The 51520-nt window shown below is 41.9% G+C and carries 42 protein-coding genes and 1 tRNA gene; 26 read left to right on the top strand and 17 right to left on the bottom strand.

The genetic code is table 11. The features are described from left to right. Positions 1–317: 317 nt before the first annotated feature. Both AWW72_RS18970 and AWW72_RS18965 read left to right on the top strand, forming a co-directional pair. Positions 318–1646 (top strand): MFS transporter, encoded by a 1329-nt coding sequence (locus tag AWW72_RS18970; RefSeq protein WP_062848355.1) that lies wholly within the window; start codon positions 318–320, stop codon positions 1644–1646. Between the two features lie 4 nt (positions 1647–1650). After that, entirely contained in the window at positions 1651–3120 is a 1470-nt protein-coding gene (locus AWW72_RS18965; RefSeq protein WP_062848354.1) for an aldehyde dehydrogenase family protein, read from the top strand. A gap of 94 nt (positions 3121–3214) precedes the next feature. Here the strand turns inward: AWW72_RS18965 and AWW72_RS18960 are convergent, their stop codons facing one another. The 5 genes from AWW72_RS18960 to AWW72_RS18940 form a co-directional block, all read right to left on the bottom strand. Further along, positions 3215–4345, bottom strand: a complete 1131-nt coding sequence (locus tag AWW72_RS18960) for an alpha-hydroxy-acid oxidizing protein (RefSeq protein WP_062848353.1) — start codon at positions 4343–4345, stop codon at positions 3215–3217. 46 nt (positions 4346–4391) lie between these two features. Then, positions 4392–6083: a D-lactate dehydrogenase gene (gene dld / locus AWW72_RS18955; protein ID WP_062848352.1), complete on the bottom strand. Its 1692-nt coding sequence runs from the start codon at positions 6081–6083 to the stop codon at positions 4392–4394. Positions 6084–6126: 43 nt separating this feature from the next. Next, a complete protein-coding gene (gene mdlC, locus AWW72_RS18950; protein WP_062848358.1) occupies positions 6127–7707 on the bottom strand; it encodes a benzoylformate decarboxylase in 1581 nt (526 codons plus the stop codon). 160 nt (positions 7708–7867) lie between these two features. After that, the gene (locus AWW72_RS18945; RefSeq protein ID WP_062848357.1) at positions 7868–8758 is read right to left on the bottom strand and encodes a LysR family transcriptional regulator; all 891 of its coding nucleotides are present in this window, start codon (positions 8756–8758) and stop codon (positions 7868–7870) included. A 192-nt stretch (positions 8759–8950) separates the two neighbouring features. Then, a tRNA-Ile gene (locus tag AWW72_RS18940) sits at positions 8951–9027 on the bottom strand. A gap of 277 nt (positions 9028–9304) precedes the next feature. On the opposite strand from AWW72_RS18940, the gene AWW72_RS18935 reads away from it, so the two are divergent. Next, the gene (locus AWW72_RS18935; protein ID WP_032863876.1) at positions 9305–9850 is read left to right on the top strand and encodes a 1-acyl-sn-glycerol-3-phosphate acyltransferase; all 546 of its coding nucleotides are present in this window, start codon (positions 9305–9307) and stop codon (positions 9848–9850) included. A gap of 142 nt (positions 9851–9992) precedes the next feature. Continuing rightward, positions 9993–10742 (top strand): YebC/PmpR family DNA-binding transcriptional regulator, encoded by a 750-nt coding sequence (locus AWW72_RS18930; protein ID WP_062848351.1) that lies wholly within the window; start codon positions 9993–9995, stop codon positions 10740–10742. 44 nt (positions 10743–10786) lie between these two features. Here AWW72_RS18930 and AWW72_RS18925 read toward each other — a convergent pair whose 3' ends face one another. Both AWW72_RS18925 and AWW72_RS18915 read right to left on the bottom strand, forming a co-directional pair. Further along, complete coding sequence (locus tag AWW72_RS18925; protein WP_004771770.1) at positions 10787–11257, bottom strand: Lrp/AsnC family transcriptional regulator; 471 nt, start codon at positions 11255–11257, stop codon at positions 10787–10789. Positions 11258–11716: 459 nt separating this feature from the next. After that, on the bottom strand, positions 11717–12487 hold the full coding sequence (locus tag AWW72_RS18915) for a glutathione S-transferase family protein (RefSeq protein ID WP_005257103.1): 771 nt from the start codon (positions 12485–12487) through the stop codon (positions 11717–11719). Between the two features lie 359 nt (positions 12488–12846). Between AWW72_RS18915 and AWW72_RS18905 the strand changes: the two genes are divergently transcribed. From AWW72_RS18905 to ychF, 7 genes are all read left to right on the top strand, one after another. Beyond that, positions 12847–14058 (top strand): SfnB family sulfur acquisition oxidoreductase, encoded by a 1212-nt coding sequence (locus AWW72_RS18905; protein ID WP_062848348.1) that lies wholly within the window; start codon positions 12847–12849, stop codon positions 14056–14058. Positions 14059–14071: 13 nt separating this feature from the next. After that, the gene (locus AWW72_RS18900) at positions 14072–15295 is read left to right on the top strand and encodes an SfnB family sulfur acquisition oxidoreductase (protein WP_062848347.1); all 1224 of its coding nucleotides are present in this window, start codon (positions 14072–14074) and stop codon (positions 15293–15295) included. Then, the gene (locus AWW72_RS18895) at positions 15295–16707 is read left to right on the top strand and encodes an LLM class flavin-dependent oxidoreductase (RefSeq protein ID WP_062848346.1); all 1413 of its coding nucleotides are present in this window, start codon (positions 15295–15297) and stop codon (positions 16705–16707) included. Before AWW72_RS18900 ends, AWW72_RS18895 begins: the two co-directional genes overlap by 1 nt. A gap of 35 nt (positions 16708–16742) precedes the next feature. Continuing rightward, the gene (locus AWW72_RS18890; RefSeq protein ID WP_004771762.1) at positions 16743–17573 is read left to right on the top strand and encodes a MetQ/NlpA family ABC transporter substrate-binding protein; all 831 of its coding nucleotides are present in this window, start codon (positions 16743–16745) and stop codon (positions 17571–17573) included. An 11-nt stretch (positions 17574–17584) separates the two neighbouring features. Then, on the top strand, positions 17585–18655 hold the full coding sequence (locus tag AWW72_RS18885; RefSeq protein WP_062848345.1) for a methionine ABC transporter ATP-binding protein: 1071 nt from the start codon (positions 17585–17587) through the stop codon (positions 18653–18655). Beyond that, positions 18636–19295 carry a methionine ABC transporter permease gene (locus AWW72_RS18880; RefSeq protein WP_062848344.1) on the top strand — a complete coding sequence of 220 codons (660 nt, stop codon included), beginning with the start codon at positions 18636–18638 and terminating at the stop codon, positions 19293–19295. Before AWW72_RS18885 ends, AWW72_RS18880 begins: the two co-directional genes overlap by 20 nt. A gap of 94 nt (positions 19296–19389) precedes the next feature. After that, the gene (gene ychF, locus AWW72_RS18875) at positions 19390–20481 is read left to right on the top strand and encodes a redox-regulated ATPase YchF (protein ID WP_062848343.1); all 1092 of its coding nucleotides are present in this window, start codon (positions 19390–19392) and stop codon (positions 20479–20481) included. A gap of 90 nt (positions 20482–20571) precedes the next feature. Here ychF and AWW72_RS18870 read toward each other — a convergent pair whose 3' ends face one another. Together AWW72_RS18870 and AWW72_RS18865 are read right to left on the bottom strand one after the other, a co-directional pair. Beyond that, positions 20572–21141 carry a hypothetical protein gene (locus AWW72_RS18870; protein ID WP_062848356.1) on the bottom strand — a complete coding sequence of 190 codons (570 nt, stop codon included), beginning with the start codon at positions 21139–21141 and terminating at the stop codon, positions 20572–20574. 135 nt (positions 21142–21276) lie between these two features. Continuing rightward, a complete protein-coding gene (locus tag AWW72_RS18865) occupies positions 21277–21810 on the bottom strand; it encodes an Mpo1 family 2-hydroxy fatty acid dioxygenase (RefSeq protein ID WP_004771756.1) in 534 nt (177 codons plus the stop codon). A 106-nt stretch (positions 21811–21916) separates the two neighbouring features. Here AWW72_RS18865 and AWW72_RS18860 point away from each other — a divergent pair, with 106 nt between their 5' ends. After that, complete coding sequence (locus AWW72_RS18860) at positions 21917–22621, top strand: Crp/Fnr family transcriptional regulator (RefSeq protein WP_062848342.1); 705 nt, start codon at positions 21917–21919, stop codon at positions 22619–22621. A gap of 202 nt (positions 22622–22823) precedes the next feature. Further along, on the top strand, positions 22824–23141 hold the full coding sequence (locus tag AWW72_RS18855; protein WP_062848341.1) for a hypothetical protein: 318 nt from the start codon (positions 22824–22826) through the stop codon (positions 23139–23141). Positions 23142–23205: 64 nt separating this feature from the next. On the opposite strand, the gene AWW72_RS18850 is transcribed toward AWW72_RS18855, so the two are convergent. Beyond that, on the bottom strand, positions 23206–23670 hold the full coding sequence (locus AWW72_RS18850; RefSeq protein ID WP_062848340.1) for a hypothetical protein: 465 nt from the start codon (positions 23668–23670) through the stop codon (positions 23206–23208). A 188-nt stretch (positions 23671–23858) separates the two neighbouring features. On the opposite strand from AWW72_RS18850, the gene AWW72_RS18845 reads away from it, so the two are divergent. The 4 genes from AWW72_RS18845 to dapC all read left to right on the top strand — a co-directional run bounded on the left by AWW72_RS18845 (position 23859) and on the right by dapC (position 29467). After that, positions 23859–24248 (top strand): tautomerase family protein, encoded by a 390-nt coding sequence (locus AWW72_RS18845; protein ID WP_062848339.1) that lies wholly within the window; start codon positions 23859–23861, stop codon positions 24246–24248. A gap of 120 nt (positions 24249–24368) precedes the next feature. Continuing rightward, on the top strand, positions 24369–25586 hold the full coding sequence (gene purT, locus AWW72_RS18840; protein WP_171254756.1) for a formate-dependent phosphoribosylglycinamide formyltransferase: 1218 nt from the start codon (positions 24369–24371) through the stop codon (positions 25584–25586). A 22-nt stretch (positions 25587–25608) separates the two neighbouring features. Further along, complete coding sequence (glnD, locus tag AWW72_RS18835) at positions 25609–28272, top strand: [protein-PII] uridylyltransferase (RefSeq protein WP_062848337.1); 2664 nt, start codon at positions 25609–25611, stop codon at positions 28270–28272. 25 nt (positions 28273–28297) lie between these two features. Beyond that, positions 28298–29467: a succinyldiaminopimelate transaminase gene (dapC, locus tag AWW72_RS18830; RefSeq protein ID WP_062848336.1), complete on the top strand. Its 1170-nt coding sequence runs from the start codon at positions 28298–28300 to the stop codon at positions 29465–29467. A gap of 44 nt (positions 29468–29511) precedes the next feature. Here the strand turns inward: dapC and AWW72_RS18825 are convergent, their stop codons facing one another. Then, a complete protein-coding gene (locus AWW72_RS18825; RefSeq protein ID WP_062848335.1) occupies positions 29512–31716 on the bottom strand; it encodes a TonB-dependent receptor in 2205 nt (734 codons plus the stop codon). A gap of 192 nt (positions 31717–31908) precedes the next feature. After that, positions 31909–32529, bottom strand: coding sequence for a LysE family translocator (locus AWW72_RS18820; protein ID WP_005257070.1), 621 nt, complete (start codon positions 32527–32529; stop codon positions 31909–31911). A gap of 152 nt (positions 32530–32681) precedes the next feature. Here AWW72_RS18820 and AWW72_RS18815 point away from each other — a divergent pair, with 152 nt between their 5' ends. From AWW72_RS18815 to AWW72_RS18805, 3 genes are all read left to right on the top strand, one after another. After that, on the top strand, positions 32682–33134 hold the full coding sequence (locus AWW72_RS18815; protein WP_047432711.1) for an Lrp/AsnC family transcriptional regulator: 453 nt from the start codon (positions 32682–32684) through the stop codon (positions 33132–33134). A 183-nt stretch (positions 33135–33317) separates the two neighbouring features. Then, positions 33318–34508: an efflux RND transporter periplasmic adaptor subunit gene (locus AWW72_RS18810; RefSeq protein ID WP_062848334.1), complete on the top strand. Its 1191-nt coding sequence runs from the start codon at positions 33318–33320 to the stop codon at positions 34506–34508. Between the two features lies 1 nt (position 34509). Next, a complete protein-coding gene (locus AWW72_RS18805; RefSeq protein WP_062848333.1) occupies positions 34510–37662 on the top strand; it encodes an efflux RND transporter permease subunit in 3153 nt (1050 codons plus the stop codon). A 42-nt stretch (positions 37663–37704) separates the two neighbouring features. Here AWW72_RS18805 and AWW72_RS18800 read toward each other — a convergent pair whose 3' ends face one another. The 4 genes from AWW72_RS18800 to msrB all read right to left on the bottom strand — a co-directional run bounded on the left by AWW72_RS18800 (position 37705) and on the right by msrB (position 40172). Next, a complete protein-coding gene (locus tag AWW72_RS18800) occupies positions 37705–38328 on the bottom strand; it encodes a LysE family translocator (RefSeq protein ID WP_062848332.1) in 624 nt (207 codons plus the stop codon). Between the two features lie 72 nt (positions 38329–38400). Beyond that, complete coding sequence (locus AWW72_RS18795) at positions 38401–39204, bottom strand: AraC family transcriptional regulator (protein WP_062848331.1); 804 nt, start codon at positions 39202–39204, stop codon at positions 38401–38403. A gap of 63 nt (positions 39205–39267) precedes the next feature. Further along, positions 39268–39756, bottom strand: a complete 489-nt coding sequence (locus AWW72_RS18790) for a glutathione peroxidase (RefSeq protein WP_004771737.1) — start codon at positions 39754–39756, stop codon at positions 39268–39270. Continuing rightward, entirely contained in the window at positions 39753–40172 is a 420-nt protein-coding gene (gene msrB / locus AWW72_RS18785; protein WP_004771736.1) for a peptide-methionine (R)-S-oxide reductase MsrB, read from the bottom strand. Before msrB ends, AWW72_RS18790 begins: the two co-directional genes overlap by 4 nt. A gap of 240 nt (positions 40173–40412) precedes the next feature. Here msrB and AWW72_RS18780 point away from each other — a divergent pair, with 240 nt between their 5' ends. The 6 genes from AWW72_RS18780 (at position 40413) to AWW72_RS18755 (ending at position 50639) form a co-directional block, all read left to right on the top strand. Then, positions 40413–41843: a pyridoxal phosphate-dependent aminotransferase gene (locus AWW72_RS18780; protein WP_062848330.1), complete on the top strand. Its 1431-nt coding sequence runs from the start codon at positions 40413–40415 to the stop codon at positions 41841–41843. A gap of 415 nt (positions 41844–42258) precedes the next feature. Next, positions 42259–45822 carry a DNA polymerase III subunit alpha gene (gene dnaE, locus AWW72_RS18775; protein ID WP_062848329.1) on the top strand — a complete coding sequence of 1188 codons (3564 nt, stop codon included), beginning with the start codon at positions 42259–42261 and terminating at the stop codon, positions 45820–45822. Positions 45823–45835: 13 nt separating this feature from the next. Further along, positions 45836–46675, top strand: coding sequence for an RNA methyltransferase (locus tag AWW72_RS18770; protein ID WP_062848328.1), 840 nt, complete (start codon positions 45836–45838; stop codon positions 46673–46675). Continuing rightward, positions 46668–47480, top strand: a complete 813-nt coding sequence (gene cysE / locus AWW72_RS18765) for a serine O-acetyltransferase (RefSeq protein ID WP_005257044.1) — start codon at positions 46668–46670, stop codon at positions 47478–47480. The genes AWW72_RS18770 and cysE overlap by 8 nt, the downstream gene beginning before the upstream one ends. Before the next feature lie 112 nt (positions 47481–47592). Then, positions 47593–48492, top strand: a complete 900-nt coding sequence (locus tag AWW72_RS18760) for an ABUW_2363 family tetratricopeptide repeat lipoprotein (RefSeq protein ID WP_062848327.1) — start codon at positions 47593–47595, stop codon at positions 48490–48492. A gap of 122 nt (positions 48493–48614) precedes the next feature. Further along, entirely contained in the window at positions 48615–50639 is a 2025-nt protein-coding gene (locus AWW72_RS18755; RefSeq protein ID WP_062848326.1) for an esterase/lipase family protein, read from the top strand. 51 nt (positions 50640–50690) lie between these two features. Here the strand turns inward: AWW72_RS18755 and AWW72_RS18750 are convergent. Further along, positions 50691–51520, bottom strand: an 830-nt coding sequence (locus tag AWW72_RS18750) for an FAD-dependent oxidoreductase (RefSeq protein ID WP_171254753.1), incomplete at its 5' end; no start/stop codon positions are given.

The raw sequence follows: 51520 nt of genomic DNA, 5'->3' as shown, positions 1-51520 counted from the left end.
AATGAAGAAATGAAGAAATTTTATTGCAATGCAGTCGAATAGTACTCGTAAAAACCCACAAAATATCAATAACCATTTGAAACTAATCAACTAAAATATAGGACAACTCTAGCATCTTCAAGCAGAAATGGGCAGGTTCTATAGATAGGATATATATTGAATAATATTATTTATCAATTTGATCAATACTACTAATAAATCTAAGCTTAACATTGAGCGCTATAAAACAAGAATTCAAGGATGAGTTCGATATCTCATTAAATTTTAAAGGAAAAATAACTGAAAAGGAAATTTTCATTATCCAAAGGAAGGACTCAATGCAAAATATCAATGCTGCAAGGTTGATTGATCAAGCTTCATTAAATAAGCACCATAAAATTCTGGTTTTTTGGTGTTCCATCATTATGCTTTTTGATGGCTATGATCTGGTGATTTACGGTTCGGTATTACCTCATTTGATGACTGAATGGCAGCTTAGCCCCCAGACGGCAGGATTGCTGGGCGCAGCATCATTAATGGGTATGATGGTCGGTGCGATTACTCTCGGCATGGCAGCTGATAAATTTGGCCGTAAAAACGTCATTATTGCCTGTACGATTCTGTCGAGCCTTGCTGTCACCATGAATGGCTTCACCCATGATGTCATCAGTTTTTTTATATGCCGATTTCTAACGGGTTTGGGTTTAGGGGGGGCAGTTCCGAATCTGGTCACGATCGTGAAGGAAATGTCGCCAAGTACTCATCGCAACCGCTTAATCAATTTTGTTCTCGCCTTTTATGGCGTTGGCGCAATTATTTCAGGTCTGGCAGGCTTGTTCTTGATCTCTACTTTTGGATGGAAAATTGCCTTTTGGATTGCGGGGAGCAGTATTGTCATCGTCCCTTTTATGATGAAAACCTTTCCTGAATCCATCAGCTACCTGATTCATAAAAATCGTCAGACTGAAGTCGTCCAGACATTAAAAAAGCTGAATCCTCATCACATCCATCAACCTCAAATGTACTATGTGGTTGAGATGACAAGCAATACCCAGAAGAACCCTGTTCTAGGCCTATTTACCGAAGGCAAAGCATTCAGGACGTTCCTGATCTGGTCTAGCTTTGCGATGGTGATGTTAATGGTTTATGGCCTGAATACATGGTTGCCAAAACTTATGAATGTTGGTGGCTATTCTTTAGGTTCTAGTATTACTTTTTTGGTCACACTCAATATCGGTGCAATTTTAGGGACATTAGTATTTGGCGTCATTGCCGATAAACTTGGTGCCAAGAAAACGCTTGTTTTTGGCTACATATTGGCTGCGCTATCGATTAGTTGCCTCGGCTTTCATCCACCCAAGCTCATTCTGACCCTGTTATTGATTATCGCTGGCGGTGCAACTGTGGGCTCAATGGCGGTGATACATGCACTCGCAGCAGATTTTTATCCTGCCAATATTCGTTCCACAGGCGTCAGTTTTGCCGCTGCCATCGGTCGTTTTGGCGCAATTGCTGGCCCATTATTTGGTGGCTTCTTGCTCGCCCTTAATCTTCCTTTTGAGCAAAACTTCTTGGTTTTTGCTATTCCCGGCATCATCGGTGCAATTACGATCGCCCTCTTTACACATCAGAAATTAAACCCAGTACAACAAATCGTTAAAGGATAATACGATGAATACTCAAGCCAATATTGTTGAACAGATTTGGAAAGAACATATTTTTCAGGGAAACTGGATTAAAACAAATAACTTATCGAGAGATATTATCAATCCAGCAACAGGCGAAATGATCTCAACTGTGCAACTTGCCTCACTAGATAACGTGAACAGTTCCGTCGAAATCGCTGTAGAAGCACAAAAATCGTGGAAAAATACCAGCTTTGAAAGCCGTGCCAAGATACTCAGAAAAGCAGCGCAATTTTTTGAAGAGAATATTCAAACCTTCATTGACTGGAATGTTCAGGAATGTGGTTCAACATTGTTAAAAGCTGGCTGGGAAGCAAATGCCTGCATAGAACAGTTATATATGGCTTCCTCCATGCCGATGGCAGCAGCAGGAGAAATTTTCCCATCCTCCATTCCTGGCAGAACAAACGTCTGGCAGCGTGTTCCTTTAGGTGTGGTAGGCGTCATCTCGCCGTGGAATTTCCCTTTATTGCTATCCATTCGTTCAATCGCACCTGCTTTGGCAATGGGTAATAGCGTGATTCTTAAGCCTTCAGAATTTAGTAATGTTACTGGTGGAGCCTTGCTGGCGTGGCTTTTCCAGATGTCAGGATTACCTGAGGGGAATTTTCAGGTAATCAGCGGCGAAAGTGAGATCGGTGAAGCATTGGTCAATCATCCGCTTGTTAATCTAATTTCTTTCACTGGCTCAACCGCTGTAGGCAAAAAAATTGCTGAATCTTGTGCCAAACAATTGAAAAAATGTGTGCTGGAATTAGGCGGTAATAACGCCATGATTATCTGCGAAGATGCAGATATTGATACTGCTGTAAACAATGCCGTTTGGGGTAGTTTTCTGCATCAAGGGCAAATTTGTATGCAAACAGGTCGCCATTTAGTACATCGCAGTATTGCAGATGAATATATTCAAAAACTAAAAGAAAAGGCGTCCTCTCTCAAGGTTGGCGATCCGTCTTCACCAGAGACTCAATTGGGCCCATTAATTAATGCCAATCAGCATCAGAAAGTCTGCCGTATGGTTGAAACTGCGGTTGAACAAGGCGCGACTCTGGAATGCGGCGGTCAAGGAGATCAATTATTCTTCCATCCAGCCGTTGTGACCAATATCAGTAAAGACAATCCTCTTTTTACACATGAAATTTTTGGCCCTGTCGCACCGATCCTGATTTTTGATGATATTGCAGAAGCGATTGAAATCGTAAACTCATCTAAATATGGTCTAGCTGTTGCCATTCATACAGCGCGCACCGCTTGGGCCTATGACTTAGCCAAAGATATTAAAAGCGGCATGATTCATATCAATAACCAAACCGTCAACAATGAATATCATGTCCCGTTTGGAGGAATGGGAGAATCAGGATATGGTGGGCGCTTCGGTGGTCCAGCAAATTTTGATGAATTCAGTCAGCGCCAATGGGTCAGTATTTTAGATAAAGGGATTCAATATCCCCTTTAAACATTCCTCTAAATGCAATAAAAAAACCTAACGCTTCAGTTAGGTTTTTTTATTGCTCGTTGAGTACTTTATTAAAAGGCTTGAACCTCTAAATTTATGAGCTTCGGGTAATATAGCGTGTATCCAGTTGCTTCACCGATGGGCATCCGATTTGTGCCAAAGTACGATCGACATCCTGTTTTAACAATGTAATCACTTCATTAACACCAACCTCTCCTTTTGCAGCCAGCCCATATAAAGTCGCACGGCCCAAACACACCATATTCGCTCCCAGACATAAAGCTTTGACAATATCGGAACCACGTCTAAAGCCACTATCGATAAAGATGGGTTGATGAATAGAACTGGAAATATCGTATAAGGCTTCCATCGGAGAAATACTACAATCGAGTTGGCGTCCGCCATGATTGGAAAGAATGACCCCGTCTGCACCACATTGAATGGCGCTTTGAGCATCTTCCAGACGAACAATACCTTTGACCAGTAAAGTATGTGGCCAGATATCACGAAGCTTTTTTAAACTTTCCAGATTAAAACGGGTATCCATCTGACGGCTCATCAACGCAGCTTGTATTTCCAGACTCTGCGCCTCCGAAGTTACAAAATTAGCCAATTGTGGCATTCCCTGTTGAAGAAACCGCAATGACCAAGCTGGATGCAACATACCATCCAGCACCAAACTTGGTGAAAATCGTAGCGGAAGCGCAAACTCATTGCGAATATCTCGTTCTCGATAGCCATTTACTCCAACATCCAGAGTAATGACCAAAGTGGTATATCCCGCTTTTAGTGCTCGATGAACCATTTGAACCGCTAATTCTTCGTGTACAACATAGAGCTGAAACCACTTTTCACCATCACATGTTTGAGCAACATCTTCAATCGACATATTTGAAGCTGTCGAAAGCATGAAGGGAATATTCGCGCGGGCTGCACTTTTTGCCAGTAAAGTATCTGCTTTAGGCCAAAAAGAGCTATTTAAACCTGTGGGGGCAATTGCAAAAGGCGCATCCCATTTCTTATTAAAGAGCTCACAAGAAATGTCACGATGACTGATATCAATGAAACGCTGTGGCTTAAAACGCCATTGATCGAAAACGGATCGGTTGTGCTGCAGACCTTTTTCATCCTCAGCACCACCCTCTAAATAATCGAAAATAATCCGTGGTAGTTGAGCTTTCGCTTGACGTCGATAGTCTTCAACATTGATGCATTGACGCGACACAACAATTTCCCTTCTATTGGTTTTTCAGACAGATCCTTGTGATTTTCTAATGCCAATGTTTCGCTTTACTGGTTTTACCAATACCAGGATTGAAACTATTGGTCGGATCCAGCTGCCTTAAATGCGCCTGATACGTTGGCGAAGCCTGATAGAGATGACCAACATTATGTTCTGCTGGATATTTTGCACCACGTGCCTCGAGATAAGAGAGAACCTCATTTTTAAATTGTTTGGCATCCACACCATCTTTAAGCAGATAGTCTTGATGTGATACCAGACAAAAGAAATGCCCACAGCAGCTTTCCATCATCACCTGTTTTTGCAGATGCTCGGGTAAACGAATTAACCACTGTTGATCATTTCGTCTAAATGCGACATCAAACGACACCAAACGCTGATTAGGATCAATTGATCGACTTTCACAGTAGTAAACAACACAACCACCGACAGCAAAACGGATCAGAAATACATTCTTCTCTTCTTTTTTATTACATAGAAAAAAATGCGCTTTCTTTCCAGAAAAGAAATCATTTAATAATTTTTGCAATTCATCGTTCTGTTGTGCATCAATCTTAATCATCAATAAATGCTGATACTTTTGATGAAATTCTCGTATGCGCGGCTCAATCCATGACGGCGAAAGACGATTAAACAACTGAATACAGCGATCAGCAGTATTGTTAGGCAAGAAAGGAACTTGTTTGAAAAATTGATCAATCTTTGATTTAAATGCAAATAAATTCGGGATTTTCTCCGCACCCCAGATATCAATCGCCTTATACATATGTTTTGCATAGCGTTGAGTCATCTCAAATGCATTTTTATGAATATATTCGGCTTGCATAGGCAGTTGCGATAAATGTTCTAATAAATATTTCCGTAATTGAATGAACTGCACTTCATCATTACTCCCTATCAGATAGGTACTTGCCTCAGCAGCTGCGGCAAAAGTCGGTAAACGCACAGCAAAAACCGCTAATTTACCCGAACATCCAGCACTGTCATGTAGATATTCAGGATTGCCATTGTATCTTGTTGGCATTGCAGAAGTCGTATCTCTTAATGTTGCGGCATAATCATCTGCCCAGATACGTCCTTCCCAATGTTGTGAGTGCGCGGTTAAATAGTTTTTCTGTTCTAAATTTTGAAAAATTTCTTCGGGTGTAGCACCTAAATCAATTCCTAAATGATTGACGAGAATTAAGCTTCCATTCTCATCAATTCGGGCAAATAGAGATTTTTCGGTATATGCAGGCCCTCTTTGAATCAGAGAACCTCCCGAGTTATTGCAAACACCGCCAATGACTGAGGCACCAATACAAGAAGAACCGATGACGGAATGAGGTTCACGACCATAAGGTTTTAACGCATTTTCCAGCTCTGTTAACGTGGTACCAGGAAAGGCAATTAACTGTGTTGCCTGCTCCAACAATTGCAAACCCTTCAATTTGCTTGTACTTATGACTACCACATCACGGTCATAATTATTTGAATCAGGCGTAGCCCCGCCTGTTACGCTGGTATTCGATGCCTGCAAGATCATGATGACATCATGCTGCACGCAAATCTCTAATACCTTCCATAGTTTCAATAAGGTTTCAGGAATGACCACAGCAATTGCATCACCTTTTCCAATCCGAAATCCTTTTAAATAAGGGGCTTTGGCAGATTCTTTCAGCAAAATCTGACGGGATTTAAGCAAATCTCGAAATGCATCGATAACTGGGTTTTCTTGCATGTAACAGCATCCTATCTTGTAATTTTAAATCTGCCTCGACCCGTTAATTTTCTACTGTAACAATCTCTAGTAAAGTCGGTTGATCAGAGGCAAGCGCCTGTTTAAATCGGTTAATAAATTCCTCATCATTGCTGATGCGATGCGCCTCAACACCATAACCTTGTGCAATCTGAGTAAAATCGATATCAGGAACATCCATTCCTGGGACATTCTCTGCTTTTAAAACATCAGCGAACCAACGTAATGCGCCATAGGTTCCATTTTTCAAAACAATAAAAATAACAGGAATTTTATATTGAGCGGCAGTCCATAATGCCGTAATACTGTAATTGGCGGAACCATCGCCAATAATCGCGACAACTCTACGTTGTGTGTGTGCCAATTGAATCCCCACAGCAGCAGGCATACCAAATCCGAGTCCACCTGCAGCAGCAAAGAAATAGCTACCTTGTCCTTTAATATTCAAGCGCTCCCAGAGAATGCTCATGGTTGAGGTAGATTCATTGGTAAAAATCGTATCCTCAGACACAAAATCATTGAGCAAATCAAATAATCGCTCTGGTTTAATATAATTTCCTTGGCTAGGTTCTGCCAATTTAGCCCGTGGTCGAGGCGTAACCTCACCTTGCTTTTTCTCTACCACCAGACTTAAACGCGCCAAACTATCCTTTAAATCACAAATATAGCTTATTCCCATTGCTGCTCTGGCAGCTTCATGAATATCGCAGCTAAAGGCAATTAATTCGGTATTTTCTCCGAGATACTGCCCAGGTTCATATTGGTGATAGCGAAATACAGGTGCACCGAAAACCAGTACCAAATCATAATCTTTAAAAATTGCTGAAATCCCCGCAATACTCGCTGGCAGGATTCCCTGAAAATAAGGATGCATGGTTGGAAAAGGACAGCGCGGTGAAGACGGTGCAATCCATACGGGGACATTTAAGGATTCTACAAATTGAAGCGCATTTTCATTTGCATATTGACGGTCAACATCTGTTCCGAGAACCACAGCAACTTTTTCAGCAGAATTAATTTTTTGAGCAATCGCTTGTAAATCATGCTCGGATAAACATTGTGAAGATACGACATGCTTCCTTAATAAATGCTCACTTTGTTCATCGACCTCGATATCCCAATCACTATAAGGTATGGAAACATACACAGGCCCAGCAGCTTCAGCTTTTGCAAGATCAATAGCACGACTGATCGCATGCGGAACTTCATTGGCACTTGCTGGCTCATGGCTCCATTTCACTAAAGGTTTGGGTAATTGGGTTGCTTCTAAATTGGTTAATAAGGCTTCCACACCCATCATGGCACGGGTTTGCTGTCCCGATGTAATCACGAGAGGCGTATGCGAGTTCCATGCATTACTTAAGGCCCCCATTGCATTGCCTGTTCCTGCCGCTGAATGTAAATTTACAAATGCAGGCTGCCCTGTTGCCTGAGCATAACCATCGGCAATACCAACCACCGTACCTTCATGTAAACCTAAAATATATTGGAAATCAGCTGGAAAATTTTTTAAGAAAGGAAGCTCATTCGAACCAGGGTTTCCAAACACCTTGTTAATTTTATTTTTTCTTAAAATATCATAAGTATACTGCTGAACTGTTTTCACAATATTTCCTTGATTGTGTGATTCACTACAAATCTTAGAATCAGCCAAAATATAGATCAAATTAATAATAAATATTATCTCTTATAGCCCTTATCTATGTAGAGTAGCTTTTTTATTCAACATAACTTTTAAGCGAAAACGAAAAGTCTCAATCATTCAGTCAGCTCTGCGAAAGCGTATCCTGTAAGAAATCGATAAACCATTTCTGAGCCGTGATATCGCCAGCTTTTTTATACCAATGTAAGGTGACATCAATCTCAGGTAACTCAAATGGGAGGTCATAAATTTTAATATTGGTATTTGACTTAAAAAAAGCACCAATTCTCATGGGTACAGTCACAATGAGATTATGCTTTTCAATTAGTTCATTCAAAATACTAAATTGAGGAACCCTTAATTTAATTTTACGTCGCAGACCTTTTTGATTTAAATAGTTTTCAATCAGGTTATGTCCTGTAGATGCCAAAACAACTGCATGATTTTCTTTTAAAAAGGTTTCCAGCGTTAACTGATGATTAACTAGCTGGATATCTTTACTCAGCAAACAGACATATTTTTCTTGAAATAATCTCAGGGTATTTAAATTTCTATCTTCTAAATTTCTATTACAGATGGCAGCATCAACTTTTCCAGTAATCAGCCAGTCCGTGAGCTTATTCATATCGACAGTAACGACTTCCAGAGAAATATTAGGTGCTATTTTTTCCAGACTTTCATAGATTTTTGGCAAAAAGTACATTGCCCCAATATCGGTTAACGCAATCTTAAAACAGCGTTCACTATTGGCGACATCAAAATTGGTGACTTTACTAATCGTATTTTCAATATCAATGAATGGCTGATTTAAAGACTCATAGAGCTGCGTTGAATATGCTGTAGGAATCATGCCATCTTTTGTTCTTGTAAATAGCTGATCCTTAAATATATATCTCAATCTCGATAAATTATGGCTCACAGATGGCTGTGTAATATTCAAGCGCTCTGCTGCAATACTGACACTTTGCGTATCGTAAATTGTTATAAATACTTTTACTAAATTGAGATCAATCATCATAGATACTGCTAATAGTAGTCTCAAGAAAACTAAGCTTTTAGCAATAGTAGAGTCAACCCTTGCGTAGATATTTTTAATCGATCTTTTATTTGAGGAAGCTGATAAAGTGAGTTTGCTTACATGGTGATTACATAAATTTAAGCATTAAAAAAGCACTTACAATTAATACATGTAAGTGCTTGATATATATGGTGGGCCCACCGTGACTTGAACACGGGACCAACGGATTATGAGTCCGCTGCTCTAACCAACTGAGCTATAGGCCCTATAAATTTCAATCATATCGATATGATCAATGCTGCCTGATCTTAGTTAAATTTAACTTAAGTTACAAGCAGATGATTTTATCAAACCACCAAAATAGTGTTAAAAATCATAAACTGCGCTGATTCTATCTGATCTCTATATAATGAGTAAAGTAAATATTGCACGGTTTTGATCATTTAAAAGCCACCCAGATTTCTATTATCTGAACTTTTCGGATATGTATTTTCCTCAAAACTCGTATTACACTGCGACCTCACATTGCGAATGATCACGGATATGAAAAAGTTTTTAGGAAAATCTATTTTTAAAGCAACAGGTTGGAAATATAACGTTGATCCAGCAATCTTAGAAAAGAAACAAGTTATTATCGGTTTTGAGCATACATCCAATCTCGATACCATCCTCTCTCTGGCTTTATTTGAAATTTTAGAGATTAAAATTCATACACTGATTAAAAAAGAATTATTCAAAGGCCCTTTAAAGCCTATTTTAGAGCATTTAGGCGGTATCCCTGTTGACCGCAAAGCCAGTAAAGATATTGTCACGCAAATGGTTGAGCTTTTTAACCAGAATGAACGTTTTAATCTGGTCATTGCACCAGAAGCAACCCGTGCTAAAGATGGTGAGGCGCGTAAACCGATCCGTACTGGTTTCTGGCATATCGCAAAAGCTGCCAATGTGCCCATCATTCTGATGTATGCCAATGCACGTACCAAACAAGGCGGCATCTTGGGTAAAATCTACCCAACCGATCTACAGCAAGATCTGGAAAAAATCAAAGCGCTGTATGCGGAATACGATATTGATGTAAAAATTAATTAATTGATTCAATCTATTTGATCAATCTTTGATGCTTGATCAAGATTTTAAATTTTGAATATGAGTTAGGGCAGTTTTCAACAAAACCTTCGCTATGCTAATATTCCTGCACTTTTTTGAGTTTTAATTTTTTGGAGTTACTTCCATGGCGGGTCATTCTAAATGGGCCAATATTAAGCATCGTAAAGCTAAACAAGATGCAAGTCGCGGTAAAGTTTTTACTAAATACATCCGTGAAATCGTAACCGCTGCACGTTTAGGCGGACCAGATGCTGCAAGCAACCCACGTTTACGTGCTGTTGTCGAAAAAGCACTTTCTGTGAATATGACACGTGACACCATTAACCGTGCGATCCAGCGTGGTGCTGGCGGCGAAGATAATGATGATTTAAAAGAAGTAACCTATGAAGGTTATGGTGTTGGTGGTGTTGCCGTTATTGTTGAAACAATGACAGATAACCTGAACCGTACCGTTCCAGACGTTCGCCATTGTTTCTCTAAAACCAATGGTAACTTGGGTACCAATGGTTCGGTTGCGTACCTGTTCACTAAACGTGGCGAAATTTCTTTTGAAGATGTGTCTTTAGAAGATAAAGTTATGGAAGTCGCTTTAGAAGCGGGTGCTGATGATATTGAGATCGATGAAGATAGTATCTTAGTGATCACCAGCCCAGAGAGCTTTGGTGATGTTCAGGATGCACTTACAGCAGCAGGTCTAAAATCTGACAATGCTGAAGTTGTGATGAGCCCATCAACGAAAGCTGAAATCAGCGATATTGATCAAGCGAAACAAATCATGAAAATGATCGATATGCTTGAAGATCTCGATGATGTTCAAAACGTTTATACCAACGTTGAATTCTCTGAAGATGTTTTAACGCAACTTGATGCTTAAACATTTATGCTGAGTAAAAAATGCATCTTTTTAGATGCATTTTTTTATAGCTTGTTTAAAAGTTTATAGCAGTTAAAAACATTATATTCTTTAATGACAAAGCTGGAATGCAACGCCACAACACTGTCAATCTTACCAATACGGCGTAACAGGATTTCACTATAGTCATCCATATTACGGGCCACCAATTCCAGAATAAAATCAGCACTCTGCCCTGTCACTAGAAATGCATTGGTGACTTCCGGAATATCTTCTAGTTCTTGTAAAAACTTATCAAAAGTTTCGCTGTCGTGTTTACTTAATGAAACCTGCAACAGAATATGTAGGCTAAACCCCAGCTTATTAAAATTAATTTCTCGTTTGAGCTGTCCCATCACTTGGGATTCAATCAGATTTTTAATGCGGCGATGCACTGAACTGACCGAAAGATTAATACGTTCTGATAGTTCATTCAGATTGACATCTTCATGGGTTAAAATTTCTAGAATTTGTTTATCAAAACGGTCCAATTCCATTTTTACAGTCCTCATAATTTATCTACGTTTTTTCGGAACTGTCTACACTCAGTAATTTTTAAGGGTCAAGGGAAAACATTCGTTTAACTTTTGACGATGCTGCATGGATAACGCAAACATGATTCCGATAAACTTTTGGTTCATCTTTGTCTCAAAGCCGAAACAAGACCTTTTGAGCAACTGTTCAACTGATCTCCCAATAGTTGAACAACTCGTTTCGATCCCCATCACACCCTGAAACATAAGATAACAAAGCCTTTTTACAATTATTTCCCTCTTTTCAGTTTTTTTAAAGTAAATTTGGTAATTATTTCTACTATTTTCTGCTTAAAACGAATTTTCTTTTAAAAATTAATTTTATTCACCAATAATTTTTTACTTTTTTAGCAATTTTTCTATTTTCTTTCTCATAAAAAAGCCCCGATTGTTTCAATCAGGGCTTTTTTACAGAAAAATTATTTATAAACCACGCCAGTCGACACGTGCATTACGCTCAGTGGCATAAATGCGCTGCACATATTGTCCAAGCGGCAAGTCGGATAAATAGTCATAATACTGTTTCAGTTCACCGTTAAACTGTTCAATATCGTCATTTTCCAATTCCCATGGCGTTCCCTTGATCACCAATAAAGGCGCGAGAATTGAACAGACTGCAATATCGGCCAGACCTAAACGGTCACCAACCAGATAACGCCCTTGATTATCGATCAGGCGTTGGTTGAGATCCGTAATCAGTTCCGTCATCCGCAACTTGGATTGCGCGACTTTTTCAGGGCTCAACTTATAATTGGTTGAAACCAGACTTTTTAAGATCGGCTTAGAAATTTTTTCAAACTGACGTAAATAGCCCTGCTCACCCATCATGATTTCAAGTGGATGATCACCGACGGATAATGCATGGGCCAAAGACCAGCGACGAACATGCACACCTAACTCATCAGCCAGCTTATCAATCTCTAAGGCTTGCTCACGTAACTGTTCATCACGTCTTAATAACGCATGCTCAGGATATGTCGTATCAAGATATAAAGCGATTTGGGTGGAATCAGCAATCCAGTGTTTATCATCCTTCAACATTGGCAATAAATATTGCCCTGATTTTAGGAAAGTAAATGCACGATGGAAGCCAGGAATCAAATTATGTGCAACATAGTCCAACTCCTTATGATCTAACAACCAGCGAGCTTTTTCACAATAGTGAGATAAAGGAAATTGGTATAAAACCCGCATAGACTCTCCAGATTTATTTTTCTACTCGATCAAACATAAGGTTTTTCATACTTTAGAAGTAAAAGCTAATGAATACAATGTCCTTTTCTGCCTATCTTTTTTAATTTTGACGAAGTTTTCTTTATCAATATTCTTGGTGAGATTATTCATTTCTTTCATAGCAAAAGATTTTTTGTACCATTCATTCAAGTCCAAATAATCATAACCCATTATTTTAACTGGAAATTTAATATTCATTTTTTTGTTATTTTTACCATAAAAAATGCTTAAGAATTATTGTGATAACTAAGCCATAACTGATGGTTTAGTGGAAAAGTAAAACTTTTGTAAAGTTCCTCTTATCTATTAGAGGTGCTCACATGTCCAGTAATCAATCAGTGATCGAAGCGCAAGTACAACTGATTTCAAATGATCAGCAGGCCATTAATGCTGCCTATCAAGTTGCTGACTTTGCATTAGAAGATCGGAATCATCGAGATCAAAATCGTATCTTACCCACCGAACAAATTGTTCAGTTTAGCCAAAAAGGTCTCGGTGGAATCCGTGTGCCACAACAATATGGCGGTGCATTTGTCTCCAACAAAACTTTGGCGCATGTGTTCCGTATTTTAACTAAGGCCGATGCCAATGTCGGACAAATTCCACAAAACCAGTTTGGTCTTTTAAATTTTATCAATATCACAGGTTCAGATTCACAAAAGCAGTTTATCTATTCTGAAATTCTTGCCGGCAAACGCATTGCCAATGGTGGGCCAGAGAAAAACTCAAGAGACACCAAAGCCATTCAAACCACCTTAAGTTTTGAGAATAATAAATATGTTTTAAATGGTGAAAAATTTTACTCTACTGGCACCAGCTTTGCGGACTGGTTAGCTATTCGCGCTCTACATCCTGAAGGTTATACCGTATTGGTAATTGTTGATCGTCATGCCGAAGGCGTGGAAGTGATTAATGACTGGAATGGCTTTGGGCAACGCACCACTGCCAGCGGCACAGTTAAATTAAACAATGTTGAGGTTGATCCTGCCTTATTTTTTGATGAACGCATTATTGCCGATACGCCGAATGTGCGTGGTGCTTACTCACAATTGTTACAAGTCGCGATTGATGTAGGCATTGCAGAGGCAGCCTTTGATGACACGTTAGCCAGCATTCGAAAAGCAAGACCAATCATCGATTCAGGGGTAGAAAAAGCCAGTGAAGAGCATTACACCCTGCAAGAAGTTGGCAAACTCAATATCTTACTCGATGCAGCCATTTTATTACTCGATGATGCTGCCGAATATCTGGATGAACTGGATCAACTCACGGAAATCTCTGCTGAGCAAGCTGCTCACGCCTCAATTTTAGTGGCTGAAGCAAAAATTTATGCCAATGATGCAGCCCTACATATCTCAGAAAAATTACTGGAACTTGGCGGCAGCCGTGCCAGTCTGAGCCAGCATAATCTTGATCAACACTGGCGCAATGCCCGTGTGCATACCTTACACGATCCTGTGCGTTGGAAATTCCATGCCATTGGTGACTATTACCTCAATGGTACGCACCCTGCCCGCCATGCCTGGATTTAAGGAGTAAATCATCATGACTTCATATCAAGAATTACAAGGTTTTGCCAAAACTCATTTTAAAGCAGCGCATGTTATTCAGAGTGATGCAGAAGCACTGGAAATTGCGACCCAACTGAGTCAGCAGTTTAAACAAAATGCTGTAGAACGCGACGCAAATCGGGACTTACCTTTTACAGAAATCGAAGCGTATAGCCAGTCAGGTTTATGGGCAATTACCGTACCTAAACAGTATGGCGGTGCAGAGGTTTCAAGCCTCACCGTTGCCAAAGTGATTGCCCTATTTAGTGGTGCAGATGGTTCGATTGGGCAAATTCCACAAAATCACTTCTATGCATTGGAAGTACTGCGAAATACAGGCACGGAAGCACAAAAGAAACGTCTCTATCAAGAAGTGTTACAAGGCGCTCGTTTTGGCAATGCACTGGCTGAATTTAAAACGCGTACTTCTGCCCATAAGCAAACCACATTGATTCCAAGCGAAAACGGTTATCTGATTCAAGGGGAAAAGTTTTATTGCACAGGCAGTTTATTCGCCCATCGTATTCCAACCTTAGTGCTGGATGAGGCGGGAAATGAGTTTCTGGCTTTTGTACAACGCGACAGCCAAGGCCTTGAGCTGATTGATGACTGGTCTGGTTTTGGTCAACGCACCACAGGTAGTGGCACAGTCAAGTTTAATCAGGTCTTTGTTGCCAAAGAAGATGTGATTCCTTTTGATACCGCATTCAAACAACTGTCTTTGGTTGGCCCCTTTGCGCAAATCATGCATGCTGCGATTGAAGTTGGGATTGCGCGTGCTGCATTTGAGGAAACATTGCAACGCGTGCGTGTGGCGCGTCCTTGGATTGATGCCAATATTGAAACAGCAACTCAAGATCCATTAACCCTGTCTGAATTGGGGCGCGTGGCAACTGATGTTAAAGCCAGTGAACTCCTACTCAAACAAGCCGCTCAATCTGTTGATGCTGCCAAACAATATCTTAATGCAGAAAGCTTAGCCAAAGCCTCAATTGATGTCGCCAAAGTTCGTGCGCATAGTACGGAAACCGCCTTAAAAGCCTCATCAAAATTGATTGAATTGGCTGGCAGCCGCGGTAGTCAACGTGCAGATGGTCTTGATCGTCATTGGCGTAATGCACGTGTACATACCTTACACGATGCCGCACGCTGGAAATATTACTTTATTGGCAATTATGTCCTGAATGGTATCTTACCACCACGCAGAGGGACGCTGTGATGAGTCAAAATATCCCGAAGAAAATTTTACTGAATGCTTTTGATATGAATTGTGTTGGCCATATCAATCATGGCTTATGGACCCATCCACGCGATCAATCACATCGTTTTAATGAGCTGAATTATTGGACTGAATTGGCACAAACCTTAGAACAAGGCTTGTTTGATGGTTTATTTTTAGCTGATATTACGGGCGTTTATGATGTCTATCAAAATGGGATCGATCTGACCTTAAAAGAGTCGATCCAGTTGCCTAGTCATGATCCTTCGACCTTGATTTCAGCAATGGCCTTGGTGACACAGAATTTAAGCTTTGGCGTGACCGTCAATCTCAGCTATGAACAGCCCTACCAATTTGCACGCCGTTTTGCCAGTCTTGATCATTTAACCCGAGGTCGTCTGGGCTGGAATATTGTCACAGGTTATCTGGATAGTGCCGAACGCCTGATTGGACAAAAAGGCTTAAAAGATCATGATGCGCGTTATGATCAGGCTGAGGAGTTTTTACAGCTTTGCTATCAATATTGGGAAGGTTCTTGGGAAAATGATGCTTTAAAGAAAGACAAGCAACAGCGTATTTTTACTGATCCCCAAAAAGTCCACACGATCAATCATCAAGGTCAATATTACCAAAGCCAAGGTGTGTTTCAGGTGGCGCCATCTGTACAACGCACTCCAACTTTATTTCAGGCAGGTGCTTCGCCGAAAGGACTACAGTTCGCCACACGTCATGCAGAATGTATTTTTATTGGCGGAGATCAACCGGAAAAGATTCGTCAGCAAGTCGATAAAATACAGCAGCAAGCAACTCAGCAAGGACGTAATGCACATGGCATTAAGATCTTTGTCGGGATTACCGTTGTTGTGGCTGAAACACACGAACTCGCACAGCAAAAACTGGCTGAATATCGCCAATATGCCAGCCCTGAAGCAGGTCTAGCGCATTATGCCAGTTCAGTCGGTATTGATCTTGCCAAGTTTGCTGACGATGAAGCAATCCCCTATCAAAAAAGCAACAGCATTGCTTCCGTCAATGAAAAATTTAAAGAACAGCGTATCAGTAAAAATGATCTGAAAGCGCAGCATGTTCTTGGTGGCCGTTATCCTCTCATCGTCGGTAGTGGCGCAGAGGTTGCGGAATACCTCATTGAACTGCTTGATCAGACAGGCATTGATGGTTTTAACCTGACCCGTACTGTTGCGCCTGAATCTCATCATGATTTTATTCGACTAGTGATCCCAGAGTTACAACAACGTGGACGTTATAAAACTGAATATACAACGGGTTCACTGCGTAACAAACTATTTGCTCAAGGTGACCATTTAGCCGCAAGCCATCCTGCCGATCAGTTCCGATGTAGAACGCATAACAATATAGATGATCTAAAAAGAATTGAAGAAATTAGTGCTTAGTACTTAAACGTTTAAGAATAGAATTGGAGAAATAAATGGCTCAAACTGCCTCAAAAAAATGGTTGGGTATTGGTCTTGTGGTTGTTATCGCAATTATCGCGTTATTCATCTGGAATAAACAAAGACACAGTAGTAGCAGTGAATTGGTGATTGGGATTAGCCCTTCTTTTGCACATCCACTACAAGTCGCTGCAGATGAAGCCAAACAACAGGGTTTAAATGTGAAATTGGTGGAATTTTCCGATTGGAATACGCCAAATATTACCTTAAATCATGGTGACATTGATGCGAACTTTTTCCAGCATCAACCCTTCTTGGATAATGCGATTAAGGAAACTGGCTTCAAGCTAAAATCCTTTGCTGCGGGTGCGGCTTCGCATGTAGGACTGTATTCGAAAAAATATAAAAGCTTTGATGAACTTCCAAATGGCGCAACGGTTGCCATCCCCAATGATCCCGTGAATCAAGGCCGTGCCCTACTGCTTTTACAACAAGCTAAGCTGATTGAACTGAAAGACAGCAACAATCATCTTTCTGCACTAAAAGACATTACTGCAAATCCGAAAAATCTGAAATTTACCGAAGTTGAAGGCCCTCAAACTGCACGTGCGATTGATGATGTTGATTTAGCTTTTGGCTATCCACATTACTTACGCTTGGCTAAAACGGCTGATCCTGAAAGTGCCCTACTGTTTGATGACAACACCAATAAGCGTTATGCCATTTTATTTGTGGTGCGTGATGACTATCAGGACAAAGACAACAAGCTACAGAAATTTGTCGAGATTTATCAAAATTCGCCGAAGGTCAAAGCCGCATTAGACAGCGATTTCGGCCCAACGCTCTGGTTCCCTGGTTGGAAATAAGGAGAACAATGATGGTGAGTTTTGGTTCACAGGTCGATTTTTCAGTTCCCCATCTGAAAATACGCGGTTTAAATAAATTTTATGAGGTACAAGGCCAACGCCTACACGCCTTGAAAGACATTCATCTGGATATTCCTAAAGCGCAGATTGTCGGCATTATCGGGAAAAGTGGTGCAGGTAAATCATCACTGATCCGTACCTTAAATGGGCTGGAAGCGATTGATACAGGCAGTATTTTGATTCACCAGCAGAATATTGCTGAGCTGAGTCATGCTGAACTGATCAAAACACGACAAAAAATTGGCATGATTTTTCAACATTTCAATTTAATGTCTGCAAAAACGGTGTGGGAAAATGTGGCTTTACCGCTACGTATCGCAGCTTATGACAAGGCCAAAATAGAGCAACGGGTCAGTCAGGTACTGGCGCTGGTGGGATTAAGTGCCAAACATCATGATTACCCGTCTCAACTTTCAGGTGGGCAGAAACAACGTGTTGGTATTGCTCGTGCTTTAGTTTCTCAGCCTGAAATTCTGCTCTGTGACGAAGCTACCTCGGCACTCGACCCAGAAAGTACCGCCAATATTCTCGCTTTGTTAAAACAGATCAATCGAGACTTGGGTTTGACCATTGTCTTGATCACGCATGAAATGCAGGTCATTCAGGAAATCTGCGATCAAGTGGTAGTGATTGATCATGGTGAAATCATCGAGTCTGGGCAAGTCTGGTCGGTATTTTCGAATCCACAACAACCGATCACGCAAGAATTACTCAATTTTGAACAGGTGAATTTACCCTTTGAATTGAGCCAATCTGCTGATCAGCACACCACACAGCAGATTTTAAAACTCAAATATGTAAGTGAATCGAAATCGGTTCCTGACCTGTATGAATTACTTGGCAGTTTTAATAGCCCCGTTCAGGTCTATCATAGTCAGGTAGATACTATTCAACAGCGAACCATTGGCTCACTGGTGATTGGAATTGGTCATTTCGGATTTGACTTAAATGATGCACAATTTGAACAACATCCTGCCATTACACAACTTGAGGTGATCGGTTATGTACAATCAACTCATTGATCTATTGTTGACGGGCACTATCGATACCTTAGTGATGGTGGGGGTTTCTGCCTTTATTGCCTTTTTGATTGGTCTGCCGATTGCCTTGATTTTAGTGAGTACCGCAGATTTTGGCATCTATCCATCCAAGAAAATTAATCAGTCCTTAGGCTGGGTCATTAACATTACCCGTTCTGTCCCTTTCCTGATTTTAATGGTGGCATTGATTCCATTTACCCGCTGGATTGTCGGAACAAGCTATGGCGTATTAGCTGCAATTGTACCCTTAACCATTGCTGCAATTCCCTTCTTTGCCCGTATTGCAGAAGTCAGCCTACGTGAAGTCGATCAAGGTCTGATTGAAGCCGCACAAGCAATGGGCTGTAACCGCAAACAGATTCTTTGGCACGTACTCCTTCCCGAAGCATTACCAGGCATCATTGCAGGCTTTACCGTGACCATTGTGACCATGATCAGTTCTTCTGCCATTGCGGGTGCGATCGGTGCAGGCGGGCTTGGAGACATTGCCTATCGCTATGGCTATCAGCGTTTTGATATGCAAGTCATGCTGGCGGTGATCGTGGTACTGATTGTTTTGGTGATGCTGGTTCAAACCACAGGTGATCATATTGCCCAACAGTTCGATAAACGCAAAGTTTAATGTCGAATTGATAATCCGCTCTAGCCATGACTTTGTCATGGCTTTCATGTAAAATCAGCAGCAATTTTTATATTACACATTTGTGAGTGGTTTCATGGGTTTTAATTGCGGTATTGTTGGTCTGCCAAACGTAGGTAAATCTACATTATTTAATGCATTAACAAAGGCAGCCATTGCTGCTGAAAACTTTCCGTTCTGTACCATTGAACCGAACACAGGCATCGTACCCGTACCAGATCCACGTTTGGACAAACTTTCTGCAATCGTAAAACCACAACGTATTTTACCAACCACAATGGAATTCGTTGATATCGCAGGTCTTGTTGCAGGTGCATCAAAAGGTGAAGGCTTAGGTAACCAGTTCCTTGCCAACATCCGTGAAACAGATGCCATTGCACACGTAGTTCGTTGTTTTGAAGATGAAAACGTCATTCACGTGAATGGTAAAATTGACCCATTAGATGACATCGCAACCATCAACACTGAACTGGCACTTGCGGATCTTGATACCGTTGCAAAAGCATTATTACGCTTAACTAAAGCAGCAAAAGGCGGCGACAAAGAAGCCGTTGCAACCAAAGCAGTTTTAGAAAAAATTCAGCCTTTGCTTGATGAAGGCAAACCAGCACGTGCGGCTGACCTTTCTGATGACGAACGTAAAGCAGTTCGTGGTTTCGGTTTAATGACCCTTAAACCAACCATGTATATTGCCAACGTGGCAGAAGATGGTTTTGAAAACAACCCGCATCTTGAAGCAGTACAAAAGCTCGCTGCTGAAGAAAATGCGATTGTTGTACCGCTTTGCAACCAGATCGAAGCAGAAATTTCATTACTTGAAGATGAAGATCGTGCTGAATTCCTTGAAGCAATGGGTATGGAAGAGCCAGGTTTAAACGTGGTGATTCGTGCAGGTTATAAATTACTTGGCCTACAAACCTATTTCACTGCGGGCGTACAAGAAGTTCGTGCTTGGACAGTTAAAGTCGGTGCAACTGCGCCACAAGCAGCTGGTGTGATTCACACTGACTTTGAAAAAGGCTTTATCCGTGCTGAATGTGTGGCTTATGACGACTTCATTCAATATAACGGTGAAAATGGCGCCAAAGAAGCAGGAAAATGGCGTTTAGAAGGTAAAACCTATGTTGTTCAAGACGGCGATGTATTACACTTCCGCTTTAATGTATAAATCAGTTTTTTGATTTCCAAACCGCCAGTAATGACCTTATTGGCGGTTTTTTTTATTTGCTCAAAGATAACTCCAACTTTAAACAGCCCATTAACTCAATAATTTTTGCAATCGCTGAGTCACATGCTGCCGTGCTTTTTTCTGCTTGAAGATTGTTGGAATATGCAATAAAAAGAACGAATAACGATATTTTTTATGGTCGCGTAAGGCTTCACTCAAATAATGGTAAAGCTCAAGTGCAGCTTCACGGTGAAAGGCCCATAAAGGCTGTTGCCGATACATCACCACATAATAGGCATCATTCGGCCAGTTCAATTCATGTTTCTGTCGATAACCACAAGATGCACATATCACCCCACCCCGACTTTGCACTGAATAGCGTGTACTCCAAGCGGTTAGATCATATCCTTCTGGTAAGTCATGGATCTGGTCAATGCCGCCAGAAAGATTCGGATAATAAAATGCAGCATGCCAGTAACCGCCACAAGCATCCTGAAAACGCGCATATTCAAAATCTGCATGCTGCTGAAAATAATCGACATCTTTTTTCAGCGGAATCTTTGCCAATCGGGCAAATTCAAAATCCGCCTTGGCCTGACATGCGGGACATTTAATATTTAATTTGCAAGGTAATGACCAATATTCGTAAATTCCTGTCATGTGTTTTTTAATTCTGACCACCACATTTGAATAGTGATAGCTTAACAACTGAATGAGTCTTTTAGAATCTTTGAATCCAATAAATGAAAAAGCCAAGCTTAATCAACTTGGCCTTGTATATGTGAGTCCAGTTCATCAAGCGACTGTTTGCGGCTTCATATCCATTTCAGCACGTTTCATTTGTGCTTCTTTTAAAATCCGTTGATGCAACGGCTTACGGAAACCCAGTAAGAAAACAAATTCAGCCAAAACAAATAAAGGGCCTATTGCCAAACCGATCAGATCATCCACAAAGGCGGGTTTTTTCTTCTCAAAATAATGTCCAACAAACTGAAATACCCAACCCACAACGAAAATACCAATACTTGCGCCCAACCAGCTCCACATAGGTAGTGCGGCAATTTTTACAGCGAAGGGATAGGCAACGATCATGATGATCAGCATCAGGATGCCAAACAGCTTATCTAGTGAAATATAATAGAGAATACTGAGTACAATCAGTACGGAAGCTAATGTGACTGAAACGCCCGATATTTCTACGCCAGCCCGGGCCGTTAAGCATAAAATTGAAAATACAATTAAAGGAATTCCCACAAAATGAGTCACAATATTATTTCGATCTAAGTGATAAGCTGCATATTGACTCAGTAAACGTTCCAGATTTGTCATTTTTCTTTCCTCATATCATTCGTTTATGCTGTTAATCTATAAGAAGTAGCGTGATCAAGTTGTCATGTAGCTGACAAATGGATGTCTTTTTAAACAAGGAAAAATCGTGTTAGAGCCGCTTTATATTCAGCATTTAAAAGAAAATTTATGGTTTCGCCATTTAGCTGAACCTTTTCAAAACTTTATTATCGAGCATGGTAAAAAGTACAGCGTTGAAAAAAATGCGGCAGTTTTTCATGCCCAAGATCGCTTTGATGGCGTATACGGTGTACTGGAAGGCTCGATTAGTCTGGGATATATCGATGTGAATGGCAATGAAGCGATTGCCGCCATTGCTGAGCCGATCATGTGGTTTGGTGAAATTTCCCTGATTGACCAGCAACCCCGTTCGCATGATGCCATTGCCTTAAAAAAGAGTGTCGTACTGCAAATTCCAGCCCAAGCGCTCAATGATTTTTTGCTAAAAAATCCCTATTACTGGTATTACTTTGCCCTGCTCACCAGCCAAAAACTACGTTACGTATTTTTAGAGCAAATCGCGATTCAAACCCAAAGCATTAGCCAACGTTTGGCACAGCGTCTGTTATTTATTCTGGAAGGATATGGCAACCGTTCAACGATTCAGGACTTTAATATTCAAATATCTCAGGATCAACTGGCCAATATGCTCACTGTCTCCAGACAAACGATCAACCACGAACTGAACCAGTTTGAAAAGCAAGGGGTGATTCAATTAGGATTCAAGAAAATTACAGTAATTGATCTGGACAGATTAAGACAATTCGCAACCGTGAGTGATCTAAAAACCTAAGATCAAGAGATAGCAATGCAGCTTAATGATTAAGCTCTGGATTGCAATATGCTTTTAAACTTAACACTAAATTAAAAGACAAACTCTCACTATAAAATGCTACGCATGCTCTAAAATATTTCACAAAATCAGTCTGCTTTCCTTATCTCAACACGTCTACATTAAAGCTAAGCATTATCGCTTATCCTCGCAGATGATAATCATGAAAAAAATCGCAACAATTCTAACAGCAGGCTTATTTACCGTATTAAGTGCTAGCGCATTTGCATGTCCAAAAGGAACTCAACTCCAGGGTGGCACTGGCCCAAACCATAAAGGTGGAAAATGTGTCGCAGCTGGTGTCGTGAAAGCCAAAAAAGAAACCACCAAAGCAACCCATACCGTAAAACATGATGCCATTAAAGCCAAAGACACCACTAAACATGAAGCGATGAAGGCAGCTTCGGCAACCAAAAAAGTAGCGAGTACAACAGCGACTCAAGCCAAACAGGAAGCGGCAAAAACAGTCAAAACCTCATAATCCAACGATAGCTTTAACCATAAAAAAGCGAGATCAATGATCTCGCTTTTTTATATGTACCCAATTATTTAGGAGAGGTATTTCCTAATGCAGGGTTATCAATCGCATCTTTACATTGTGCTTTATCACGCTCGTAGTCTGCCTGCTTTTGGGCAGATACATTTTCCTTATCTTTCACATCACGCGCCCAAGTATCCAGACTGGTCAATGCCTTACGGCAAAGCGCATATTTCCCTTCGGTCACTGAGTCTGTCATTTTGACATTGATCCGCCAATCAGTGCTGAGCTGGCGTAATGGTTTTCTAATCTTCTCTTCAATTTCAGCCGTTTGCTTGTTATAAACAATCGGATCAATTTCATTAATCAGTTTCCATGCAGCATTGGCATAGGTCGTTGCATCATTATTGAGTTTTGGCGCTGGCTTGATCTCTACCTTCTCTTTTGGCTCATCACCTGAGTTCCCGCAAGCAGCCAAGAAAAAGGCACTACACAACATGATTGCTGTTACACGAGTGTTTAGATTAGACATATCAGATCGCCGATGAAACATAAGGCCATTATGCTAGTCAATTTGGGAATAATTCTCAATCATTGTTACTGTTTTATCGTGCACAGAATTTTGCGATATCAGCGAAAGATTTCAGATTTATCTTGCGCTAAATTTTTCTGTCTTAATTTCAATAAAACAATCAATACCTCATCAGGAAGTAAATCCCTATGTCACAAATCAAAATTTATGCATTACAACAAACAATTGAACAGTTTAGAAACCAGCTTTCTCATGCCATTCATCAGGCGCTGGTCGACAGCTTGAATTATCCTGTTGAAAAGAAATTTCAGCGTTTTATCAGTCTTGCGACCAACGATTTTATTTATCCAGAGGATCGCAGTGACAATTATCTGATTATCGAAATATCAATGTTTGAAGGACGTAGTAAAGAAGCAAAAAAACACTTAATCGAGTTACTTTTTACTTATATTCAACAACAATGTGGGATTTTACCCCAAGACGTTGAAATCACGATTTTTGAAACACCAAAAGTCAACTGGGGAATTCGTGGGCAAAATGCGGAGGAATTAAAACTAGATTATCAAGTCAATGTTTAAATAAATCAAAGGGCTTTACCCACAATATTTTTGTCTAACAAAAAGCATGTTTTTTGTGTCATATAGGCTTAATTCAGCAAAAAGTTCTGCTATGCTTAAACACAAATTACTCAGGATAGGATTATTCGCATGAGCGTCACTCTTGGAACTCCACTTCAATCTTCTGCATTTAAGGTTTTACTGTTAGGTTCTGGAGAGCTTGGTAAAGAAGTTGTAATTTCTTTACAGCGCGTGGGTGTCGAAGTTCATGCCGCAGATCGTTATGATCACGCACCGGCAATGCAAGTGGCTCACTATGCTTATACCCTGAATATGGCCGATCCAGCCGAATTAAAACAACTGATTGAAAAGATCAAACCGAATCTGATTGTTCCTGAAATTGAAGCCATTGCCACTGAAGTCTTGGTCGAAATCGAACAAAATAAAACGGCTACGGTCATCCCATCGGCTAAAGCGGTGAACCTCACCATGAACCGTGAAGGAATTCGTCGTTTAGCTGCTGAAGAACTTGGTCTACCAACTTCAGCTTATCGCTTTGCCAACACTTTAGAAAGTTTTCGTGCCGCATGTGACGACATTGGTTATCCAAACTTCGTGAAACCTGTGATGTCATCGTCAGGTAAAGGCCAGTCTCGCGTCAAGAGCTTTGATGAAGTTGACGCTGCTTGGGATTATGCAATGCAAGGCGGTCGTGTTAATCAAGGTACCGTGATTATTGAATCGCAAATTGATTTTGATTTTGAAATTACCCTGCTTACCGTCCGTGCTAAAAATCCAGAAACGGGCGAAATTGAAACCCATTTCTGTGATCCGATCGGACATCGTCAAGATGCGGGCGATTATGTCGAGAGCTGGCAGCCGCAACAAATGACGCCTGCCGCGCTGGAAGAAGCAAAACGTATTGCCAATAAAGTAACTACAGCTTTAGGTGGCTGTGGTATTTTTGGGGTTGAGTTATTCATCAAGGGCGATAAAGTCTGGTTTAGTGAGGTTTCACCTCGCCCACACGATACAGGTCTCGTGACTTTGGCTTCACAATTCCAAAGCGAATTTGAATTGCATGCCCGTGCCATTTTAGGTTTACCTGTAAATACTGCGCGTCACAGTGTGGCAGCAAGTGCAGTCATCTATGCGGGTGTCGATGCGAAGAACCTTAGCTTTGCTGGCTTGAATCTTGCTTTAGCAAATCCAGATACAGACTTACGCCTCTTTGGAAAACCAGAAGGCTTTAAACGCCGTCGTATGGGCGTTGCCACTGCACGTGCTGAGACCACAGATCTTGCGCGTGAATTAGCACAACAAGCCGCAGACCAAGTGAGCGTACACACTAACTCTTAACCTATTGAGTAGACCCATTTTCATGATCAATACCTCTCCATTGTTGAACTACGTCACCAGTCATCATGATATTCAAGCCATTAACCAATGGCGAACGGATGTAGAAAATCAATTACAGGAGAGTTATGAAAATGGGCAACCGATTCGTGAAGTGATTGGCGCCCGTTCAGACTCGATTGATGAGGCGCTGATCTTTCTCTGGAATCATGCTGGTTTAAATCAAACTGAATTAGGTCTATTTGCAGTGGGTGGCTACGGCCGCCATGAAATGCTACCCTATTCAGATACCGACATTATGATTTTATCTGAGGATGAAATCAGTGAAGAACAAGAAAAACTGATCTCAACCTTTATTTCTTCTTTATGGGATGTTGGTAATTTCAAACCGGGCATCAGTGTTCGTACCATTCAAAACTGTGTTGAACAAGCCATTAATGACTTGACCGTTGCGACCACGCTGATTGAAGCACGACTCATTACTGGCAATCAGCAACTGGCAAAATGGCCACGTCGTATCGTGGCGCAAACATGGACGGATCAAACCTTCTATGATGCTAAAATGGCTGAACAAGCTAAGCGTTATGCACAGCACAACAATACGGAAAGCAACTTAGAGCCTGATATTAAAAATGCCCCGGGCGGTATTCGCGATATCAACCAGATCGGCTGGATTGCCAAGCGTCATTTCCGTGTTAATCGTATTTATGATCTGGTGCATTTGGGCTTTATTACCGAATTTGAACTCGGTGTACTCGAAGAAGCGGAAAGCTTTTTATGGGAAATCCGTACCCATTTGCATCGTCTTGCCAAACGCGACGAAAATCGTCTTTTATTCGAATATCAACGTGATATTGCAGCAAAATTTGGCTACGTACGTGAAGAAGGTCAGCCTGTTAATTTTGCAGTTGAGCAGTTCATGAAGCGCTATTATCGGACGGCGCAACAAGTTTCAACGCTGAATGAAATGCTACTGGCCTATTTCAATGAGTCAGTAATTACACCTCGCCTGCCTGATTATGAACGTCACATTATCGACATTAATGAACGTTTTAAAATTGTCGATGGCAAGCTTGCGGTTCAACATCACAAAGTCTTTTCAGAAGAGCCAAGCGCAATTCTGGAGTTGTTCTATCTGTTGGCGAATCGACCAGAAATTACTGGGATTCGTGCCCGTACCTTACGTCTGCTGGTACTTGCAGCAAAACGGATTGACCAGCGTTTCCGCGACAATCCAGAACATCAAGCCCTGTTCATGTCGATTATCCGTTCACCGCATTTATATAACACCATGGTGGCGATGAAACGTTACGGCGTTCTAGGCAATTACATTCCCGCATTTGGGCAGATTACTGGGTTAATGCAATACGACTTATTCCATATTTATACTGTCGATGCACACACTTTATTGCTACTCCGCAATTTGAGCCGTTTTAAAGAACCTGAATTCGCCAAAGAATTTCCCGTCGTAAGTTCTGTGTTCCAACGTATTTCCCGCCATGACATCGTGTACATGGCTGCAATTTTCCATGATATTGCCAAAGGTCGTGGCGGTGATCACAGTGAACTTGGCGCAATTGATGCGATTGAATTCTGTCGCACACATGGTTTTACCGAACGTGAATGCAAACTGGTGGCATGGCTGATCAACAATCATTTACTCATGTCACTCACGGCTCAGAAGAAAGATATTTCTGACCCAGATGAAGTCAAAGACTTTGCTGAAAAAGTCGGTGATATGGAGCATCTCGATTATCTCTATACCCTCACGGTTGCTGATATTAATGCAACGAATCCTAAGCTTTGGAATACATGGCGTGCATCATTAATGCGTCAGCTGTATACCTATGCGCGTGATGTGATACGTTCAGGCTTGGGCCGTCCAGTCGATTATCAAATGCTGATTGAAGACACCAAATTTGCGGCCAGTGAACTCTTGGTCAATGACTTCTCCCTTGCTGAAGTTGAGAAAGTCTGGCAAGAACTGGGCGATGAATACTTTGTTAAAGAATCAGCCAATGAAATTGCATGGCATACCCAAGCGATTCTGCAACACGGTGATAACCCAGAACCTCTGGTGTTATTACGTGCGCATCGTAATGCAGCAGATGATGCGGTACAGATCTTTATCTATACTCGTGATCAACCAAATCTATTTGCCACAACTGTCGCCGTATTAGACCGTATGAATCTGGATGTTCAGGATGCCCGTATTATTACGGCTTCGACATCATTCAGCCTAGACACCTATTTGGTTCTTGATCGTTTTGGTACTTTGTTGACCGATCCAGATCGCGAACGCAAAGTGAAAGCAGCCTTGGTCGATGCCTTAAGCCATTCAGACCAATATCCGGGGATTATGCAACGCCGTATCCCGCGTCATTTACGTCATTTTGATGTGCAGAATACAGTAGATATCGTCCTGAACCCGACCTTACAGCAACATATGGTCGAGATTTCAACGCTGGATCAACCCGGATTATTGGCGCGTATCGGGGGCTTATTCATGCTACAGGGTCTGGATATCCATTCTGCAAGAATTGCGACCTTGGGCGAACGCGCAGAAGATATTTTCTTTGTCACCAAGAAAAATGGTGTCTTGCTCACCGATGAAGAAGTCAAAACTTTTGTGGAAACACTAAAAGCCGCTTTGGATGAAGCATCGAATCAAATTTGTAATCCATCTTAAATTTTATTGTTTGGTAACTGTTTAAATGAACTCTAGCTTGTCGTTATTGCATCCCTATCCTTTTGAAAAGTTAAACCAGCTTTTTAAAGAGGTACAACCTGCCAATTTACCATTGATTCCCTTATCAATTGGTGAGCCAAAACATCCAGCGCCAGAGTTTGTGAAGCAAGCAATTATTGATAATTTTGCTCATTTATCGACCTATCCAAACAGTAAGGGCTTACCAGAACTGCGCCAAAGTATTGCACAATGGCTCACTAATCGCTTTAAGCTGAACCAGATCAGTGCAGAGGATCATATCCTGCCCGTTTCTGGAACACGTGAAGGGATTTTCTCTTTTGTACAGGCCTTGATTAAACGTGAAGATGCGCCTTATGTGGTGATGCCAAATCCGTTCTATCAAATTTATGAAGGTGCTGCCCTACTTGCAGGTGCAAAACCTTATTTCATTAACTGTACCGAAGAAAATGGCTACTTAGGTGACTTTGATGCAGTCCCAGCGGAAGTGTGGGAAAAAACAGCATTATTATTTGTTTGTACCCCGGGTAATCCGACAGGAACGGTTCTATCAAAAGAACAGTTTAAAAAGCTGATCGCCCTTTCTGATCAATATGATTTTGTAATTGCATCAGATGAATGCTATTCAGAACTCTGGTTTGATCAGGCACCGATTGGTCTGCTAGAAGTTTGTGCGGAAATGGGTCGTGACGATTATAAAAACTGTATCGTGTTCCATTCACTTTCTAAACGCTCAAACCTGCCGGGTATGCGCTCTGGCTTTGTTGCTGGTGATGCAGCTTTATTGAAACCTTATTTGCAATACCGCACCTATCACGGCGCTGCAATGCCCGTACAAAATCAACTGGCTTCAATCGCAGCATGGAATGATGAAGCGCACGTTGAAGAAAACCGCCAGCAATACCGTGCTAAATTTGATTTATTCCAGTCTGAACTCGGTCATTTATTGCCGTTACAAAAACCAGATGCGGGCTTTTATTATTGGTTAAAAGTGGATAATGATGAAACTTTTGCCAAGATGTTGATGGAAAAAGCACATATTAAAGTTTTACCGGGTCGTTATCTGTCTCGCGAGACTGAACAAGGCAATCCGGGTGAAGGTCATGTACGCATGGCGCTGGTTGCAGATTTAGCCCAGTGTGAAGAAGTGGTCAAACGTCTGAAAGCCGTTCTATAAATAAAAAATCCCCGAATATTCGGGGATTTTTTTAGCGCTATAAATTAGAAATCAAAACTTGCACTGAGCATAAAGGTACGCGGTAGACCTGCTACAACATAACCATTATTGGTATTTGAAGTGCTATTGATATTGTCAGATAAGCCAACAGAAGACCAATAATCTTTATTGAAGACATTATTCACTTTAAAGTTAAAAGTGGTTGGTGTTTGTCCAAGCTGGGTTTTATAGTTTGCACCGATATCCAGCGTAGTCCAGTCATTCACTTTTAACTTATTATCCAGACTTGCATAAGTCGAACCTGTATAAGTCAATTGTGCATTTAAGGAGATATCTTGCGGAACTGGCAATGCCCATTCAGCACCTAAATTGGCTTGAAACTTTGGCACACCAACTTCATTATTGTCATCATATAAGGCAGACCCTGTATTCTTTTGCTTGGCGTGTAGCCACGATGCACCGCCCAATACCGTAATTGAATCAGTCAGCTTGCCATAGGTATTTAGCTCGACACCACGATGAACGTATTCACCTGCATCACTAAACACCCCATCTTGCAAGACACCACGCTGCTTATTAATGTCAAATAAACTGATACTCGCACCTAAACGATCATTTTCGTATTTAGCACCAATTTCTTTTTGCTTGGCAACAAAAGGTTTAAGTGTTGTTGTGACATCCACTGTAGTATTACTTAACCCTTTCGCCAATGATTCGATATAGTTTGCATACACAGAAAATTCTGGCGTCAGTTTATAAGTCACACCTAAAGCAGGCGTCCATTTCGCCTCATTATATGCTGGATTGATTTTACTTCCATCGGTCTGATAGTTATAAGTTTCCTGCATGATCTTTTGATAGCGCGCGCCCAGCATCACGATCAACTTATCATCAAGCGCAGAAATATTATCCCCAATCGCGACACTTCTTAGACGGGTACGTGTGCCAAGCTTAGGATCATTGACACGCTCTGGATTACCAATCGTCAATTCAGGTGCATTGCTATAATCTGGATGCAGAATATTAGTGGTGTCACTTCCGCTCATGGCCCAGCCATTACGGGTATTTTGCTGGAATGCAGAGCCTGATAACACTAGATTATGCTGGATAGAACCAGTCTGTAACTTACCGCGAATACCAATTTCACCAGTATTCACCATATCGACCCGACCATTGTCAAAGCGTGAATATTTCGCATCACCATTAGAGACATTGGTTAAAGTCGGATTTGCCAGACTATTTTGCTCTTCACCATGACGGAAGCCATAGGCTGCATAGGCAGTCACCGCATCACTTAAATCATATTCTGCACGGTAACTTCCAAACACATCTTCTTCGTTGGAATAGGTCCATTTTTGTGCATAGTTACGACTCGCCTTTATTGCAGCAGGCACTTCAGTCAAACCTGCAAGTGAAATATTAGGCCGTGTCGCAGTTAAACGATTATTGCTATAGCCCATATCTCCAGATAAACGTAGGCGATCACCACGGTAGTCTAGACCAATTGAAGCCAGACCTAATGAGTTTTTTTCATCATCAACGCTGGTATTGCCACCATGATAAGCGGTGTTTACACGGACACCAAACTCTTGGTTTTCGCCAAAGCGACGAGACATATCACTGGCAATTTGGCCACCGTTAAAATCTGTACCAACCGTAACACGATTTAATGGTTCATTACCTGCACGTTTTGGCAATAGATTAATTGCCCCACCAATTCCGCCATTGCCCGGCATCGCACCATTTAAGAAAGATGAAGCACCTTTAAGCACTTCGACACGTTCAAATAGCTCTGCTGGAATATATTGGCGTGGCAGAATCGAATATAGACCATTATAAGCGGTATCATCCGAACCTAAATTAAAACCACGGATGTAATAAGATTCCTGAAAGTTTCCGAAGCCACGCCCAACACGAACGCTTGGATCAGCCTTTAATACATCCCCTACACTTTTAGCTTGCTTGGACTGAATATATTCATTGGTATAACTGGTTAAGTTGAAGGGTGTATCCAGATTCTTCTGATTACCAAAGATCCCGACGCGACCACCGCTAGCAACTTGTCCACCTGCAAAAGGATCCATTAAACCATCTGCTGAAGCATCCGCACTCGCAGTAATACGAATTGTATTTAATGTCACGGTTGCATCCGCTGCTTGCCCCTGTTGCACTTCATCTGCAAAAACAGCCGTTGTCCCCATCGAAGCGCATGTCATCATCAATACTAATGGTTTAAGTTTTCTACCCATGATTTATTTCAGCCGACTTTAAAAAACCGCATAATAAATGAGAATTAATACGTTTTACACTATTTTTTATCTATATATGCCATTCCATAATTTCATGATTTTTCCAGACTTAAACGGCATTAAAATTAACAGACTGAATTCAATCAATATAAAATTTAAAGCCATCTATTCTTAAGAAATTTCACTATTTTCTTAGCCAAGCTGCCCTATAAATAAAATGATCGAGATCATCACCATCAGGCCACCAGAAACCCGACTGACGACTTTCACAGCCATTGGACGCGTTGCCAAAAGTTTATTCGCTGCAATTCCCACCAGCACATAAACGACTGCACAACTGAGTAGGTGAATCATACCCAGCAAAATAATCTGGGTTGTGGGTGCAAAAGACATTTCAGGATGAATAAACGGCGGCAATAAAGCAAAAAACAGCAATAAGACTTTGGGATTTAACCCACTAATCCCCACACCTTTCAGCAACCACGAACGTGCCGAATCTAAGGTTTGTGTTTCATTATGATCACTCGAAATGGTAGCAGGATGAATCAATAAATTTGCACCCATCCATAGCAGATAACAGGCACCTAAAATCGTCATGGTGGTTAACAGTATTGGATAATGTTGCAGTAATGCACCTACCCCAGCAGCCACACACAAGATTGCAATAAAATGTCCCAAAATCAGGCCAGTCACCGCATTTAAGACAAAATTCCCCTTAATGCCTGCAAGAATGGCATAGGCCCAGTCTGCACCTGGCGTTAACACAAATAAGATCGAAACACACCAGAAAGCAAAAATTACACTGAGTTCCATAAGCCAAGCCCTTCCTGCATCAGCAACGCTATTTTTAATAGCTTTCTTTTTCACCATTTGGTGAAGATTGTTGAGAAAGGATATGCTTTAATGGTAAAAATGTTATTCCAAATACTTCTATTTATTTAACGCCAATAGGGAGATTCTTCCAAGTGGATCGCATCGATAAGAAAATTATTGCTGAACTACAGGCAAATGGACGATTATCTATCACCGAATTGGCGGAAAGAATCGGCTTAAGCCTGTCTCCTTGCCATCGTCGCGTCAAAGCTTTAGAAGAAAGTGGCGTGATCAAAGGTTATCACGCTGATCTGGAAGCCTCAAAAATCGGTCTCAATTTCTCTGCGATTATCTTTGTAACCTTGAAAGATGGCGATAAAACTGCCCTGTCCAGCTTTGAAGAAAAAGTCACTGAAATTGCCAATGTGATTCAGGCGCAGCGTTTATTCGGAAATCCTGACTATTTACTGCATGTCGTTGCCAAAGATCTGGCAAGTTTCCAGAAGCTCTATGACGACAGTCTCTCTGCTTTGCCAAATGTACAACGTCTGACCTCGACCATTGTCATGAAAAATGTAGTATCCAACCGACTATTGCCTTTATAAAAAGGGCTTATCATTTTGGGTCAAACTAAAATGTATCAATGTGAATAAAGTCACTTATTTTCTTAGGTAAAAGGTAAGCAAAATGGGCAGCTTTATTAATTTTTTTATCTGTCCATTGCATCTTGACCTACTGTTGAAATCTTCGTCTATACTTAGCCATCAAAACTTGATGACTATGGAAAGATGACTTCTCAAACTCCCAAGAAAATAAAGAAAAAGGGTTGGCTCATTTTAGCAATCGTTGTTGTACTTTTAATTATTGTAATCGTGGTTTGGCAGACTGGAACTGCTAAAAAAACAACAGCTGCGAAACAGCAAAAAAATGCCGATACTACCGCACAGAAAGCGGCACTCACCGTTACCGTGGTTTCTCCTCAACAGCAAAACTGGAAACAGACATTTACGGCGAATGGCAATATTGCTGCATGGCAAGAAGTAGTGATTGGTAGTGAACTCTCTGGCCAGCGTCTGACTCGGGTGAATGTCAATGTTGGTGATGAAGTACGACGCGGTCAGGTTTTAGCGGAGATTAACAGTGAAACCATCCGTGCCGATCTCGCAGCAGCGAAAGCCAGTTATGCAGAAGCACAAGCTGTGCTTACCGATGCCATCACCAATAACAAACGTATTCAGCAACTCAAGAACACAGGTGCCATTTCAGCTCAGGAAGCTACCCAATATCAAACATCTCAAGCCACTGCTCAAGCCAAGCTAGATGCAGCTAGAGCACAGATTGAAAGTAATCAATTACGTTTAGCTCAAACCAGAGTGGTTTCGCCTGACAATGGTGTCATTTCAGCACGAACTGCTACGGTAGGTTCATTAGCGCAAACTGGACAGGAACTTTTCCGTCTGATTCGCGACCATCGTCTGGAATGGCGCGCAGAAGTGACCACCGCTGATTTGTATAAGCTCAAACAAGGCATGACAGCACATATCATTTCACCTGATCCAGCCCAACCCGCCGTGACAGGTAAAGTGAGAATGATTGCACCTGTGATTGATCCACAAACCCGTTATGGACTGGTGTATGTGGATATTCCAACTACACAGGCTGTACGCATGGGGATGTTTGTCAAAGGTGAATTTGATTTAGGCCAGAAACTCGCATTAACCGTTCCACAAACAGCGCTGTTGTTACGCGATGGTTTTTCTTATGTGTTTACGGTCAATGACAAAAATCGTGTGACTCAACAGAAAGTCAATGTTGGGCGTCGTCTAGGCGATCGGGTTGAAATTTTAGATTTGGCACCGAATGTCAAAGTGGTGTCTTCAGGCACAGGTTTCTTGGCAGATGGTGATCTTGTCAGTATTGCCAAAGACATTCCAGACACACCACTCACCAAACAGCTCGTGACCACACAGGAGAAATAATATGAATTTCTCCGCTTGGTCGATCCGAAATCCAATTCCTGGCATCCTGTTATTTATCATGCTGGGATTGGCAGGATTATTATGCTTTAAATGGATGAAGATCCAGCAGTTCCCAGATATTGAACTACCCATGGTGACTGTAACCGCTGCCCTTCCGGGTGCTGCGCCGCCACAACTTGAGACCGAAGTAGCACGTAAAATCGAAAACTCGATTGCGACCCTGCAAGGACTCAGAAACCAGTACACCAATATTCAGGATGGTGTTGTCACCGTTACTGCCGAGTTCCAGCTGGAAAAACCCTTGCAGGAAGCAGTGGATGATGTGCGTAATGCCGTGTCACAAGTCCGTTCAGATTTACCTGCTGATTTACGAGATCCAATTGTCAGTAAGATTAACCTGTCTGGCTCACCTATTCTGACCTATACCATCCAGTCGCCCAAGATGGATGAAGAAGCACTGTCTTGGTTTGTGGATTACGATATTGCCCGCGCCATGCTCCAAGTCAAAGGTGTTGGTGCAGTAGCACGTGTGGGTGGTGTCACACGTCAGGTTGATGTTGAACTTGATCCTGAAAAACTCTTGGCGCTAAATGCAACGGCGACAGACATAACCCGTCAACTGCGCTTAATCCAGCAAGATGCCTCGGGTGGTCAAACCAAAATCGGTGGCAGTGAACAATCCATTCGGACCATTGCCACAGTCAAAACAGCCGATGAAATTGGTGCAATGGATATTGCGTTGAGTGATGGTCGGCATATTCGTCTGGATCAGGTTGCCACTGTTCGGGATGGGATTGCGGAAAGACGTTCGGCTGCACTGTTAAATGGACAACCCGTCATTGGTTTTGAAATCACCCGTAGTAAAGGGGCCAGTGAAGTTGATGTGCAAAAAGGTGTTACTGAAGCACTGGATAAACTGAAAACGGCACATCCAGATATCAAGATCACCGAAGCGTTTAACTTCGTCAATCCTGTAGTCGACAATTACGAAGGCTCAATGTCGCTCTTGTATGAAGGCGCTATTCTGGCAATCTTGGTGGTGTGGTTATTCTTACGCGACTGGCGTGCCACGATTATTGCAGCAACGGCCCTGCCATTGTCCATCCTACCCGCCATGATCGGCATGTATTTCTTTGGTTTTACCCTCAATACCGTGACGCTACTGGCCATGTCACTGGTGGTGGGTATTCTGGTCGATGATGCGATTGTTGAAATTGAAAATATCATCCGGCATCTGCGCATGGGCAAGACACCGTATGAAGCCGCGATGGAAGCCGCAGATGAAATTGGTCTGGCCGTTATTGCCACCACTTTTACCCTGATTGCCGTATTCCTTCCAACGGCCTTTATGAGTGGGATTGCAGGAAAATTCTTTGTTCAGTTTGGCTGGACAGCAGCATTGGCAATTTTTGCTTCCCTCTTGGTTGCACGTTTACTCACTCCAATGATGTCTGCCTATATCCTGAAGCCTTGGATCGGCAAAGTCGAACAACAGGACGATGCTTCCGATGCCAAAACGGCGGCAGATCAAGGTACAGTACGTTTAGCGAAAGATCGTGCCAAAGATGGCAAAGTCATGCGTGGTTATATGCGTCTGGTCACTTGGTGTCTCAATCACCGCTGGATCACTTTAGGCGGCGCAATTGCCTTCTTTATTGCCTCGGTCATGTTGATTCCCTTATTACCGACTGGGTTTGTGCCTCCACCAGATACAGGACAAACACAGGTTCGTCTGGAATTAACACCCGGCTCCCAATTTGGAGATACGCTTAAAACGGCTGAATACGCACGTAACCTGATTAAAGATCATCCTGAAATTAAAAGTATCTATACCACCATTGGTGGTGGTGCTGCGGGAACAGATCCATTTTCAGGTGGCGCATCGGGTGAACCACGTAAAGCCACTTTAACCATTCAAACTACGGAGCGTTCTGATCGTAGTGCCAGCTTGCAAGACATTGAAGACCAATTGCGACAGCGTCTGGCACCATTGCCTGGTGCTCGCATCCAAGTCGGACTTGCAGGCAACAATAGCCAATATCAAATTGCACTTTCTGGCGATGATCCCGATACATTAATGGCGACAGCACGTAGCCTTGAACGTGAATTACGAACTGTTCCAAATGTGGGAAGTATCACCTCAAGTGCTGCCCTGATTCGTCCTGAATTGGTGATTCGTCCTGATTTTGCCAAAGCGGCTGATTTAGGTGTCACCACCTATGATATTGCAGAGACTTTGCGTATCGCAACTGCAGGTGATTTTGACCAGAATCTAGCCAAGTTAAACCTGTCACAACGTCAGATTCCTGTGGTGATCAAGCTACCGCTATCAGCACGTCAGGATCAGGAGCTGATGAAACGCTTAATGGTCAAAGGCAGTCATGGCCCCGTCATGTTAGGCACCATTGCTGATGTCAACATTGAAAGTGGCCCATCACAAATTGACCGCTTTAACCGTCTACGTAATATCAACTTTACCATTGAGCTGAATAATCAGCCGCTGGGAGATATCGCCGCAAAAGTTGACCAACTCCCAACCATGAAGAATCTGCCCCCAACGGTGAAACGTACCAATATTGGTGATGCCGAAGTCATGCAGGAACTGTTCTCAAGCTTTGGTCTGGCGATGCTAACAGGCGTATTGTGTATTTATGTGGTACTGGTGCTGTTATTCAAAGACTTCCTGCAACCGATTACCATTCTGGTGGCCTTACCTTTATCGCTTGGCGGTGCATTCGTGATGTTACTATTAGCGAAAAGCAGTTTCTCGATGCCAAGCTTGATCGGTCTGATTATGTTGATGGGGATTGCCAGCAAGAACTCGATTCTATTGGTGGATTACGCCATTATTGCTAGAGATGAGAAGCATTATTCCCGCTTCAATGCCCTGCTGGATGCTTGCCATAAACGGGCACGCCCGATTATCATGACCACGCTGGCAATGGGTGCAGGTATGTTGCCAATCGCCTTAGGTATTGGTACAGATCCGAGCTTCCGTGCGCCTATGGCGATTTCCGTGATTGGAGGTTTGATTACCAGTACCTTCTTGTCATTACTGGTGATTCCTGTGGTGTATACCTTTATTGACGATATTAATCGCAAGATACATAGTTTCAGGAAAACCGAGCCTCAACCTATTAAACCATCCCAATAGCATTTAATAAAAAAGACGGTCATTTGATCGTCTTTTTTATGTTTAGGATAAAATCAGTACCAGCATAAAAAAGAGAAAGCTACTGCCCGCCAGATAATATAAATAATGAATATGCTGATTTAACCATGACAGATAAATGGTTGCATTCATCAGTTTAACCATCGCCAGATTCCAGCTCAGTACCAAGCCCACCATCCAGACGCAGACCAAAAAGTTTTGCAAAAAATTATATTGCGGATAAACCAGAATCACCAAGACCGAATAAAACATCAGGTTTTTGGGATTGAGTAGACTTGAACCTAAACCCAGTAAAAAGTGCGTAAATTGAGCCTTATTTTGCGACGCTGCAACATCTTCCAGCTCAGTGTTAGGGATGATCTGTGCGGAACGCGCCGCACCAAAACATTGAACCGCCAGATAAGCAAAATAAAGGACACCTAACCATTTCATCGCGACCAGTATTTCAGTATTGACCTGACCCAACAGAAACAGACTGCAATAAATCACCAGCAGAATGATGGCATTGCCTAATGCAATTCCCATACAAGTCAATCGTGCTGCCTTTATTTTACTTTGCATCAGTGTTTTTAAAATTAAAAAGAAATCAGCACCCGGCGTCAGCAAAGCAATAAAATGAGTCACCACGATCGTTAAAAAAAGCTCCATACCTTCTCTCCAAATGAAGGAGAGCCAGCTTAAAAAAGCTGAAAACTTTATTCTTGTATAAAATTGCGGGAGCTAAGATTTTTTAGAATATTGTTTTGGGGTGACACCCGTATATTGTTTAAAGACACGATGAAAATGGCTTTGGTCAGTAAACTCCAGCTCATGCGCCAGTTGAGCCAGATCACAGCCCTGACGCAAGCGTAAGCGTGCCTGATTCACCTTTTGATTTAATTGATAGGCATGTGGCGTTAAACCCAAATAATGCTTAAATAACCGAATTAACGCATAACGGCTCATCTGTAATTCATCAGCCAGTTGCTGTAGCGATAAATCATCCATACTGCTATTCAGACACTCAGTTAAGCGCGGTAAATATGGCTGGAAATAACCTGCCGCCCCAATATTTTCCCAATGAAAATTCGGTATTAACATTTCAGTTAAAGTCTTAATTAGATATTGTTCTTTTTCTAATCTTGGAATCAGCGGATCAAACAATACCTGATTTAATCCAGTAAATGCGACGTAAATATCCAGATCATGGAGAATTATGGGTTTGAGTTGCGGCACATAGGATTTGCTTAAATCCAAATGCAGATCCATTTCCTGTTGTAATTCATTGATCAGTCCAGCAAGCCATGCTGCATCAAGATGCATCATTTGGTAACTCCAAGCCTGTTGAGGCAAAGGATTACATGAATGTTCAACATGAGCAGGAATAACTACGACACTCCCCGCCTGAATCAGCTGCTCTGAAGCAAAAGAACTGGAAAAATGGCTCTGCCCGGCATCTACGGCGCCGATTGAAAAGGTGGGATGACTATGCGATTTATAACAGATTCGACTTTGACATGCCCTACGCGTTTCAACATACGGCATGTCAGGATGATTCCAAAACTCAACAGTGGAGTTCAAAATGATTTAACTCAAAGCCAAAACAGATTATTTCTGGGCTAAAGCTTTTTCAATATCTGCTTCTAAGGCTTCTGGCTTAGTCGTTGGTGCATAACGCTCTAGCACTTCACCATGACGACCAACTAAAAATTTCGTAAAATTCCATTTGATATTCCGACTACCTAAAAGCCCTTTCGCTTCACGGGTTAAATAACGGAAAATCACATGTGCTTCAGGCCCTTTCACATCGACTTTGGCAAACATGGGGAAACTGACGCCATAATTACGCTGGCAAAAGGTTCCGATTTCTTTATTGGTGCCCGGATCCTGTCCTCCAAATTGATTGCATGGAAATCCTAATACTTCTAGTCCCTGAGATTTATATTTTTCATAAAGTTTTTCTAATCCAGCAAACTGCGGGGTAAAACCACACTTACTTGCAGTATTTACAATCAGCATGACCTTGCCTTTATAATCAGCGAGCGCTTTTGTTTCTCCCTCTAACAACTCAGCTTCAAACTGATAAATGTTACTCATGGATAAGTTTCCTCGTCATTCTTCTCATCTGTTTTAAGTTGTAATGATGCCGAATTCACGCAATAACGCAGTCCTGTCGGCTGTGGACCATCCTCAAACACATGGCCCAAATGTGCATCGCAATCATGGCAGACAATTTCTGTTCTGACCATACCATGCGATAAATCTTCATGTTCTTCTATTGCAACACTATCAATCGGCTTAAAGAAGCTCGGCCAGCCACAGCCGCTATCGTATTTTGTATCGGAAGAAAATAATTCCGCACCACAACAACGACAAACATAAGTACCATGTTGCTTATTATTCCAATATTGTCCTGTAAATGCGGGTTCTGTGCCTTTCTGACGGGTAATGCGATATTCTTCTGCGGATAACTCTCGTTGCCATTCTCGGTCTGTTTTATTCACTTTTCCCATAACCTGCACCTTTTATTCTGATGTTAAAAATATCATGATGATCAGATTTTATATTTACGCCATTCGCAAAAAAAACTCTAGTCTCAGATCGTATAATTTGTTGAAGTTTAAGCATCTAAATCAAAAATAGCAAAAAGAAAGCAAATTAAATATTTAAAGTAAGCAAATTTTAACAATATTGTCTTTTGCGTGAGCAAATATAGTGATATTCTTGTTTCGCACGGTTGTATAGGACAAAAAATGTCTCAGAAAAAAAGTGTGGTGTTTCAAAACTTATTACCAACCATCAGACAATATCAACAATCAGGTTTTACCCATGAAAAAATTGTTGAATTACTGAGAGATCAGCACGACCTGAATCTGGTAACAGTTGAAACCTTTAAAAGTTATTTATACCGATATGCAAAAGTGAATCCTGCTATGTCTAAAAGTACTGTTGTTCCCCAGTCTCATCAATCAAGCCGAGAAATTAAAAAATCATCCAAGCTTGAGCATGTTTGTTACGACATCCGTGGACCTGTACTGCGCGCCGCCAATGAAATGGAGGAGCAAGGACACAAGATTATCAAGCTGAATATCGGCAACCCTGCACCTTTTGGTTTTGAAGCCCCACAAGAAATTATTAATGACGTGGCTTTAAACCTGCCGAATGCAATTGGCTATACCGATTCAAAGGGTATTTTCCCTGCACGTAAAGCGATCTGCCAGTACTACCAGCAGAAAGGCGTTTTTGATATGCACGTCAATGATGTGTATGTGGGCAACGGCGTATCTGAACTTATTGTTATGGCAATGCAAGGCTTGCTGGATGATGGTGATGAAATGCTGGTGCCAATGCCTGACTATCCTTTATGGACGGCAGCGGTAAATCTGTCTGGCGGTAGCGCAGTTCATTATAAATGTGATTCTGAAAACTACTGGTATCCTGACATTGCGGATATGGAAAGCAAAATCACATCAAACACCCGTGGTATTGTGATTATCAATCCAAACAACCCGACAGGTTCAGTCTATCCACGTCATGTATTAGAGCAAATTGTTGCATTGGCGAAAAAGCATGACCTGATTTTATTTGCAGATGAAATCTACGACAAAATCGTTTATGACGGCATCGAGCATGTGGCTGTAGCTGCATTGGCTGGCGATCAACTGTGTATTTCCTTCAATGGCTTATCAAAAGCTTATCGTATTGCAGGTTATCGTGCAGGATGGATGGCGATTACAGGCAATAAAGCACGTGCAGCAGACTATATCGAAGGTTTGGATATGCTGGCTTCAATGCGTTTATGTGCCAACCACCAAGCTCAATATGCGATTCAAACTGCATTAGGTGGATATCAATCAATTAACGATTTGATTCGCCCAGGTGGCCGTTTATACGAACAGCGTAATATTGCTTGGGAAATGCTGAATGAAATTCCAGGTCTTAGCTGTGTTAAACCTGATGGCGCAATGTACTGCTTCCCTAAACTCGATCCAGCAGTTTATCCAATTGAAGATGATGAAAAACTGATGCTGGATCTGTTAAAAGCGGAAAAAGTATTATTGGTACAAGGCACAGGCTTTAACTGGCCGACGCCAGATCATTTCCGTGTAGTATTCCTGCCAGCTGAAAATGAGCTTCGGGAAGCCATCAATCGCTTAGGCCGCTTCTTGGCAAAAATGCGTTAATACAAACTCCCCCTAATTCAGGGGGATTTTTTTATATTCAATCTTTAGATGTGTTGTCTAGATTTTAGATCGCTTTCCACAGCAGCGCCCTAGATTTTGAATCAGAATCAAATATCTTTTTGCACAGCCAAATTCCAAACAGTGCAGCTTTACTTTGATGTAGTTTCTCAGCATATTCAGAGCAATAGGATATCTTTTACTCGTGTAAGCGCTTTTCATATTAAACATGACAGATAAGCCATCGCTCGGTCTAGTTCGTATGTAAAACTAGGCCACACATAGAAAAAATCAAAAACTAATTTTTAACTTTTGAGCAAAATAACAAAGCAAACACACGGTTTGCCAAAATATTAAGCATGTCATTTTCGGTTTGCATGCTAAACTATGCGTTGGTTTGAAAAAGGATAGTCCTTCTATGCGGTTTGTTCATCTCGGTATCCATACAGAGTTTTCGATTACAGAATCGATTGTTCGCATACCTGATTTGGTCAAGGCTGCCGTAAAAGATGAGATGCCAGCTCTGGCACTCACAGACTTATCCAACCTGCACGCAGCAGTAAAATTTTACGAATCATGTCTAAAAAAAGGGATCAAGCCCGTTTTAGGCAGTGTTATTCGCCTCAATGATGCTGAACATCGCGCAACTTTACTGGCAATGAGCAATACTGGGTGGCGTAATCTGACTGAAATCGTGTCACGCGGTTTTATCGAAGGCCAACAGTTAAGTATCCCATGCGTACAAAAAGAATGGGTACTTGAACAAGCAGAAGACCTGATTATCTTGCTAGGCCAACATAGTGATGTGGGCAAAATGCTCTGCTCTTCCAATCCACAAAAAGCTGAACCTTTACTGGAAGCATGGATTGAGAAATTTGGCAATCGTGTCTATTTGGCCTTAACGCGTACTGAACGTGTAGGCGAAGAAGATTTTATTCAGCAAGCCGTGAAACTGGCCGCCAAATATCAGATTGGTGTTGTTGCCCATAATGATGTGCACTTTGTTGAACAAATAGATTTTGAGGCCCATGAGGCCCGCGTTTGTATTGCAGATGGCTATGTACTTGGCGATGATAAACGCCCGAAAAATTATAGCCCTGAACAATATTTTAAAACTGGCGAACAAATGTCTGAGCTATTTTCAGACATTCCGAGTGCAATTGAAAACACTTACCATATTGCAAGACGTTGTAATGTTGCATTACAGCTCGGAACTTATTTCTTACCTGATTTCCCGATTCCAGATGGGTATACCATCGACACCTATTTCGAGCATTTGTCCCGTGAAGGTTTAGAAGAACGCTTAAATGTTCTTTATCCGATCGCTGAACGTGACGAAGACTGGGCCGAGATTCGCAAACCTTATGATGAGCGGATCAAATATGAAGTCGATATTATTCTCAAGATGGGATTCCCAGGTTACTTCCTCATCGTCATGGACTTCATTCAATGGGCCAAAAATAATGGCGTGCCTGTGGGTCCAGGTCGTGGTTCAGGTGCGGGTTCACTGGTTGCATATAGCTTAAAAATTACCGATCTTGACCCGCTACGTTATGACCTACTCTTTGAACGTTTCTTAAACCCGGAACGTGTCTCGATGCCCGACTTTGACGTCGACTTCTGTATTGCAGGTCGTGACCGTGTGATTGAATACGTTGCACAGAATTATGGTCGTCAAGCGGTTTCACAGATTGCCACTTTTGGTACCATGGCGGCAAAAGGTGCGATTCGAGATGTAGCCCGTGTCTTGGGTAAATCCTATGGTCTGGCTGACCGTATTTCTAAAATGGTTCCAACCAAGCCACTGGGTGTCGATCTAGCGACTGCGATTGACATGGAACCGCAGCTCAAAGACATCGTCACCAACCCGTCCAATCCAGACAATGATGATGCCGCTGAAATCTGGGAAATGGCACTTAAGTTAGAAGGTATCACGCGTAATACAGGTAAGCATGCCGGTGGTGTTGTTATTGCACCCGGTAAAATTACCGATTACTCAGCCGTTCTTTGTGATGCCGATGGTACCAACCGCGTAGCACAATATGATAAAGATGATGTTGAAGCTGCGGGTCTGGTTAAATTCGACTTCTTGGGCCTACGTAACCTGACGGTGATTGAAGATGCGGTTCAGAATATCAACAAGCGGATCAAATCCGAGATACCACTGAACATTTCCAATGTTCCTTTAGACGATAAAGATGCTTATCTGGTGTTTGCCGAGGCAAATACAACTGCGGTATTCCAGTTTGAATCCGTCGGCATGAAAAAGATGTTGAAGGAAGCACGACCAAGCAAATTTGAAGAGATTATTGCCTTCGTTTCCTTGTATCGTCCGGGCCCGATGGATCTTATTCCTGACTTTATCCATCGTATGCATGGCGGTGAGTTTGAGTATCTTCATCCCCTGCTTGAAGGCGTATTAGAACCAACCTACGGGATTATGGTTTACCAAGAACAGGTAATGCAGGCAGCACAGTTCTGTGCAGGCTATACACTCGGTGGTGCGGACTTACTTCGTCGTGCCATGGGTAAAAAGAAACCTGAAGAAATGGTCAAACAGCGCCAGATCTTTATTGAAGGTGCTGCGAAAAAAGATATTGATGAAGCAACTGCCAACCATATCTTCGACTATATGGAAAAGTTCGCAGGTTATGGTTTTAACAAATCCCATGCCGCAGCCTATGCCCTTGTTGCCTACCACACCGCTTGGTTAAAAGCGCATTATCCTGCTGAATTTATGGCAGCCGTATTATCTTCGGAAATGCAGAATACCGACAGTATCGTGTTCCTGATCGACGACTGCCGTAATAACAAGCTGGAAGTGCTACCACCGTCTGTGAATATGTCTTTGTATCATTTCCATGCCAGCGATGAAGCAACCATTGTGTATGGCCTAGGTGCAATTAAAGGCGTTGGTGAGCAAGCGATGCAATCGGTCATCGACTCACGCATCAATGAAGGCCCTTACAAGGATTTATTCGATTTCTGTCATCGTATTGATCTGAAAAAAATCAATAAACGTACTCTAGAAGCCCTGATCCGTGCGGGTGCGCTGGATTGTCTCGGCATTGAACGTTCAAGCTTAATGGCACAATTGCCAGAAGCCGTGCAAGCAGCTGAACAAGCGCGCAGTAACCGTGAAACAGGAATTATGGACTTGTTTGGTGAAGTTGAAGAAGTTCAGCGTAAACCAGCCAAACCCGTGAAACCTTGGTCAGACGAAGTTCGTCTTAAAGGTGAAAAAGACACGCTGGGTCTCTACCTTACAGGTCACCCGATTGATGTCTATCGTCCTGAATTAAAATCATTCATTTCAGCAAAACTGAATGAACTGACCCCGACACGTCGTGGTGTTACTACGGTTTTTGCAGGTTTAGTTGTTGATATTGCCAACTTCCCAAACCGCATTATGATCACACTGGATGATGGTACAGCCCGTGTCGAAATTAGCTGTAACCATGAGCGTTTCCAACGCTACAAAGAAGTGGTTCGCTTGGAACAAGTGGTGGTGATTGAAGGCGAAATCTACGAACGTGAAGGCTTTGACCGCCCAATGGCACGGTTAAGTAAGGCATTCAGTTTAAATGAAATTCGCCAGAAACGTGCCCAAAGTATTCAGGTTCGTTTAGCGCAAGACCTGATGAGCAAAACTTTAGCAAAAGATTTACAAGCGATTCTTTTACCTTATTGTAATGTTGATATGTGCCAGCATATTGGCCTGCAAATCCAGCTTGAGCAAAGTTTTGCAACCGCCGAGCTACACCTCGGCCCACAATGGAAAGTTGCACCACTGGATGAGTTGCTAAGCAAGTTGCGGGATTATTTTGGTAAAGAAGCAATTGCGATCGAATACCAAGTGAAATCTAAAGCAGCCAAAGTTGCAGAAGCACCGAAAGTGGCAAACATCGCACCGCCACCTGACAACATGTCAATGGATGAAGCGCTTGATCTCTATCAGGCAGAAGTCTCTCAATACTCTTAATTCTGGATAATATATGAACCAGTTTGACTCAAATAACGTGTCCAAACATTTGGATCATGTCCGTATTGTCATGGTCAATACCACCCTACCAGCCAATATTGGTAGTGCTTTACGTGCAATGAAAACCATGGGCTTATCCAAGCTCGTATTGGTTGCACCGAAAACCTATCCACATCCCGATATTGATGCTTTGGCAGCGGGTGCACAGGATTTAATTGAACAGATTGAGATTGTTGAGACGCTGGAACAAGCCATTCAGGATTGTCATATCGTCTTCGGTACCAGTGCCCGTAGTCGCACCATTCCTTGGCCATTGCTCGATGTTCGCCCTGCGGCAAAAGAAGCATTACAGGCAGCTAGCAAAGAACAACATGTTGCCATCGTTTTTGGTCGTGAAGATCGTGGACTGACCAACGAAGAACTGGCCTTAGCCAATTACCACTTAACCATCCCAGTCAATCCTGAGTATGGCGTTCTGAATGTCGCTCAAGCCATTCAGGTGGTGTGTTATGAAATGAGAATGGCTGCACTTGAACAAAATACTCAAGTTACAGATACACCAGATGACCACATGCAACTAAAACAACAGCAAAGCATGGAATGGGATGAACCACTGGTGACGCAGCAACAGATGGAAGAGTTCTACCCTCATCTGGAAAAAATGCTGACTGAAATCGAATTTTTAGACCCGAATAATCCCCGTTTACTGCCATTACGCTTGCGTCGTTTATTTGGAAGGATACAATTAGATCGTATGGAGTACCATTTATTACGTGGGATCTTCAGTCGCGTTCAGGCACTTGCCAAAGGTTCATGGAAAAAGACAAACACGGAGGATCATTCAAATGATTAAACAGCTTAAAGAAGATATCGAGGCTGTATTTGCACGTGATCCTGCGGCTAGAAACACGCTGGAAGTGCTAACGACCTATCCCGGTATCCATGCGCTAATCATGCATCGTATGGCACATGAATTATGGAAAAAAGAATATAAAGGTACGGCTCGCCTACTTTCTTCTTTTAGCCGCTTTGCCACAGGCATTGAAATTCACCCAGGTGCAAAAATTGGCAAACGTTTCTTTATCGATCACGGCATGGGTGTTGTGATTGGTGAAACAGCTGAAATTGGCAATGACGTTACGCTTTATCATGGCGTTACCCTAGGCGGCACAACCTGGAATAAAGGCAAACGCCATCCAACGCTTGAAGATGGAGTTGTAGTCGGTGCAGGTGCAAAAATTTTAGGCCCATTTACAGTCCATAAAGGTGCGAAAGTTGGCTCGAATGCTGTAGTGACCAAAGAAGTCCCTGAAAATGTGACTGCGGTTGGTAACCCTGCACGTTATATCTTCAAAGATAAAAACCAAGTCGAACAAGATGAAGTCAGCCGTCGTGACTATGCCGAAAGTATTGGCTTCCAGCCTTATGCAACGACACAAGATCAATCTGATCCAATTTTAGAAGGTATTCGTGTGCTGCTGGATCGTATGCAGAAAAACGAAAAACGTATGAATGTGCTGTGCCAGCGCCTCTCAGAACTGGATCCGAGTTTCTCACCTCAAAGTTCTAAGAATCAACCATTGAGTAAAGAAGAACTTAAAATTATTGAAGAAGTTAGACGTGAATGTGAAGCACAGAACAAAACTTCGGCAACCTAAGCGAATATATAAGAAATGTAACAAGCTTATCATTGCAAGTTGGTTTTGCTTTTCCTAGACTGGTGAAACCAACGATCTACTTCTCATTTAACTAAAATTAATGGATGTAAGCATGAATTTTAAGCCTTTGGCATTACTTGTACTTTCAACTTCTTTTTTAACCGCCTGTGGCATCGCCCCAGTCAAAAAAGATAAAGCTTCTGAGCCATTTGTATTCAAAGAGCCAGAACCGACAGCACCGTTCTATGCTTTAAATCCAATCAAATATGATGCGCCACCAAGCTTCGAAGTTGCAATTAAAGATGCTGCTGCTCAGCCTGTGACTAAAATGGTTGTGTCATTACAAAATGATCCATCAAAAACCACCACATTAGATATCAACAAACTCATCGTTCCGACGATCGACAGCAAACAACGCAATGTAAAATATGCAGTTCTTGCAGGCGAAAATGAAGTCGATGTGACTGAGATTGATGACTTCTTACAACTGGTTGAAGGTAAAGCACGCCACTATCCACCTCGCTTCCCTGACCGTCAAGAACGTAAAGGCTATGAAGCGAAGTTGAAAGAAACAACTCAAAAACTAGATGCTTTGGCAGAAAAACCAAACGCGTCTATTGATGTACTGACCCGTGCTTTTAAAGCAAGCGTGATGGCACGTAATATGGATTTGGGTACAGCGTACACCACCAAATCATTGAACTATGCTCAACGTATTCTTGCAATGAACCCGAATGATGCTGAAACAAACTTCTGGTTCGGTTTTGGCCTCTCTGAAGGTGGCGGTCAACGCGAAGCAATTCCTTATTTAGATAAGGCAATGAAAGGCGGTGTTCAAGAAGCTTATCTTTCTGCTGCAAACAACTATCTTTGGTTAGAGCAAAAGAAAAATGCACTTCAAACCTTGAAGAACTACAAAATCAATTACCCAGATGAAGCTGAAGTTACTGATCGCTTGATCAAAGAAGTTGAATCTGGAAAACGCTGGAATGTTTGGCAAGTATTGAACTAATTACTGTCCCATTCTGTAGTGAAAAAATAGACTGTCGTGTACAGTCTATTTTTTTATGGATGATTGAAAAAACATTCGATTTTCGTATTATAGCTACAATCTCCCAGCCAACTTGCTGATTTATGAAGCTAGCATTTACCCCGAATAAACGTTTATTTGCGATCAGCCTACTCAGTACTATGGTGATGAGTGGTTGTCAGGTCGTCAGTCTGAAGCAGCAAGACCTCAATGTGACGATCGCGAACGAGCGTAATAGTATTCTGACACAGAAAAAATTGAGCGAAGCCAGCCTCAATGTGCTGTCGATGTCTGGCAAAGAAGCAAAAGTCTGCATGCAGACTCCAAATGAATGTATTGCAGATCTGCATAAGATTCCGCAAATTCAGGATGAGCAACTTTTATCTACTGCCAGCGAATTATATCTTTCAAAAGCCATGAGTCTTTCTGACTCCTCTGAATGTAAAGTCAGTAAGCTCACCAAACATAAAGCTGAAGAAGAACAAAAAGCTATTCAGAAAACCTATGAAAACTGTCTGGATCAGGAGCTTGAAGCTTTAGATAAAAGTATTCGCTACAGTTATGCTTATTTGTTTAAGACTGCCCGCCAGCCGCAGGAACGGATTTTCGATAACAGACAAGTTCAAATTCGGGATTTCTATAATCAGGCGTTAACCAAAATGGTGAATGTCCATAGTTTAAGAAACCCATCCAAAACCATTACACCGACGATTAAAATTGGTAAAAGCACATACACCATTGATATTCAGTCTTACCAACGCTTGCAAAACATGCAGCTCGAGAAGTTTATTTCCAGCTATAACATGAATTTTTCAGGTTTAAGAGCCATTAACCGTCGAGATGGTTTCGGTTCAGATTTCGTGGCTGTATTTCCTTCGACCGATGGCGCTGCCCATGGTGAAAATAAATACATCCTTGATCCATTAAGTTATAGCTATCCAAATGGGGTTAATCCAAATATTCATAAGGCACGTTATCTGGCTGCAACCATTATTGCACAACCTAAAAAGACAACCGCAACGGTTGACGATGTGCTTAATAGTCCAGAATTTGAAGTCAAGGTTTACGATCCATATAGTGTAGAGAAAGTAAATATTGCTGGAAAAGAATACTCTCTGGCCGCCAATTTCTCTGCGCCTTATGGGCTTTGGCTGGCTGAAAATAATTTAGGGACTGCTGCTTATTTAACTTTAATTGACCGCGATCAGCACCTCACCATGCCGCATTTATATATGCTTGAACCTTATAATCCGAACAAGAAAGTGATTGTACTTGTGCATGGTCTGGCAAGTAGCCCTGAAGCGTGGATTGCCGTGACCAACGACATTATGGGTGATGCAGTATTACGCGAGCACTATCAGGTTTGGCAAGTCTTCTATTCGACCAATATGCCTATTCTGGAAAGTCGCTTTCAAATCTATGCCGTATTAAAGCAAGCCTTTGGCTCACTAAATCCTAAAGATGCCGCTGCTCAGGATGCGGTTTTAATTGGTCATAGTATGGGCGGGATTATTAGCCGTCTTTTGGTCAGCAATGCTGATATTTCCAAAGAAGCATTGACCATGATGAACAGCCGCCAACAGGCACGTTTGAGAAAGCATCCTGTGATTGGCGAGCGTCTCAAGATGGAACCGATTACGAACTTTGATCGTGCCATTTTCTTGGCAGCCCCGCATCGTGGCACGGACTATGCAGATCGCTGGTTTACCTTGGCAGCCCGTAAGATTATCAAGCTCCCTGCTACGTTCTTGACGACCTTAGCGGATACGCTCACCAGTGATGACATGGATCTTAAGGATTTCGTCAAAACCTTGACCAATGATGTGATCCAGAATGGCCCAAGTGATCTGAGCAAAAAATCCAAATTTATGGAATTAACAGCTACGATCCCACCAGAAAAAGGTCTGGTTTTCCATTCAATTATGGGCAACATTACCAAGAGTGATGATCCGAATGTCATCACCGACGGCATTGTTCCTTATAAAAGTGCACATTTAGATGGGGCTGTGTCTGAAAAGATTTTTACTGGTGGTCATTCCATTCAGGAAACCCCTGAAGCAGTGTTAGAACTTCGCCGTATTCTACGCGAACATCTGGTTGATCATGGTTTATATAAACCAAAGAACTAAATGCAATAAAAAAGCCCCAATCATTATTGGGGCTTTTTTTGATCACATCCCTTATACGCCAGAACGGATCATATAATCAAAGGCAGAAAGTGATGCTTTAGCGCCTTCACCTGTGGCAATGATAATTTGCTTGTATGGCACGGTAGTACAGTCACCAGCAGCAAATACACCCTTAACACTGGTTTCGTTACGATCATTAATCACGATCTCACCACGGTTGCTCAACTCGACAGCACTGTTCTTTAAGAAATCTGTGTTTGGCAATAACCCAATCTGTACAAAGATCCCTGCAAGCTCAACTGTATGTTCAACATCAGTCGCACGATCTTTGTATTTTAATGCTGTTACTTGAGCGCCATCACCAATCACTTCGGTACTCAATGCATTCATGATCACTGTGGTATTTGGCAAGCTGTTTAACTTGTCTTGTAACACTTGATCGGCACGAAGCTTGGTATCAAATTCAACCAGAGTCACATGCTCAACAATTCCTGCAAGGTCAATGGCGGCTTCAACACCCGAGTTACCACCACCAATCACCGCAACACGTTTGCCTTTGAACAATGGGCCATCACAGTGTGGACAATATGCGACACCACGAGTACGGTATTCTGCTTCACCCGGAACATTCATTTCTCTCCAGCGTGCACCTGTTGAAAGAATGATGGTTTTCGATTCAAGCTTGGCACCATTTTCCAGTTCAACTTTAACCAGACCGTTTGCGGTTTGATCTGCACCTGTGATCTTGCTGACACGTTGCAGGTTCATGATATCCACGCCGTATTCACGTACATGTGCTTCCATATCCTGAGCAAACTTAGGACCTACCGTTTTTTGCACAGTAGTAAAGTTTTCAATATCCATGGTATCCATCACCTGAC

It is taken from the genome of Acinetobacter sp. NRRL B-65365 (assembly GCF_001605865.1).
GTDB lineage: Bacteria > Pseudomonadota > Gammaproteobacteria > Pseudomonadales > Moraxellaceae > Acinetobacter > Acinetobacter vivianii.
The sequence above is the reverse complement of the archived record's forward strand: the minus strand, read 5'-3'. Positions and strand labels throughout refer to the sequence as shown.

What these genes read in the sequence shown, in the direction of transcription:
- AWW72_RS18970 (WP_062848355.1), top strand. Translation starts at nt 318, where the DNA reads ATGCAAAATATCAATGCTGCAAGGTTGATTGATCAAGCTTCATTAAAT.
- AWW72_RS18965 (WP_062848354.1), top strand. Translation starts at nt 1,651, where the DNA reads ATGAATACTCAAGCCAATATTGTTGAACAGATTTGGAAAGAACATATT.
- dld (WP_062848352.1), bottom strand. Translation starts at nt 6,083, where the DNA reads ATGCAAGAAAACCCAGTTATCGATGCATTTCGAGATTTGCTTAAATCC.
- AWW72_RS18945 (WP_062848357.1), bottom strand. Translation starts at nt 8,758, where the DNA reads ATGATTGATCTCAATTTAGTAAAAGTATTTATAACAATTTACGATACG.
- AWW72_RS18935 (WP_032863876.1), top strand. Translation starts at nt 9,305, where the DNA reads ATGAAAAAGTTTTTAGGAAAATCTATTTTTAAAGCAACAGGTTGGAAA.
- AWW72_RS18930 (WP_062848351.1), top strand. Translation starts at nt 9,993, where the DNA reads ATGGCGGGTCATTCTAAATGGGCCAATATTAAGCATCGTAAAGCTAAA.
- AWW72_RS18925 (WP_004771770.1), bottom strand. Translation starts at nt 11,257, where the DNA reads ATGGAATTGGACCGTTTTGATAAACAAATTCTAGAAATTTTAACCCAT.
- AWW72_RS18915 (WP_005257103.1), bottom strand. Translation starts at nt 12,487, where the DNA reads ATGCGGGTTTTATACCAATTTCCTTTATCTCACTATTGTGAAAAAGCT.
- AWW72_RS18905 (WP_062848348.1), top strand. Translation starts at nt 12,847, where the DNA reads ATGTCCAGTAATCAATCAGTGATCGAAGCGCAAGTACAACTGATTTCA.
- AWW72_RS18900 (WP_062848347.1), top strand. Translation starts at nt 14,072, where the DNA reads ATGACTTCATATCAAGAATTACAAGGTTTTGCCAAAACTCATTTTAAA.
- AWW72_RS18895 (WP_062848346.1), top strand. Translation starts at nt 15,295, where the DNA reads ATGAGTCAAAATATCCCGAAGAAAATTTTACTGAATGCTTTTGATATG.
- AWW72_RS18890 (WP_004771762.1), top strand. Translation starts at nt 16,743, where the DNA reads ATGGCTCAAACTGCCTCAAAAAAATGGTTGGGTATTGGTCTTGTGGTT.
- AWW72_RS18885 (WP_062848345.1), top strand. Translation starts at nt 17,585, where the DNA reads ATGGTGAGTTTTGGTTCACAGGTCGATTTTTCAGTTCCCCATCTGAAA.
- AWW72_RS18880 (WP_062848344.1), top strand. Translation starts at nt 18,636, where the DNA reads ATGTACAATCAACTCATTGATCTATTGTTGACGGGCACTATCGATACC.
- ychF (WP_062848343.1), top strand. Translation starts at nt 19,390, where the DNA reads ATGGGTTTTAATTGCGGTATTGTTGGTCTGCCAAACGTAGGTAAATCT.
- AWW72_RS18870 (WP_062848356.1), bottom strand. Translation starts at nt 21,141, where the DNA reads ATGACAGGAATTTACGAATATTGGTCATTACCTTGCAAATTAAATATT.
- AWW72_RS18865 (WP_004771756.1), bottom strand. Translation starts at nt 21,810, where the DNA reads ATGACAAATCTGGAACGTTTACTGAGTCAATATGCAGCTTATCACTTA.
- AWW72_RS18855 (WP_062848341.1), top strand. Translation starts at nt 22,824, where the DNA reads ATGAAAAAAATCGCAACAATTCTAACAGCAGGCTTATTTACCGTATTA.
- AWW72_RS18850 (WP_062848340.1), bottom strand. Translation starts at nt 23,670, where the DNA reads ATGTCTAATCTAAACACTCGTGTAACAGCAATCATGTTGTGTAGTGCC.
- AWW72_RS18845 (WP_062848339.1), top strand. Translation starts at nt 23,859, where the DNA reads ATGTCACAAATCAAAATTTATGCATTACAACAAACAATTGAACAGTTT.
- glnD (WP_062848337.1), top strand. Translation starts at nt 25,609, where the DNA reads ATGATCAATACCTCTCCATTGTTGAACTACGTCACCAGTCATCATGAT.
- dapC (WP_062848336.1), top strand. Translation starts at nt 28,298, where the DNA reads ATGAACTCTAGCTTGTCGTTATTGCATCCCTATCCTTTTGAAAAGTTA.
- AWW72_RS18825 (WP_062848335.1), bottom strand. Translation starts at nt 31,716, where the DNA reads ATGGGTAGAAAACTTAAACCATTAGTATTGATGATGACATGCGCTTCG.
- AWW72_RS18820 (WP_005257070.1), bottom strand. Translation starts at nt 32,529, where the DNA reads ATGGAACTCAGTGTAATTTTTGCTTTCTGGTGTGTTTCGATCTTATTT.
- AWW72_RS18810 (WP_062848334.1), top strand. Translation starts at nt 33,318, where the DNA reads ATGACTTCTCAAACTCCCAAGAAAATAAAGAAAAAGGGTTGGCTCATT.
- AWW72_RS18805 (WP_062848333.1), top strand. Translation starts at nt 34,510, where the DNA reads ATGAATTTCTCCGCTTGGTCGATCCGAAATCCAATTCCTGGCATCCTG.
- AWW72_RS18800 (WP_062848332.1), bottom strand. Translation starts at nt 38,328, where the DNA reads ATGGAGCTTTTTTTAACGATCGTGGTGACTCATTTTATTGCTTTGCTG.
- AWW72_RS18795 (WP_062848331.1), bottom strand. Translation starts at nt 39,204, where the DNA reads ATGCCGTATGTTGAAACGCGTAGGGCATGTCAAAGTCGAATCTGTTAT.
- AWW72_RS18790 (WP_004771737.1), bottom strand. Translation starts at nt 39,756, where the DNA reads ATGAGTAACATTTATCAGTTTGAAGCTGAGTTGTTAGAGGGAGAAACA.
- msrB (WP_004771736.1), bottom strand. Translation starts at nt 40,172, where the DNA reads ATGGGAAAAGTGAATAAAACAGACCGAGAATGGCAACGAGAGTTATCC.
- AWW72_RS18780 (WP_062848330.1), top strand. Translation starts at nt 40,413, where the DNA reads ATGTCTCAGAAAAAAAGTGTGGTGTTTCAAAACTTATTACCAACCATC.
- dnaE (WP_062848329.1), top strand. Translation starts at nt 42,259, where the DNA reads ATGCGGTTTGTTCATCTCGGTATCCATACAGAGTTTTCGATTACAGAA.
- AWW72_RS18770 (WP_062848328.1), top strand. Translation starts at nt 45,836, where the DNA reads ATGAACCAGTTTGACTCAAATAACGTGTCCAAACATTTGGATCATGTC.
- cysE (WP_005257044.1), top strand. Translation starts at nt 46,668, where the DNA reads ATGATTAAACAGCTTAAAGAAGATATCGAGGCTGTATTTGCACGTGAT.
- AWW72_RS18760 (WP_062848327.1), top strand. Translation starts at nt 47,593, where the DNA reads ATGAATTTTAAGCCTTTGGCATTACTTGTACTTTCAACTTCTTTTTTA.
- AWW72_RS18755 (WP_062848326.1), top strand. Translation starts at nt 48,615, where the DNA reads ATGAAGCTAGCATTTACCCCGAATAAACGTTTATTTGCGATCAGCCTA.